The 50,438-nt window shown below is 61.0% G+C and carries 45 protein-coding genes and 1 pseudogene (1 of these 46 only partly in view); 22 read left to right on the forward strand and 24 right to left on the reverse strand.

Annotated features, from left to right (window positions below):
• The 3 genes from IGW03_RS18255 to IGW03_RS18265 form a co-directional block, all read left to right on the forward strand.
• On the forward strand, positions 1–281 hold the final stretch of the coding sequence (locus IGW03_RS18255) for a PHA/PHB synthase family protein (protein WP_228535743.1). 1,510 nt of this gene lie to the left of the window's left edge; 281 of the gene's 1,791 nt are visible here — the last part of the coding sequence; its start codon lies beyond the left edge, outside the window; it ends in the stop codon at positions 279–281.
• A 129-nt stretch (positions 282–410) separates the two neighbouring features.
• Positions 411–3,242 carry a cation-translocating P-type ATPase gene (locus tag IGW03_RS18260; RefSeq protein WP_323744993.1) on the forward strand — a complete coding sequence of 944 codons (2,832 nt, stop codon included), beginning with the start codon at positions 411–413 and terminating at the stop codon, positions 3,240–3,242.
• A 44-nt stretch (positions 3,243–3,286) separates the two neighbouring features.
• Positions 3,287–4,141 (forward strand): DUF6920 family protein, encoded by an 855-nt coding sequence (locus IGW03_RS18265; protein ID WP_194723994.1) that lies wholly within the window; start codon positions 3,287–3,289, stop codon positions 4,139–4,141.
• 45 nt (positions 4,142–4,186) lie between these two features.
• Here IGW03_RS18265 and IGW03_RS18270 read toward each other — a convergent pair whose 3' ends face one another.
• The 3 genes from IGW03_RS18270 to IGW03_RS18280 all read right to left on the reverse strand — a co-directional run bounded on the left by IGW03_RS18270 (position 4,187) and on the right by IGW03_RS18280 (position 5,819).
• A complete protein-coding gene (locus IGW03_RS18270; protein ID WP_194723995.1) occupies positions 4,187–5,041 on the reverse strand; it encodes a universal stress protein in 855 nt (284 codons plus the stop codon).
• A 122-nt stretch (positions 5,042–5,163) separates the two neighbouring features.
• A complete protein-coding gene (locus IGW03_RS18275; RefSeq protein ID WP_323744994.1) occupies positions 5,164–5,613 on the reverse strand; it encodes a pyridoxamine 5'-phosphate oxidase family protein in 450 nt (149 codons plus the stop codon).
• Between the two features lie 68 nt (positions 5,614–5,681).
• The gene (locus tag IGW03_RS18280) at positions 5,682–5,819 is read right to left on the reverse strand and encodes a hypothetical protein (RefSeq protein WP_194723996.1); all 138 of its coding nucleotides are present in this window, start codon (positions 5,817–5,819) and stop codon (positions 5,682–5,684) included.
• A gap of 104 nt (positions 5,820–5,923) precedes the next feature.
• Here IGW03_RS18280 and IGW03_RS18285 point away from each other — a divergent pair, with 104 nt between their 5' ends.
• The 5 genes from IGW03_RS18285 to IGW03_RS18305 all read left to right on the forward strand — a co-directional run bounded on the left by IGW03_RS18285 (position 5,924) and on the right by IGW03_RS18305 (position 11,789).
• Positions 5,924–6,769 carry a universal stress protein gene (locus IGW03_RS18285; protein ID WP_194723997.1) on the forward strand — a complete coding sequence of 282 codons (846 nt, stop codon included), beginning with the start codon at positions 5,924–5,926 and terminating at the stop codon, positions 6,767–6,769.
• A 72-nt stretch (positions 6,770–6,841) separates the two neighbouring features.
• On the forward strand, positions 6,842–9,523 hold the full coding sequence (locus IGW03_RS18290) for a bifunctional acetate--CoA ligase family protein/GNAT family N-acetyltransferase (RefSeq protein WP_194723998.1): 2,682 nt from the start codon (positions 6,842–6,844) through the stop codon (positions 9,521–9,523).
• 155 nt (positions 9,524–9,678) lie between these two features.
• A complete protein-coding gene (locus IGW03_RS18295; RefSeq protein WP_194723999.1) occupies positions 9,679–10,119 on the forward strand; it encodes a universal stress protein in 441 nt (146 codons plus the stop codon).
• A gap of 505 nt (positions 10,120–10,624) precedes the next feature.
• A complete protein-coding gene (locus IGW03_RS18300; RefSeq protein ID WP_194724000.1) occupies positions 10,625–11,020 on the forward strand; it encodes a bacteriohemerythrin in 396 nt (131 codons plus the stop codon).
• Entirely contained in the window at positions 10,983–11,789 is an 807-nt protein-coding gene (locus IGW03_RS18305) for a YitT family protein (RefSeq protein ID WP_228535745.1), read from the forward strand. The genes IGW03_RS18300 and IGW03_RS18305 overlap by 38 nt, the downstream gene beginning before the upstream one ends.
• A gap of 305 nt (positions 11,790–12,094) precedes the next feature.
• Here IGW03_RS18305 and IGW03_RS18310 read toward each other — a convergent pair whose 3' ends face one another.
• Entirely contained in the window at positions 12,095–14,740 is a 2,646-nt protein-coding gene (locus IGW03_RS18310) for a CHASE domain-containing protein (protein WP_194724001.1), read from the reverse strand.
• A gap of 366 nt (positions 14,741–15,106) precedes the next feature.
• Between IGW03_RS18310 and IGW03_RS18315 the strand changes: the two genes are divergently transcribed.
• Complete coding sequence (locus tag IGW03_RS18315; protein WP_323744995.1) at positions 15,107–15,682, forward strand: ferritin-like domain-containing protein; 576 nt, start codon at positions 15,107–15,109, stop codon at positions 15,680–15,682.
• 134 nt (positions 15,683–15,816) lie between these two features.
• On the opposite strand, the gene IGW03_RS18320 is transcribed toward IGW03_RS18315, so the two are convergent.
• Positions 15,817–16,308, reverse strand: a complete 492-nt coding sequence (locus IGW03_RS18320) for a 2'-5' RNA ligase family protein (RefSeq protein WP_323744996.1) — start codon at positions 16,306–16,308, stop codon at positions 15,817–15,819.
• 42 nt (positions 16,309–16,350) lie between these two features.
• Positions 16,351–18,675 carry a putative bifunctional diguanylate cyclase/phosphodiesterase gene (locus IGW03_RS18325; protein WP_194724002.1) on the reverse strand — a complete coding sequence of 775 codons (2,325 nt, stop codon included), beginning with the start codon at positions 18,673–18,675 and terminating at the stop codon, positions 16,351–16,353.
• A 559-nt stretch (positions 18,676–19,234) separates the two neighbouring features.
• Between IGW03_RS18325 and IGW03_RS18330 the strand changes: the two genes are divergently transcribed.
• The gene (locus IGW03_RS18330; RefSeq protein WP_194724003.1) at positions 19,235–19,624 is read left to right on the forward strand and encodes a response regulator; all 390 of its coding nucleotides are present in this window, start codon (positions 19,235–19,237) and stop codon (positions 19,622–19,624) included.
• Positions 19,625–19,829: 205 nt separating this feature from the next.
• Here IGW03_RS18330 and IGW03_RS18335 read toward each other — a convergent pair whose 3' ends face one another.
• Positions 19,830–20,819: an ABC transporter substrate-binding protein gene (locus IGW03_RS18335; RefSeq protein ID WP_194724042.1), complete on the reverse strand. Its 990-nt coding sequence runs from the start codon at positions 20,817–20,819 to the stop codon at positions 19,830–19,832.
• 417 nt (positions 20,820–21,236) lie between these two features.
• On the opposite strand from IGW03_RS18335, the gene IGW03_RS18340 reads away from it, so the two are divergent.
• On the forward strand, positions 21,237–21,872 hold the full coding sequence (locus IGW03_RS18340) for a flavin reductase family protein (RefSeq protein WP_194724004.1): 636 nt from the start codon (positions 21,237–21,239) through the stop codon (positions 21,870–21,872).
• A 67-nt stretch (positions 21,873–21,939) separates the two neighbouring features.
• Here the strand turns inward: IGW03_RS18340 and IGW03_RS18345 are convergent, their stop codons facing one another.
• Positions 21,940–22,110, reverse strand: coding sequence for a hypothetical protein (locus IGW03_RS18345; RefSeq protein ID WP_194724005.1), 171 nt, complete (start codon positions 22,108–22,110; stop codon positions 21,940–21,942).
• 70 nt (positions 22,111–22,180) lie between these two features.
• Positions 22,181–23,176 (reverse strand): Bug family tripartite tricarboxylate transporter substrate binding protein, encoded by a 996-nt coding sequence (locus IGW03_RS18350; protein ID WP_194724006.1) that lies wholly within the window; start codon positions 23,174–23,176, stop codon positions 22,181–22,183.
• Positions 23,177–23,828: 652 nt separating this feature from the next.
• On the opposite strand from IGW03_RS18350, the gene IGW03_RS18355 reads away from it, so the two are divergent.
• The 7 genes from IGW03_RS18355 to IGW03_RS18385 all read left to right on the forward strand — a co-directional run bounded on the left by IGW03_RS18355 (position 23,829) and on the right by IGW03_RS18385 (position 29,509).
• Entirely contained in the window at positions 23,829–26,300 is a 2,472-nt protein-coding gene (locus IGW03_RS18355; protein ID WP_194724007.1) for a sensor domain-containing protein, read from the forward strand.
• Between the two features lie 63 nt (positions 26,301–26,363).
• Positions 26,364–26,618 carry a helix-turn-helix domain-containing protein gene (locus tag IGW03_RS18360; RefSeq protein ID WP_194724008.1) on the forward strand — a complete coding sequence of 85 codons (255 nt, stop codon included), beginning with the start codon at positions 26,364–26,366 and terminating at the stop codon, positions 26,616–26,618.
• Between the two features lie 79 nt (positions 26,619–26,697).
• Complete coding sequence (locus IGW03_RS18365) at positions 26,698–27,150, forward strand: hypothetical protein (RefSeq protein ID WP_194724009.1); 453 nt, start codon at positions 26,698–26,700, stop codon at positions 27,148–27,150.
• A gap of 118 nt (positions 27,151–27,268) precedes the next feature.
• Entirely contained in the window at positions 27,269–27,988 is a 720-nt protein-coding gene (locus IGW03_RS18370; protein ID WP_228535747.1) for an RNA polymerase sigma factor, read from the forward strand.
• Positions 27,989–28,055: 67 nt separating this feature from the next.
• Positions 28,056–28,580 (forward strand): DUF4142 domain-containing protein, encoded by a 525-nt coding sequence (locus IGW03_RS18375; RefSeq protein ID WP_194724010.1) that lies wholly within the window; start codon positions 28,056–28,058, stop codon positions 28,578–28,580.
• 8 nt (positions 28,581–28,588) lie between these two features.
• Positions 28,589–28,969, forward strand: coding sequence for a cupredoxin domain-containing protein (locus IGW03_RS18380; RefSeq protein WP_194724011.1), 381 nt, complete (start codon positions 28,589–28,591; stop codon positions 28,967–28,969).
• 117 nt (positions 28,970–29,086) lie between these two features.
• Positions 29,087–29,509 (forward strand): VOC family protein, encoded by a 423-nt coding sequence (locus tag IGW03_RS18385; RefSeq protein ID WP_194724012.1) that lies wholly within the window; start codon positions 29,087–29,089, stop codon positions 29,507–29,509.
• Positions 29,510–29,545: 36 nt separating this feature from the next.
• On the opposite strand, the gene IGW03_RS18390 is transcribed toward IGW03_RS18385, so the two are convergent.
• Positions 29,546–30,598 carry an Ldh family oxidoreductase gene (locus IGW03_RS18390; RefSeq protein WP_194724013.1) on the reverse strand — a complete coding sequence of 351 codons (1,053 nt, stop codon included), beginning with the start codon at positions 30,596–30,598 and terminating at the stop codon, positions 29,546–29,548.
• Between the two features lie 380 nt (positions 30,599–30,978).
• On the opposite strand from IGW03_RS18390, the gene IGW03_RS38180 reads away from it, so the two are divergent.
• The gene (locus tag IGW03_RS38180; RefSeq protein WP_228535749.1) at positions 30,979–31,833 is read left to right on the forward strand and encodes a CAP domain-containing protein; all 855 of its coding nucleotides are present in this window, start codon (positions 30,979–30,981) and stop codon (positions 31,831–31,833) included.
• A gap of 65 nt (positions 31,834–31,898) precedes the next feature.
• Here IGW03_RS38180 and IGW03_RS18400 read toward each other — a convergent pair whose 3' ends face one another.
• From IGW03_RS18400 to senA, 4 genes are all read right to left on the reverse strand, one after another.
• Entirely contained in the window at positions 31,899–32,831 is a 933-nt protein-coding gene (locus IGW03_RS18400; RefSeq protein ID WP_194724014.1) for an SDR family NAD(P)-dependent oxidoreductase, read from the reverse strand.
• 162 nt (positions 32,832–32,993) lie between these two features.
• Positions 32,994–36,083 (reverse strand): bifunctional diguanylate cyclase/phosphodiesterase, encoded by a 3,090-nt coding sequence (locus IGW03_RS18405; RefSeq protein ID WP_194724015.1) that lies wholly within the window; start codon positions 36,081–36,083, stop codon positions 32,994–32,996.
• A 196-nt stretch (positions 36,084–36,279) separates the two neighbouring features.
• The gene (locus IGW03_RS18410; protein ID WP_194724016.1) at positions 36,280–36,663 is read right to left on the reverse strand and encodes a DUF2237 family protein; all 384 of its coding nucleotides are present in this window, start codon (positions 36,661–36,663) and stop codon (positions 36,280–36,282) included.
• 15 nt (positions 36,664–36,678) lie between these two features.
• The gene (gene senA, locus IGW03_RS18415; protein WP_194724017.1) at positions 36,679–37,890 is read right to left on the reverse strand and encodes a selenoneine synthase SenA; all 1,212 of its coding nucleotides are present in this window, start codon (positions 37,888–37,890) and stop codon (positions 36,679–36,681) included.
• 70 nt (positions 37,891–37,960) lie between these two features.
• Here senA and senB point away from each other — a divergent pair, with 70 nt between their 5' ends.
• Genes senB through IGW03_RS18430 form a run of 3 tightly spaced genes read left to right on the forward strand, consistent with a single transcriptional unit; the run spans position 37,961 to position 44,156 of the window.
• A complete protein-coding gene (senB, locus tag IGW03_RS18420; protein WP_228535753.1) occupies positions 37,961–38,944 on the forward strand; it encodes a selenoneine biosynthesis selenosugar synthase SenB in 984 nt (327 codons plus the stop codon).
• A 10-nt stretch (positions 38,945–38,954) separates the two neighbouring features.
• A complete protein-coding gene (locus IGW03_RS18425; protein ID WP_194724019.1) occupies positions 38,955–41,324 on the forward strand; it encodes a response regulator in 2,370 nt (789 codons plus the stop codon).
• Between the two features lie 57 nt (positions 41,325–41,381).
• On the forward strand, positions 41,382–44,156 hold the full coding sequence (locus IGW03_RS18430) for a bifunctional diguanylate cyclase/phosphodiesterase (protein WP_194724020.1): 2,775 nt from the start codon (positions 41,382–41,384) through the stop codon (positions 44,154–44,156).
• Positions 44,157–44,207: 51 nt separating this feature from the next.
• Here IGW03_RS18430 and IGW03_RS18435 read toward each other — a convergent pair whose 3' ends face one another.
• From IGW03_RS18435 to IGW03_RS39265, 10 genes and pseudogenes are all read right to left on the reverse strand, one after another.
• A complete protein-coding gene (locus tag IGW03_RS18435) occupies positions 44,208–45,164 on the reverse strand; it encodes a PA2778 family cysteine peptidase (RefSeq protein WP_194724021.1) in 957 nt (318 codons plus the stop codon).
• A complete protein-coding gene (locus tag IGW03_RS18440; protein ID WP_194724022.1) occupies positions 45,161–45,550 on the reverse strand; it encodes a PA2779 family protein in 390 nt (129 codons plus the stop codon). The genes IGW03_RS18435 and IGW03_RS18440 overlap by 4 nt, the downstream gene beginning before the upstream one ends.
• A gap of 662 nt (positions 45,551–46,212) precedes the next feature.
• Positions 46,213–46,974 carry an arsenical resistance protein ArsH gene (arsH, locus tag IGW03_RS18445; protein WP_194724023.1) on the reverse strand — a complete coding sequence of 254 codons (762 nt, stop codon included), beginning with the start codon at positions 46,972–46,974 and terminating at the stop codon, positions 46,213–46,215.
• On the reverse strand, positions 46,967–47,398 hold the full coding sequence (gene arsC / locus IGW03_RS18450; protein ID WP_194724024.1) for an arsenate reductase (glutaredoxin): 432 nt from the start codon (positions 47,396–47,398) through the stop codon (positions 46,967–46,969). Before arsC ends, arsH begins: the two co-directional genes overlap by 8 nt.
• A complete protein-coding gene (locus tag IGW03_RS18455; protein ID WP_194724025.1) occupies positions 47,352–48,068 on the reverse strand; it encodes an aquaporin in 717 nt (238 codons plus the stop codon). Before IGW03_RS18455 ends, arsC begins: the two co-directional genes overlap by 47 nt.
• Positions 48,065–48,565: an arsenate reductase ArsC gene (locus tag IGW03_RS18460; RefSeq protein ID WP_194724026.1), complete on the reverse strand. Its 501-nt coding sequence runs from the start codon at positions 48,563–48,565 to the stop codon at positions 48,065–48,067. The genes IGW03_RS18455 and IGW03_RS18460 overlap by 4 nt, the downstream gene beginning before the upstream one ends.
• Positions 48,566–48,573: 8 nt before the next feature.
• Positions 48,574–49,020 carry an arsenic resistance N-acetyltransferase ArsN2 gene (gene arsN2 / locus IGW03_RS18465; RefSeq protein WP_194724027.1) on the reverse strand — a complete coding sequence of 149 codons (447 nt, stop codon included), beginning with the start codon at positions 49,018–49,020 and terminating at the stop codon, positions 48,574–48,576.
• 3 nt (positions 49,021–49,023) lie between these two features.
• On the reverse strand, positions 49,024–49,545 hold the full coding sequence (locus IGW03_RS18470) for an ArsI/CadI family heavy metal resistance metalloenzyme (RefSeq protein WP_194724028.1): 522 nt from the start codon (positions 49,543–49,545) through the stop codon (positions 49,024–49,026).
• On the reverse strand, positions 49,542–49,880 hold the full coding sequence (locus tag IGW03_RS18475; protein WP_194724029.1) for an ArsR/SmtB family transcription factor: 339 nt from the start codon (positions 49,878–49,880) through the stop codon (positions 49,542–49,544). Before IGW03_RS18475 ends, IGW03_RS18470 begins: the two co-directional genes overlap by 4 nt.
• Before the next feature lie 416 nt (positions 49,881–50,296).
• Positions 50,297–50,438: pseudogene (locus tag IGW03_RS39265) on the reverse strand (IS701 family transposase); the annotation flags it as partial.

Raw genomic sequence — 50,438 nt, forward strand, 5'->3', positions numbered from 1 at the left:
CCGATACCGAGGTGACTTACTGCCTGACCAGCGGCGGACACAATGCCGGCGTGGTTTCGCCCCCGGGCCATCCCAATCGGCAATACCAGATATCCAGGCACATGCCCAACGATACCTACACCAACCCCGAGGATTGGCATCGCACGACTCCATCGCAGGAAGGTTCATGGTGGCCCGAGTGGGAAACCTGGCTATCCAGCCGGTCGCCGAACCGGCAAAAGCCGCCATCGATGCCGCCTGCCGCATGCGATGCGCCGGGCACTTATGTGTTCCAGCGATAAAAGGCCAGTAGCGTCCATCCATCTTACCGGTATCCTCCGGGACGATCTCCCACAGTCCTGCAGTTGGCCGTCCAGGCTGCCACACCACTCAAGGCATCACGGCTTAGACGAGATCAATCATGGAAGCACATGATGAAACAGTCCGCAAGCATTGACCAACCCTACGCGCTTGACATCAACAGAATCATTTCTGCTTTCGAGACAAATGTTCAAGCTGGCCTGTCTTCGGGGGAGGCGTCGCGGCGGCTGCGTGACGACGGGCCCAATGCACTGCGCGCTGCCCCGCGTCCGCCTGCGTGGCGGCAATTCCTGCTGCATTTTCAGGACCCGCTGGTCTACCTGCTCGTCACTGCCGCGGCCATTGGATTGGCTGCCTGGTTCATGGAAGGCCGCACCGGCATACCCGTTGATGCGATCGTCATTACAGCGATCATCATCCTCAATGCCATCCTGAGCTTCGTGCAGGAAGTGAAGGCAGAAAACGCTGTTGCCGCACTGACCAGCATGACGGCAGCCATGTCGTCGGTACTGCGGGATGGGCAACTCGTCTGCATACCAACGCACGATCTGGTCCGTGGCGACTTGCTCTCGTTGAGCGAGGGCGATATCGTCGGTGCCGATTCACGCCTAGTGCAGGCCTCGGCATTACGCGTACAGGAAGCGTCGCTGACCGGCGAGAGCGAAGCAGTGCTCAAGAATACGGCGGTGCTGCCTCCGCCGGTTGCGCTTGCCGACAGAGCCAACATGGCTTTCAAGGGCACAACCGTTGTTCAGGGCAATGGCCTGGCCATCGTGACCGCCACCGGGATGGCAACGGAGATCGGCACCATCGCGAGCATGCTCGACCGTACCGAGGAGTCGCAAACGCCACTGCAAAAGGAAATCGGCAAGGTGGGTAAAACGCTTGGTGTCGTCGTGACCCTTATTGCCGCGCTCGTCGTGGCGACAGTCCTGCTCATTACTCCAGTTAACGGCATCGCGGAAATCGTCGAGGTCCTCCTGCTTGGCGTCTCGCTTGCCGTGGCTGCAGTGCCGGAAGGACTGCCTGCGGTCCTCTCGATTGTGCTCGCCTTGGGCGTGCAGCGGATGGCACGGCAAAATGCGGTCGTCAAAAAGCTGTCTTCCGTGGAATCGCTAGGGTCGGCCACGGTAATCGCGTCCGACAAGACCGGTACGCTGACCCGGGCTGAAATGACGATCGAGCGCATCGTCACCGCTTCCGGAACGACCCATGTCAGCGGCATTGGATATGCGCCCGAAGGCGAAATCCTGTATCGGGGCGAACGGCTCCAGCCAGGAGCGCTGCTGTCCGAACATGTCACCGTGCTATGCGGCGGCAGCCTGGCCAGCAACGCCAGTCTGCGCAGAAGCGAAGCCGGTCAATGGGAAATCCAGGGCGACCCCACCGAGGCGGCATTCCTTGTCGCTGAGGAAAAGCTGGGTGCCGCGGCCGGACGCAAGCAGCGTTTCGAACGCATCGGTGAAATTCCATTCACCTCGGAACGCAAGCTGATGTCGACCGTACAGATCGATCACGGAGATAGTGAAAATATCTTCATCTTTACAAAGGGAGCGCCCGACGTACTGCTTCAGCGATGCAGCAGGATCAGAATCGGCTTCGACACCGTCCTGCTCGACGACGCCAGGCGCCAGCGCATCGTTGCCGATATCGACAGCCTTACCGATGCAGCCCTGCGTACCCTGGCCGTCGCCTACCGTACCCTGAAACAGGAGGAGGACCCGCATGCAAGTGACGGGTTGGAGCAGGATCTGATCTATGCAGGTACGGTCGGCATCATTGACCCTGCACGTAAAGAAGCCGCTCAGGCAATCCGCGAAGCGCGCCATGCCGGCATTCGAGTGTTGATGATCACTGGCGACCATCCGCGGACCGCAGCGCGCATCGCGGCAGACCTTGGCATTACCACTGCCCCTGCACAGGCATTGACCGGCTTGGATCTGGACAGGATGGACCGGGCTGCCTTTGCCCGTGCGGTCAGATCGACCTCCGTGTTCGCCCGGGTCGCGCCTGAGCATAAGCTGCGGATCGTCGATGCCCTGCAGGCTGACGGCAATGTCGTCGCAATGACCGGTGATGGTGTCAACGACGCACCCGCCTTGAAGTCGGCGGACATTGGCATTGCGATGGGTGTCACTGGTACGGAGGTGACCAAGCAAGCAGCCCGGATGATCCTTGCCGATGACAACTTCGCAACGATTGTTCGTGCGGTCCGCGAGGGACGGCATATCTTCGACAACATCGGGAAGTTCTTGCGTTACCTGCTGTCGTCCAACATTGGCGAGGTATTGACCATCTTCCTCGGCGTGATCCTGGCAGGCGTGCTCGGCTTGACCGATACCGCAGGAGGGCTCGTACTGCCGTTGCTGGCGACCCAGATTTTGTGGATCAATCTACTGACCGATTCAGGACCTGCCTTGGCAATGGGTATTGATCCGGAGACCGATGACGTCATGGCACGGCCGCCCCGCCGGCCGACCGACCGGATCATTGACGCGCGAATGTGGACAAGCGTCTTGCAGACCGGTATCGTGATGGCCATCATCACGCTGATGACCATCGACTTTTATTTGCCGGGCGGCTTGATAGAAGGCTCGCATGATCTGGACAATGCGCGCACCGCCGGCTTCACGGTGCTGGTACTTGCCCAGCTTTACAACTGCTTCAATGCCAGATCGGACATGACCAGCGCATTTCATCACTTGTTTGCCAACAAGTGGCTATGGGGCGCGATCGCCTTCTCCGTGTTGCTGCAGATTGCGGTCGTCCATCTCAGCGTGCTCAACACGGCATTCAATACCGCACCGCTTGGCCTGGACCAGTGGCTGTTCTGCGGTGCCGCTGCCAGTATGGTGTTATGGACCTCCGAACTACGCAAGCTGGTGCGACGCGCAAGAACATCTCGTCTGCTCGAGCCGGCGAAAGCGACATTAGCCCGATAGGCATCGCCGTCATATGTCTCATGCCCTCGTCTCCTGCCACCGCCATGAAACTTCGACTTTCGACAGCATCGCTTATCTTCGCCGGCATCGCGGTCGCCGCCGCCGGAATGGGAAAGATGAAATGGAGTGCCGAAACACGCGCGCTTCGTACCCGCCTGGATGCGGCACGGCGTCCTGTCAAGCCCGAGACGGTCGACTTCAATACACTCATGGCGCTGCCGTCGCCGGTACAACGATTCTTTCGAACGGTTCTCAAAGACCACCAACCGGTCTTGGCGGGTGTACGCGTCAAGCACCACGGCATGTTCAACATGAGCAAGTCCGGTGACAAATGGCATGCATTCACCTCGGATCAGATGGTGGTCACGCAGCGGCCCGGGTTCGATTGGGACGCACGCATTGGAATCCTGCCGGGCTTGAATGTGCATGTCCGTGACGCCTATGCGACTGGTGAAGGCATTCTTCACGCTGCACTGCTCGGCTTGTTCACCGTTGCGCACCTGCACGGCAGTCGCGATGTCGCAGAGGGCGAAATCATGCGCTTTCTCGCAGAAGCAGCCTGGTATCCGACTGCATTGCTGCCAAGCCAGGGGATACGCTGGGATGCCGTGGACGCAAGCTCGGCGAAAGCCACGCTAGAAGACGGCAATGTCAAGCAGACCCTTCTGTTCACCTTTACCGAGGCCGGACTGATTGATTCTGTACGGGCCGAAGCGCGCGGCCGTACTGTGGATGGGAGAGTTGTTCCAACCCCCTGGCAAGGCCGATTCTGGAACTATGCGCAACGCGCAGGCATGTCGATACCACTTGACGGCGAAGTGATGTGGATGCTGCCGGAGGGTCCCAAGCCTTACTGGCGTGGCCGCATTGCCGAGATTGCCTATGAATTTGTGCAGTAGACAGGCCTTGCAGGCGATTCCGCAAAGCCGGCGCCAGCTAGCTATTCAGTGAGCCATCAGCACTGGAATCGTCATCTGCTCAAGCACGGTACGTGTTACCCCGCCACGCAGCATTTCCTGGAAACGGGAATGGCCATAGCAGCCCATGACCAGCAAGTCACTGCGCACTGTATTGCAGCATGCAAGGAGCGTGCTGCCGAAGTCGCCGTGGCTGTCGTGCTCCTGTAGTACGTTCGCTGCAACGTCATGATGGGCGAGGTACCGAACGATATCTCCCCCTGCAGCATCAGCCGGACCCGCGTGCTTCATGCCATGGCGCAGGATCAATATGTCTACCTTGCCGACCCGTTCCAGAAGCGGCAGGGCATGATGCAGGACACGAGTCGCTTCCAGGCCGCCATCCCAGGCCAGCAACGGATTGGCGGCCAGCGCTTCGACTTTATAGCGATGGGGCAGCACCAGCACCGGCCGTCCGCTGGATACTGCGACATATTCCGGAAGATCGTCGGCCATGGGATTGGCCGGCTCATCAGGATCCAATTGGGTAAGGATAGTCAGGTCGCTGTAGCGGGCATGCAGACTCAGGCCATTAAGCTCTTCATCCGCTACCAGCCTGGACTCAAAATCATGTATCCCGGCAGCGCGCGCAGTTTCTTCGAAGCGGGCCAGTGCTGCCTCAGCCGACTTGTGCAGGCGGCCGATTTCTTGATGCAACGCTTCCGTGCCTTGCCCGCCCTGCTGCCGGACTCGCTCGGACAAACGCAGGTAGTGAGAGATTCCAGTGACCGCAACACCAGCTATATGGGTATTGATATTATCCCCGGCAAGGGCGGCGGCACGAACACGCTGTTCCATATGAGGGGAATGATCGGCATGGACAAGGATGGTCTTATAGGACATTGCACATTCCCTGGCGTACGGAAATCAATTCAAGATTAGTCACGACATCCGGTTCGATATCATCTCGATGTCACTGGACACATTTTTGAAGAGTCCCAGCAATGCATAAATACTGATGAACGTCAGACTTGCAGCAGCTCGGTATGGCCGAATCCCTTTCGATAGTCAAGTACCGACAAGAACTGCGGCCGTATCTTCAATAACAGCATATCGCTGGTCTGGTTCGACTTAGTCCATTCCAGCAGCTGCGGGAAGCGCTTGATCATGCAGTCGGCAGCATGCTGAAGCTCCTTTGCGTCGTTGAGGAATTCTGCCGTGCCGCTGATGGACAGCCCCTTGATCTCGTTCCAGTCCTTGTACGGTGCGTTGATCGTCAGCGATACCTTGTTATTGCGGCGCAGGTTGTCTGCCTTCTGGCTGTCCTTGCCGATACCGATGTAGATGTCCATGCCATCGTTCGCATAGCTGACCGTAGTCGCCTGCGGGTATCCATCCGGCCTTACGGTGGCAAGCGTCAGATCCTTGCCGTGATCGATGATGTCCATTATGAACTGCTCGATTGATTTGTCCACGTCAGCATCCTTCTGCGATGAATTTGGCGCCGATGTCTTCGCATTCGGCATCGGTTCTGTCAATGTCACTATGCTTGCCATGCCGTGGCTGCCACCTTGACCTGGATCAAAAAAGCCGGACTGCTGGAAGAAGCTTCCATTGCAGTTCCGGCGTTCAGGGTACTTTGATTTGCATCAATCAAATTTTCAACCCGCACTTCTACCATGGGTTCGCCTGTTCATCGACGCTGACCACCAGACCGCCAGACCGCCAACCGTACCGGACACGCGTTTGATTCCGGTTTCCTTACCACATCATGGGAGTTCCGATATGTCGTACCGTACGATAGCCGTTCACGTCAACGCATCCCGCCATACCAGGCAACGCGTTGTACTGGCAGCACGGATAGCTGCAGAAAACGATGCGCATCTCATCGGCGTGGCACCGACCGGCTTGCTGCCGGTGCTGTATTCAGGAGGCATGGTTCCCGGTGCGGCGCCGATGCTGGAAGCCTGCATGACATACATGCAGGAGCATGCCGAGAAAGCCCTGGCTGAATTCGAACAGATTGCCGAACGCGGTCATGTCCGGTCCTTCGAGAAACGGCTTATCGAGGATGAAGCCGGCGAAGCATTATCCTTGCAGGCACGCTATTGCGACCTCGTCATTGTCGGCCAGTCGGACCCTGCGGAAACGGTTGCCAGCGAACGTAGTGATGTTGCCGAGTACACCTTGCTCAACAGCGGGCGCCCGATACTCGTGGCGCCGTATGTCGATGACAATTCCCGTTTCGGGGAGCGAGCGGTCATTGCCTGGGACGGCAGTCTGGCCGCCGCGCGTGCGGTCAATGGCGCGCTCCCACTGCTGCGGGCGACGCGTCAGGTACAGGTCGTGATCTTCAATCCGGAGGTATCCCTGCGCGCGCACGGCGAGGAACCCGGAGCCGATATCGCCGCCTACCTCGTACGCCATGGAATCAACGTCGATGTTTCCAGGCAAAAGACCACGCCGGACATCGATGTGGCCAATGCGCTGCTGTCCCATGTGGCCGACTTCGGCGCCGGCTTGCTCGTCATGGGTGGCTATGGCCGCTCGCGCCTGAGTGAGATCCTGCTTGGCGGGACTACGCGCACGGTCCTGCAGTCGATGACGGTACCCGTGCTCATTTCGCATTGAGTCCGGTACTGATTGCACACGTCTGTGCTCAATCCCCACAGCCGGCAACGCTCCTTCCGATCCGAGGCGCACATGACGATTCGCAACCTGAATTACCTGTTTCATCCCAAGTCGCTCGCCATCATCGGTGCGTCCAACAAGGCTCGCAGCGTCGGGACCACCGTGCTGGAGAATGTCATCCATGCGGGATTCGAAGGGGAAATCTATCCTGTCAATCCCAAGTATGAAACGCTGTGCGGCCTCAAGGCCTACCCGGACATTGCTTCCCTGCCCGGCGCTCCCGACCTGGCCGTCATCTGTACGCCGCCTGCCAGCGTGCCGGAGCTGATCGGCCAACTCGGCGAACGCGGAACCCGAGCGGCCATTGTGCTCACAGCAGGATTGTCGGCCCACAGGGACTGGCGCGGCAGGACGATGAAGGAGCTGATGCTGGCCGCCGCAAAGCCATACCTGTTGCGTATCCTGGGGCCTAACTGTGTCGGCATGCTGGTGCCGGGCATCCGCCTCAATGCCAGCTTCGCTCATATCGATGCCTTGCCTGGCAAGATCGCGTTCGTCTCCCAATCCGGAGCCATGGTCACCGGCGTACTCGACTGGGCCAAGTCGCGCAACATCGGATTTTCGAAGTTCATTTCCCTTGGCGACAGCGCAGATGTCGATTTCGGCGACGTCCTCGACTATCTTGCGGGCGACCCCGATACGCAAGCCATCCTGCTGTACATAGAAGCGGTCAGCTCGGCACGCAAGTTCATGTCGGCGGCGCGTGCCGCTGCACGCAGCAAGCCGACACTGGTCATCAAGGCCGGCCGGGTCGCAGAAGGCGCAAAGGCGGCGACATCCCATACTGGTGCGTTGGCCGGCTCCGATGAGGTGTACGACGCGGCGATCCGGCGTGCGGGCATGCTGCGGGTGTATTCGACCGAAGAACTGTTCGATGCGGTCGAGACCCTTGCCCGCCTGCGTCCGCTGTGCGGAGAGCGCCTGGCAATTCTGACCAACGGCGGTGGTCCGGGTGTAATGGCGACCGATAGCCTTATCTCGTCCGGTGGCAAGCTCGCTCATCTTTCTCCTGCGACGTTGGAACGTCTTGACGCGGTATTGCCGGGCAACTGGTCCAAGGCCAATCCGATCGATATTGTGGGTGATGCGCCGCCTGAACGTTATGCGCAGGCCCTTAAAATCCTGTTGGACGACAAGGAAGTCGATGCAATACTTTTTATTCATGCCCCTACGGCGATCGTACCGAGCGCCGAGATAGCAACGACGCTGTCCTCGATCGTCAGGCAATCCCAGCGTAATGTATTGGCATGCTGGCTAGGTGGCGAGTCTGTAGCAGCGGCGCGGCGTACTTTCGCGGACGTGGGAGTGCCTACCTACGATACTCCGGAAAAAGCGGTCGGCGGCTTCATGCAGATGGTCCGCTACCGGAGGAACCAGCAACTGCTAATGGAAGTCCCGTCTGCCATATCGAACACGGACCTTGAAGACAAGAAAAGCGCGCGCGCCATCGTGGAACAAATCATTGCCGAGGGTCGCGAGCTGCTTTCGGAATGGGAAGCCAAACAGGTATTGGCGGCCTACGGCGTTCCGATCGTGGAAACCCGCACGGTCGCTGATGCGGCGGCTGCGGGCCGGGAAGCACAAGACATCGGCTTTCCCGTCGCCTTGAAAATCCTGTCGCCGGATATCACCCACAAGTCAGATGTAGGCGGTGTCGTGCTCGATCTGGAGAGCGCTGAAACGGTGACAGCGGCTGCCGAAAAAATGCATCGGCGGCTCTGTGAACTGTATCCGCATGCGCGGTTGGCAGGCTTCACGGTGCAGGCCATGGCAAGACGGCCGGAGGGACGTGAAGTCATTGTAGGCGTTGCAACGGACCCGGTGTTCGGACCTGTCATTCTTTTCGGGCAAGGCGGTATTGCGGTCGAAGTGACGGCAGACCGTGCAATTGCACTGCCTCCGCTTAACGGTGTGTTGGCCCGCGAACTGATCTCGCGTACCCGTATTGCACGACTACTTGGCGGCTACCGCAATCGTCGTCCGGCCGATATCGACGCAGTCAGCCGCACATTGGTGCAGGTATCCGACATGGTGATTGATCTGCCGGAACTGCAGGAGCTCGACATCAATCCGTTGTTCGCGGACGCCGATGGCGTGATTGCGCTGGATGCGCGCATCTCCGTGAAGCCGGTAAAAGGCAATGGATTGGAGCGACTGGCCATCCGTCCATATCCGGCAGAGCTGGAGGAATGGATACAGTGGCAAGGTACCGAGGTCTTGCTGCGTCCGATCCGGCCCGAGGACGGTGCCGCACATGTGGCTTTCTTCAATGCGCTGGATGCGGAAGACATCCGCTACCGCATGTTCATCCGCATGCGTGAGCTATCACCCTCACAGCTCGCACGGCTGACACAGATCGACTACGGCCGGGAAATGGCCTTCATCGCCACTCGCAAGCTCAACACTGGAGCATGGGAAACCCTCGGCGTTGCCCGCGTCGTTACGGATCCTGACAACGTTGAAGCAGAGTTTGCGGTGATTGTTCGATCCGATCTCAAAGGCCGGGGACTAGGTTACGCACTCATGACGAAATTAATCATGTATTGCACTGACCGGGGTACGCAGCGCATCGTCGGGGAGGCGCTCAGCTACAACCATGGGATCCTTGATCTGGCCACCAGCCTCGGATTTGAAATCTCACCCTCGAGCGAAGCGGGAACAATGTTGATGAAGCTTGAATTGAAGCCGAAATGACACCAGCCCACTCGGCCATGCCGGCCTGCGAACAATGCCGGTTGCATTGCGGACCGTGCCTTGTCAAACCGGAATGGATTCGAACGCTGGCATGGGTGTATCCGAACGCGGGAGATGCTGATTCCTTTATTTCACTAGCTCAGGAGAGACTTGTCATGTTCAAGAGCATACTCGTTCCAACCGATGGATCGCCGTTGGCGGAGAAGACCTTCGGATCTGCGATTGAGGCAGCCAAGACGAATAACGGAAAAATCGTAGCGATTTCGGTGGCGCATCCCTTTGTGTATCCGCGTCCGACCAAAGAATCCACAGTACCCGATTACAAGAAGGAATATGAGCACGATGCGCTGCGCCTTGCAAAACAACACGTCCAGCGTCTTGCCGGAGAGGCGCAGAAACAGGGTGTGCCATGTGAAACGACCACGCCATGTTCAGCGGATCCCAGCGGGGAGATCGTTGCAGCCGTGGAACGCTTCGGCTGCGATGTCATCTTCATTGCTTCGCACGGACGCAGGGGTATAAGCAAGCTCTTGCTAGGCAGCGAGACGCAGCGCGTACTGGCAGACTCCCCGGTCCCGGTGATGGTCTTCCGTTAAGCGGCTCTCACTATCGGCCCGCTCCCCATCATGGGTCGCCTCTGATGTCCGGGAAGCTGCATGCATGTTCAACACCATATGAGGCCGAGCTTCTGCCTTGAGGCAGTCAGGCGAAAAAGCGGAGCTAATTCTCATATTCGTTCGTTTCGAAAGCGGCAAGTTGCCCTGCCTCTCCGCTGATGATTTTGGTGGCCCAGGGACGGCATCTCATCAAACGCAGATGCGGCCTTGCCCCCTGCGTCCCAGACCGGCATTCGCATCCACCGGGTCTCACCTGCGGTCCGTAAACGCGGATGTCAGACGGCCGTCATTGGCAGTTGCAGGTCAGCTCCGAATAAATTGACTTGGATCAATCAAATTTCGGGGCACCACTTCTAACATCGCTTCCTGCCATTGAAAGGCATTGGAGCATTAGCCGTTCTCATGCAGGCCAATGCAGGCCTCCACTGCCATTAGACCCTTTGAGAAAGCATGTATGTGCGTCACTCCTGTTGCCGATCCATCCTTGGAACAACCCGCGCTGGGCATCGCCTTCATGGATGAATCCCACCGGGCACTTCACGGTAAGCTTGAGCGTCTTTCATCGGTTGCCGATGTCGAATTCGCCGCCGCGTTCGAGGCACTGCTCAAGGAAGTCCATGATCATTTCAAGGAAGAGGAGCAGGCGATGGAAGAAATTGCCTTTCGCGGAATCTCATGCCACCGCGACCAGCATGCCCAGGCGCTTAATGCGCTCCAGCATGCCTGTTTGCGTGCCAGGGAGGGCACAATAGCCGAAGGAAGGGAGATTGGCGGCCTGTTTTCGCAATGGCTCCATTTCCATATTGCGACAATGGACAGGATGCTTGCGTCGGTTTTGCAGCATGCTGAAGCATCGAAGGCGGACTGCGCCGTCGATTGAAACCGGCCACGAGAACCACGGAACGCTCCTTTACGCTATCGGCGTCCCATGCCGGAAGACAGATGGGTGGTTTGCAGTTTGGGAGTATTCGCACCTGCAGGACAGCGCAGACTTTTCCCGGGATACAGTAATGCCGCCTCTTCCGACAAAGCAGTTAAGTCAAGCCAGCACACATACGGCCATCGAAGACCTGCAGGCCATCTTTACCGGTACCTTGCTGGCTGCCATCGGCGTCTCTGTGCTGAGCAAGGCTGGCCTGGTAACGGGTGGCATTGTCGGCCTCTCACTTCTGGTTCACCAGCTGACCGGGGTCAGCTTCGGCTTGTTCTTTGCCGCCATCAACCTTCCCTTCTACATTCTCGCGGTAAGAAAAAAGGGATGGGGCTTCACCATCAAGACGCTCGGCTCCGTGCTCCTGCTGTCAGGTTTCTGCGAGGCCATTCCAATCTTGATGCACTTCCACAGCATCGATCCGGTTTTCGCCTCAATATCCGGCGGCTTGCTTGCCGGCGTCGGCTTGCTCATCCTGTTCCGCCACAATGCAAGTCTCGGCGGCTTCAACATTATTTGCCTGTATCTGCAGGAAGTATTCGGCCTGCGCGCAGGCTTTATGCAGTTGACGCTGGACTGCCTGGTGTTGTTGATGTGCGCGATGACGAACAGTATTCAAACAACCCTCATCTCTCTGATCGCAACAGTCATTCTAAATCTGACTCTCGCCAACAACCATCGCGCCGGCCGCTACATCGGCAAGAGCGCGGAACAGTAGTGACGGGACATGACCAGTTCCCGAAGCCAACCGCACCGGCAAGCCATGGGAATCGGCCATGCGCTTTGCGCAGTCGGCTGCGCCGTGCCACGATTGCCTCACAAAGGCCCAATACCAATCCCAAGGCATAACATTCCATGAGATCGCGTCTTTAGCAGATGAGTTCAGTAGGCAGAAATCGTTCGCCACATGCTTGATCTCGGCAGCCTGCATAAAGGCCTGGATCGAGAGATGAAAATCCCTTACGGCGAAACGGTATTGGAGAACAGGTCAAAGCCGGATCCTATCCGCACACAGGGAATGTTTCACGTCATATTGCCTTGAACAGGCTGGTTCCGCCTCCCAAGAACGCTGCGGATCTTGCGCGCCAGCTGCTCGCGCCGGTAGGGTTTCGAAAGCAGTTCGACGCCGGCATCGAGGCGTCCGCCGTGAACGATTGCGTTCTGGGCATAGCCGGAGGTATAGAGAATGGCAACATCCGGCATCCGTTGCTGCACGAGTTTTGCCAGCTCGACGCTGCGAAGCGGCCCTGGCATGACCACGTCGGTGAACAGCATGTCGATCGTGGCGCCCTCTTCGATCAAGGACAAAGCCTCTGCGGCCTGCGCAGCCTGAAGGACATGGTAGCCAAGGTCTTCCAGCAAGGCGACGACCGTCACTCTGACCACAGGGTCGTCTTCCACCACCAGAATGGTCTCGTCGCCGCCCAGAACCGACAGGTCGGTCTGCGCCGGCAGCACCTGCTCGTCGTCCAGATGCCGGGGAAGGTAGATCCTGACGCTTGTACCCTGGCCCACCTCGCTGTAGATGCGGATATGGCCGCCGCTTTGCTTCACAAACCCGTATGCCATTGCCAGCCCCAGTCCCGTACCTTCGCCCTCCGGCTTGGTGGTGAAGAAGGGTTCGAACGCCTGTTCAAGCACGTCCGGCGTCATGCCGCATCCGGTGTCGGTGATGGCAAGCATCACATATTGGCCGGCACGCAGGTCCGGCTCCGAAGCCACGTAGTCCTCATCGAGGAAGGCATTGCCGAGCTCGATGGTCAACCGGCCGCCGCCGGGCATCGCATCCCGGGCATTGATGGCCAGGTTCAGGATCACGTTCTCGAGCTGGTTCGGGTCGACAAAGGCATTCCACAAGCCGCCGGCCGAGCTGGTTTCCACATCGATTTCCTCGCCCAGGGACCTTCGCAGCAGACTTCCCAGGTTCTCCAGCAGACGGCGCAAGTTGACCGTGACGGGCGCAAGCGGCTGCCGCCGGGCAAAGGCCAGCAGCTGGCTCGACAGATTGGCGCCGCGCTCGACCGCATGGAGCGTGTTCTGCAGCCGTTCACGACGCTCCGCTTCCGTCCCCGGCCGGATGAGCATGATCTGGATGTTGCCTGAAATAATCTGGAGGACGTTGTTGAAATCATGCGCGACACCGCCGGTGAGCTTGCCTACCGCCTCCAGTTTCTGCGTACGGTGAAGCGCCAGGCGCGCCGCTTCCAGGTCTTTTCGCTGCTGCTGTTCACGTGCGTGAGCCTGCTGCTGCAACCTCAGATCCCGCACGAAAGCATGTACCTGGATGTCGTGGCCATCCGTCACCGTCGACAGGGACACTTCCACCGGTATCGAATGGCCATCCCGGTGAAGCCATTCCGACTCGAACCGGACGTGGTGCATATGGCTTGCCGACGTCGCCTCGGTCATCCTGCTGAATTCCTCTCTGCGATCAGCCGGAACGATGCGTTCAAGCAGTGTCCGGCCGCGTATTTCCTCCGCCTTCCAGCCAAAGATTTCCATGGCGCGCCGATTCCACTCCACGACCGCCCCCGTGCCGTCCGTGGCAATAAACGCGTCATGCGCCTGGTCGAGGATCAGGCGCACCTTCCGCCGGTCTTGTTCAATCCGGCGATGCGAAGTTCTCAGTTCATCCGTCATCTGCTCGGCCAGGCCTCTGGCCCGCTTGCCGACGCTTGCCAGCGACCATACGAGCATTGCCAGCAAGAGCGCCGTGATGCTCCCTCCCCACAGGATCAGGCGCGGCGAACCGTCGCTTGTACGCGCAAGAAAACCGGGGGAGGGCGTGGTTTTGACAGTCCATCGGTGACCTGCGATTTCTAGTTCCTCCACGCGAAGAGGCCAGGCGGCCGGATGTGCGTTCGCAGCACATCCGTATAGGCAAGCCTGGGCCGATGGCACTCCGTCGTAGATGGACACGGCCAATTCGACCGCCTGGCTGTTTTGCAGGCCTTCCATGAAGTCATTGATGCGAAACGGTGCGTAGACCCAGCCGCGCAGGTCCGCATGCCGGTCCGGGGCAGCTGCGGCTTGCTGATCCTTGTACTCCTTGTACAAGGGGAGATAAAGCAGAAAGCCGGGCTGCCCTTCACTGCTGCCTTCCTGAACCAGAGTCACCTTGCCCGACATCGCTGCCCTGCCGCTGTTCCAGGCGCGTTCCATTGCCCGCCGGCGTATCGGCTCGCTGTACATGTCATACCCGAAGGCGCGGCGGTTCATCACGTCGAAGGGTTCGATCATGGTGATCGAGCTATAGATTTCCCGCTCACCTTCCGGCCGGATCGCATATTCCGGGAATCCGGATTGGCGCATCGCATCGATGTGAGCCGCCAGTTCATCGGGCCGGACGACCACGGCGTAGCCGATTCCCTGGATACCGGGGAAATATTCGGACAGATTCAGGGATGACACATAGGTTCGGAAGCGGTCCGCCGGCACCGAGGGCGTCGATAAAAACAGCGATCGGGTGCCGCGCAGCACCTGCTCGTACGTTGCCATGCGCCGCACAATACGGGACTTCAGTTCGTCCACGCGGAAGTCGAATTCTGCAAGCTGCTTTCGCATGACTGCCTGCGTCGCACTCTGCCAGGCAAGGGCTGTCAGGGCAAGGCATGTCAACAACACCAGGCTGGCCAGCAGCAACGGCGAAGCGAGTCTCGATGCGGACATGCGGAATCGCCCCAACAGCTTGGAGAAGAAGGACGGCATCCGTGAATTTTCGAGACGCATCTTATTGAGACAATGAAAAGCGCAACAGTTTAGTGCAAGCTCCAGGCAAGGCAGGCTGCCCTGGTCATCACTTGCTTGAATGCATGAAATGGCATGGCTGGATGCCCAGTACCTCTGGCGGTCCCCATTTCATTAATCCAGTCGTGCAGCACACGCCCCATACTGCTGGCGAGGACTGACGGCAAGCCGTCAAGGCAAGTGTGCAGGAACTGCGGCTGGCTCAGGAGAACACATGCATGGAACGGCGATGCCTTGCAAGACCATCGAAGCAAGGCAGCCTCTTTCAGAGTTGAGGAACATGCTTCGATGCTCAAGTTTCCTGACCAGTTCACTCTTCCAAAAAGAACTTGCCAGAGTTTCCGCCGTCATTCCATGAGCATGCATTTCCATCGCATGTCCAATCGTTACTCAAACGCAAGAGGTGGATTTATGGAAAAGAATGACGTTGTCTCAACCCTGAACGACTTGATCCAGACCTGCAAGGACGGGGTGGAAGGATTTCGCACCTGCGCCGAAGACATCGGCAACCCGGAATTGAAGGCTTACTTCAATGATCGGGCCGAGCGTTGTACCCGCGCTGCCGAAGAGTTGCAGGACCTGGTCATCGACTACGGCGGCGATCCTGCGACCTCCTCGCATGTAAGCGGCACATTGCATCGCCGCTGGGTGGATGTGCGCTCTGCGATCACGGGGAAAAGCGAACAGGACGTGCTGGAGGAATGCGAACGGGGCGAAGACGTCGCCAAGCACTACTATGAAGCGGCGCTGCAGAAGGATCTGCCTGAAGATGTCCGCTTGATCGTGGAAGACCAATACCGCGGCGTTCAGCTGAACCACGATCAGGTGAAGGGAATGCGCAATCAGGCACGCCCATCCCATTGACCTGAGTGTTCGAGGGAGGCGCCAGCCGCCTCCTTTTCAACCCTGGGCCGCGCTTACCCTCTACAGGCACATGGGGGAAAGTTTCTGCTGACGGCGTCATGCCGAAGAAGCTACGCGAATAATGATCGGGGGCGCTATACGCCGGCAAATGAAAACTCTTCGATGCCGAGCCAGGGGCCGCCCTTGTATTCCCACAGCAGCAAGCCTGCAGCCTGGCCCGGCGGCATCTTCCACTCCGGCGCGAGCGCATCATGAAGTTCGCGGGCTTCCTGCACCGACACCTTGTTCTGGATGGTGACATGCGGCCGAACGCCTTGACGGTCCTGAGGCGTCAGCCAGGCATTGAAGCATGCCGCAAGCCGGTCATGCAGCGCCTGCAGCCCGGGACTCACGACTTCGATGGCGACTCCGCGTCCCAGCATTCGTACGCGAGGAAATGCAAGGTTCAGGATCGGGGTTGATGCGGATATCTGTTCCAGATGTGAACGAATCTTCGCCAATTCGCTGCCGGGAAGCGCATGAAACAGGGTGACGTGGGCGGACAGGAAGTTGCGCTCCGGCGGAAAATGCATCCGGCGCAACCCGTCGAGCCGTTCAAAGGAAACGGCATCAAGTTTCAGCGTCACGATAAGCGGAGAGTCCTGGTCCAAGATGATCGTACTGGCAGTTCATGCAGGGAGTTGCCAGCCAGTGTACTCCACGACGAACTCTTCAAACGCCTGTTTTTGCAGGGGACGGCTCAGCACGTAACCCTGTATCTCGTTGCATCCCATCTGCTCAAGGCGGCGACGCTGCTTCTCCGTCTCGACACCCTCGGCCGTCACTTTCATCCCCAGGGCTTGCCCGAGGTCAATCACGGTCGTGACGATTTTTTCCGCTGTCTCGTCCACTTCCATGTCGACGACAAACGATCGATCGATCTTCAGTTCGGTAATCGGAAAGCGCCTTAGATAGCTCAGCGACGAGTAGCCCGTACCAAAGTCGTCGAGCGAGACGTGTACGCCGATTTCCTTCAATTGCAGCATGATGGCTTCGCTGCGTTCTGCATTGTCCATCAGCAGGCTTTCGGTGATTTCGATGCGCAGCAGGGATGGAGGCAGATCGATCGCCTCGAGCAGCCCGCGGATTTTTTCTACCAAGCCGTTCTGCCTGAACTGCCGCATGGACACGTTGACCGATACGGCAATCGGGCGTCCTGCGTCGAGCCATTGCCTTGCCTGCCGCATGGCAGTCTCCAGCACCCAGGCGCCGACCGCGACAATGGCGCCCGACTCTTCCAGCCTTGGAATGAATTCGGAAGGCATCACCCGCCCGAAGTCGGGGCTTTGCCAGCGCAGCAAGGCTTCACAGCCGACGATGGCCTGGCTCGACAGATCGAGCTTGGGCTGATACTCCAGGAAATATTCGTTATTTTCCAATGCCACATGCAGGGCATTTTCCATCCGCAGTTCGCTTACCGCCTTTTCTCCCATCGAGGGATCGTAGTACTGATAATTGTTTCTCCCCTGCGATTTTGCGTGGTACATCGCCGTGTCGGCATGCTTGAGCAAGGTATCGAGGTCGTCGCTGTCCTGCGGATAGATGGTGATGCCGATGCTGGTCGAGATATGAAGCGTGCGGCCTTGCACGTCGAAGGGTTTGCCGATCGACTCGATCATCTTGCCCGCTACCATGGCGGCATTGTCGGCCGCGCTGATGTTGGTCAGAAGCGCCGTGAATTCATCGCCGCCGAGCCTGCAGATGACGTCAGTATCGCGTGCGCATTGCTCCAGCCGCTTGGCGACCAGAATCAGCAGTTCGTCGCCGATGTCATGGCCAAGGCTGTCGTTGATCGCCTTGAACCGGTCCAGGTCAAGGAACAGGACTGCGACGTGTTTCTTGAGAAAGCGAGCGCCGTGCATCGCTTCGGATAGCTTCTTCCTGAACAGCGCCCTGTTCGGCAGGCCGGTGAGCGTGTCGTGAAAGGCAATGTGCTGCAAGCGTGTCTCTGCCGCCTTCCGGTCTGTCACCTCATGAAAAACCATGACGGCGCCCAGAATGCTGCCATCGGCGCGCCGGATGGGGGCGGCCGAGTCTTCGATATGGAATTCCTCATTGTCGGTGCGGCGCACGAGTATGGTGTGGTTCTCCATTTCGACGATGCCGTTCTTGTCGAGACACTCCTTGATCGGGTTGACCGACGGCAGCCGCGACTTTTCATTGAAGATATTGAATACCTCATCCATGTGCCGTCCTTTTGCTTCTGCCGTCGTCCAGCCGGTGAGCGTTTCCGCAATCGGGTTGAGATACTCCACCACCATGTGGGCATCGGTCGTGATCACGGCGTCTCCGATGGACTGCAACGTCACCTGCGCCTTTTCCTTCTCCTCGCGGATGCGTTCCAAGGCGTCTTCAAGCTGTATGACGCCGCGCCGGTAGGCATGATCAAAGATGAACAGGGCAATGGCGATGGTGGCCAAGAAGGAGACGGTCGAAATGACGCCGAGCAGACGCATGTCCGCCACGACAACCGGCGGAAATTTGCCGACAAGCTCGGCCGCATAAAGCGCGGCAATCGTCAGGAGCCCGATTGCCGACCATATCAGGCCCGGTATGCGTCCCCCGGTCGCTATCGCGGCAATGGGGCATACGCCCAGCCAGAGGACCGTGGGGGCATTGACCCCGCCGAGCTGGTAGGTCAGGCCAAGAAGCAGGCAGAAAACGGTGGCGATCAGGCTGTTGCTTGCAAGAGCGACATTCTCGGCAACGCGCAGCAAGACAAAGCTGACAATCAAGCCGCCGGTCGCGAGCCAGCAAAAACGTGCAGCGGTATCATCCCCGAGTGACTGGTAGAGAAAGCCATAGGCAGGCATGACGATCAGCGCAATCAGCGACGACGTAATGAGGTTTTCGGTTTGCCAGAGGACAGCAGGCGAATTGCGCAATCCGGGAGGAGTCAGCGAGTGTATGACGGGTAATAGTCGCTGGTATGCCAGCAAGGGATGCAATGCCATACTCACGTCTCCATCGTCCCGCATGAGTGCGGTCACTATTATTGGTTTGCTTGCCGGCGCTGTGACGGTGCTGCGATTCCGAACAGTAGCGGGAACACAGCGCCGGGTACTGCTATGTATGCTTTAATACAGTTTGTTGCCTTGTATCAATACCAGTGTAACTGAGGATCGCATGTTCGTGGCATCCGGGATGCGATGTTGCGTAAGCGATGAACAGGGCTTCATGGGCACGTACGTCGAAGGGATCCATTAACGCCCGGACAATTCGAGCAATTTTCCATCGGTACAAATTTGTGCAGATGGAGGCAACCAGATATTGCCCGAGCCTGAGCGCATCTGAAGAAACAATCCGCAGCTTTTCTCATTTGCTTGAGGAAGACACCGGAGAACCGTACAAGAATGCACCCTGCGGGACGGCATGATCATCAAGGTCAATGTGACCTTCCTCGAATGGTCGGGATATGCACACGAGGCGCTCGTCGGGTAACGACGATTCCAGGCACTGCTGCCAGTTGCCGGCAAGCTGTTCCATGAGACGCATGTCGGCCCGATTCCGCTCATGCAGGACTACGTAAAGGAACTTGCCTTCGAGGTGGCAAGCGGGACCGGGGAGCGCCTGCCGGTTCTCCTGAATTTCATACTGAAGCGAGATACCACGGGCAATCTACCGGTTCCCGATTTGCTGCGGGCAGCATCAACGGCCGAGGAGGCGCTCGGCATGCTGCGCAGCGAGGTCTTCGATGTTCTCCTCACCGATGTCGGACTACCGGAAAAATCCGACATTGAACTGGCAATGGAGGCGGTCGATGTCAACCCCGCACTGCGCATCATCTTTTCCTCGGGCCATGGCGCGGCCAATGATGACAAGCTGAAGGTGCTTTCGCTTCTCAATCCCTGCAATGTGGAGCAGATCATGGATGTGTCAGCGAAGCTGACGAATCGACGGTAGGATGTATCCTCGTTTCTACAGCTTGCCCGCACCTGCTTTTTTTGCCGCCATGCGCCACCATGAACTTCCAGGGCCGACGGCATGCCAGCGCCAAATTCCGGGCTACGGTATCTCGGCAAGGAAGGGCGCGACGCGCTTCAAGCGGTCATTGGCTTCAAGCCCCATGAACGTCAATGCACCCGATATCCCTTACCTGCCTTTGCAGTCAGCTTCCCGGCAGCGCGTGAGCCTCTTCAAAGAAATACTCCTTCCATGATGCCGCCTTGTTCTTGAGCACGCCCAGCTTGTGCAGTTCTTCCGCATAGACATGGGTGCGATGCGGCGATACGGTGAAATCGTTCTCCGGATCTTCGATGATCTTGCGGACCAGTTCGAGAGGCAGCTTCGAGTTCTGCACCCGGATGAAGATATCGGCGGCAGCGGCCTTGTCAGCCTTGATCAGCTGCGCCGCCTCGACCAGTGCGTTGTAGAAGGCCTTGTAGGTCTTCGGATTTTCGTCATGGAATTTCTGCGTGCTGTACAGCACGTTGAAGGTCGCCGGCCCGCCGAGAATGTCATAGGAGCTCAAGACCTTGTGCACGTTCTTGTTGGCCGCGAGTGCCTGGTAATAGAAAGGCGCGCTGGAGAAATGCGTGTTGATTTCGGAGCCTCCGGCAATCAGCGCGGCGGTCGCGTCCGGATGCGGCAGGCTGACGGAAATGTTGTCGAGGCGCTTGAACTCGTCCTTGCCGAACACGCGGGCGGCCTCGATCTGCAGCGTGCGCGACTGGAAGCCGACGCCGGCGGCAGGCACCGCGATCCGGTCCTTGCTGCCCAGGTCCTTGATCGTCTTCACCGCCGGGTTGTTCGACAGCAGATAGTTCGGCAGGGATCCGAGGGCGGCAACCGCCTTGACGTTCTGCTTGCCGCGGGTGCGGTCCCACATGGTCAGCATCGGCGGCACGCCGGCCGAGACGACATCGATGGAACCGGCGATGAGTGCCTCATTCATGCCGGTGGCGCCCGACAGGCTGGACCAGTCGACATCGATCTCGATCCCCGCCTGCCTGCCGTGCTTCTGAATGAGCTGGCGGTCCCGCACCACATCCAGGATCAGGTATCCGATGCCGAACTGCTGCGCGATCCGGATCTTTCCTTCCGCATGCGCGGACAGGGACGGCAGCAGAAGCGACGCTGACAGGAGCGCGCAGGCCATGCGCAAGTTGCGGCGGCTGCCATCCGGTGCCGATGGCAACGTAACGTGCAGCGACCGGACACGTAAGATCTGCTTCAATGCCGCAATACCAGTGAACATAAACACTCCATTGTTTTTGAAAGACCTGCTCCGAGCAGTCTTGTTCTTGTTTTTAAATGCCAGAAATGGCCGGTCGCATAAGGTAAGGCGATGCCTTCGATAAGGCAACGAACCGATCTCACCGTCGATATGCGGAAAACAACTATAGAGTCGGAAAGGTGAGCGGGTGCACTGCCCGCTTTCGGAAGCTGCAGCGATCAGCGAAGGCCCTTTCCTGCGTGTGCTGAAAAAAAGCAATACCATTCCCGTTCGGGTGCGCAATGCCGTATGCCGCTTTTTCGCCAGCCTTACCACTAGTTACCTTGGGAAACTCTTAACGTGAATGACGATATCCACTTCTATGAGCCGAAAACCGGGCATGGCCTGCCGCATGATCCCTTCAACGCAATTGTGGGGCCGCGCCCCATAGGCTGGATTTCATCACGCAATGCGGCCGGTGAACTCAACCTGGCGCCGTACAGCTTCTTCAACGGCTTCAACTATGTGCCGCCCATCATCGGTTTCTCCAGCATCGGACGCAAGGACAGCCTGCGCAACGTCGAGCAGACGGGAGAGTTTGCGTGGAACCTGGCGACGCGGCCGCTGGCGGAGGCGATGAACATCAGCTGCACGGCGGTCGGACCGGAAGTGGACGAGTTCGTCCTGGCCGGTCTCACGCCGGCACCCTCGCGCATCATCTCGGTACCGCGCGTCGCGGAAAGTCCGGTGTCCTTCGAATGCAGGCTGACGCAGATCATCCAGCTGCGGGATGCGCAGGGAGGCGAGATTGATTCCTACCTGGCGCTCGGAGAAGTCGTCGGCGTGCATATCGCTCGCCACCTGCTCGTGGAAGGCATCTATGACACCGCCTCGGCACAGCCGATCCTGCGCGGAGGAGGACCTGCCGATTATTTCACGATCGAGCCCGAGTCCAGATTCAAGATGTACCGGCCCAAGGCACCGCAGCCGAATTGACGCTTGCGCGATCCCGTTCAGGCAGTGTGAATATTGCAGGTATGACGCTGCGGGATATGACTCCTGCTTAAGCGGGATCCGGCGAGATCTGGTTCTTGGCCAAGCTGATTGCCCCGTACCGAAGGCAGTACCGGCAGGCAAAGCCCGACATTGACCTGTCATTCTTCACCGCGAACCCGTTTGGGCCATGCCCTTCGTCGACCAGGCGATCGAGTTCGAAGTCGATGAACGCCATCATCCTTCCCATGTCCACTGAGAACATGGGCTGCGCATTGCATCCATGGCAGACCGCGATCCGCCCGGTGTCGTCAGCTGCCTTCGGGCTTGATCTGCGCGCGGGCGATGACGGGCTTCCAGCGCGCCTGTTCCTGGCTGATGAAGCTGGCGAACTCGGCCGAAGTGCTGCCCACCGCCAGCGCGGTTTCCTGCGCCAGCCGTTCCTGCACCGAGGCGGTCTTCACGGCCTTGATGGCTTCGGCCTCCAGCCGGGCGACATTTGGCTTGGGCCACTTTGCCGGAGCAAGGAGGCCATACCATTGCGTCATCTCGAATCCCGGAAACCCCTGCTCGGCCACGGTAGGCACGTCGGGCAGCTGCGGCAGGCGCTGTGCAGTGCCGGTAGCGATGCAGCGCAGCTTGCCGTTCTTGATGAATTGCAGGATCGCCGGCGCGCCGACCGCGGCCGCTTCCAGGCGGCCCGCCATCAGGTCGGTGAGCATCGGGCCGGTGCCGCGATAAGGCACATGCACCATGAACGTGCCGGATACCATCTTCAGGTATTCGAATGCGAGATGGCCGGCGCTGCCGTTGCCCGCCGAACCATAGTTGTAGCTGCCCGGCTTGGCCTTCAGGAAGGCGACGAATTCCTTCATGTTCTTCGCCGGGACATCCGGATGCACGACGTACAGGCTGGGCACCTTGGACAGCAGGCTCACCGGCGCGAAATCCCTGACCGGATCGTAAGGCAGTTTCTGAAAGATGAACGGGTTGACCGCAAGCGTGCCGATGTGGCCGAGGATGAAGCTGTGGTCGTCCGTACTGCCGGCCACTTCCTGCATCGCGATGTTGCCGGCCCCGCCCGGTTTGTTCTCGACATAGACATTGGCGCCGATGGACTTGGCCATCTCTGCGGCAGCGGCCCGAGCGACGATTTCGGAACTGCCGCCCGGCGCGAACGGCACCACCAGCCTCAACGGCCGCCGCGGCCAGGCGGCTTGGGCGAGGCCGGCGAGCGGATGGCTCGCCACCGCGGCAGCACCGGCGGACAGAAGAAAGCGACGACGGGAAAATGCATTGATGTTCATGACCGTTCCTTGAAATGGATGAAGCGCCGAAATGACGATAAGGCGGTTACGCGATGCAGCGGCCGCTTGGGTCGGCTGTTTCCAGCCAGGCGGGCGTCTCCTCGTGCGTCGCTGCGCGGCCGGGCAAGCCTAGAGGATCACTTGCCCAGCGCCGCATATCCGCATTCTTGTATATGCCGATAGCGTATGCCGGCATCCTTTCAATCTGCTTTCAGAGCTGCGCCGGGACGGCATTCGGCTGGGCCTGACAAGGGTATACGCTGGTCATGTGCGGTACGAACCGTCGAGCGAGGTTTGCCACGGCGGCACATCGCTCGAGCTCACGATCAAGAAATAGGGTCTCTGCAACCATTGCTGCCGGCCGTTCCTGCGTCTCCGGATCGGGGAATACCCGTGGCCTGAACCGGCAGCATTGCGCCTATGGCTCAGGCGCAAGCGTTTTCGCTTGGGCAAAAGCCCCACCTGGCCACATGGTCCTGCGGCCGTATTCCTGCTGCATTGGCACGACAAAAGTTCTCACTTTGTTTTTACATTGCGTGCAATACCATAATGCTGTTGCCATACATCAACTTTTTATGGTTACATAGGGACGAGACACGCATGACAGCATGGCGGCGGGATGTTCTCGGCCGCCAGGCAGTTAAGACCTACTATGACAAAGCGTATGAAGCCCGACATGGATATGCGGGACGGCACCCGCCGGCTTGCGGACGAAGCGCCCGCCGTCGTCTGGGAAATGGACATGAACCGGCGCTGCATCTATCTCGATCCGCGATCGGCGCAGGTGGTATCACCGGAAGCATTCAGCTTCGACGACTGGATCAGCTACGTCCATCCCGAAGACGTGCCCTTGTTTGCCGTGGGCGCGGAGCGCGCCCGCAACGGCGATCACCACACCATGGAATACCGCATCGTGCGCAGCGACGGCAGCGTGCGCTGGCTGCTCAGCAACGCCGCGCCCCGCCATGATGCCGACGGCAACGTGATCGGCCTGCTCGGCAGCCTGGCCGACGTCACAAGCCATTACGAAAGCAAGGAACGCCTGCTGCGCAGCGAGGCCGAACACCGGCTGCTCACGGAGAGCGCAGGCGACATGATCGCGCATCTCAATTCCGAAGGGCGCTATGTGTATGTGTCGCCGTCGCACCGGGATTTCTTCGGTTACGAGCCGGAAGAGATGGTGGGCAGGCGGGCCATCGAATTTCTGGTGGCCGAAGATGTGGAACATGCGGCCTCCACGCGGGGCATGCGGCCCCGAGGGCTGGCGACGATGCGCGGCAGGCGGCGCGACGGCACGACCTTCTGGATGAGCATCAACCTGCGCGCCGTGCGCGACCCCAAGACCGGCGAGCGCATGGGGCTGGTTGCAGTGAGCCGGGACATCACGCCGCAGGTCGAGGCCGAACGCGAGCTGGCATTGCGCGAGGAGCGCTTCCGCAGCCTGACCAAGCTGTCGTCGGACTGGTACTGGGAAGTCGATACCGAAGCCGTGTTCACTTTCATCTCCGAGGGCATCGAGCAGCGGCTGGCGCTGCGGCCGGATGCTATCATCGGACAGCACATGGCCTACACCGCGCGCGACATGTCCGAGGAAGGCGTCAGGGAATTCCTCCGCTGCTTCGCCGCGCGCGAACCGTTCCGCGACCTGGTGTTTTCCGTCGGCCTGCCGGAATATCCTGGCGTGGTGAGACACATCCGCATGTCGGGCGAACCCTTCTACGTCGACGGCACCTATGCCGGCTATCGCGGCGCCACCACCGATGTCACCCGCGAGATCCGCACCGCGCAGCAGATGCAGAAGCTGGCGACGCTGGACGCCCTCACCGACCTGCCCAACCGCAGCGTGCTCGATGCCACGCTTTCCGCCCGCCTGAACGACCGCCGCGCCGCGTCGCCGCTGGGCGTCCTGTTTCTCGATCTGGACAGGTTCAAGGAAGTCAACGATTCCCTCGGTCACCGCTTCGGCGACGAGCTGCTGCGGGAAGTGGCGCGCCGCCTGCGCGCCTGCACCCGCCCCGACGACCTGGTCGCGCGCCTCGGCGGAGACGAGTTCGTCGTACTCGCGGAGTGCCGCCGGGGCGAGGCGTCGGCGGCGCGCCTTGCGCAGAAGCTCCTCGAAGCGCTGTCGGCTCCGATCGTGGTGGAATCGCAGGAGATCAAGGTGGGCGGCTCGGTCGGCATCAGCCTGTATCCGCGCGACGCCGCTGCCAGCGAAACGCTGCTGTCGGCGGCCGACACCGCGCTCTACCGCGCCAAGGAACAGGGCGGCGGCGTGTACTGCTTTTTCACCTCGGAAATGCGCGAGAAGACGCTGATGCGCCATACCCTGCAGCAGGACATGCGCGGCGCGGCGGCGCGGGGCGAATTCGCATTGCATTACCAGCCCCGCGTGAGCGTGCACAGCCTGAAAGTGGTGTCCGCCGAAGCGCTGATCCGCTGGCAGCATCCCCGGCTCGGCAATGTCCCGCCGGGATGCTTCATCCCGCTGGCCGAGGAGAACGGCTGCATTGCCGAAATCGGCGCCTGGGTGCTGGCCGAAGCCGTCAGGCAGGCCGCAGCCTGGAGAAAGAGCGGACACATGCTGAAGATTTCGGTCAACCTGTCTCCGCGCCAGCTGCACGACCGCTCCATCGTCGACACGGTGCGCAACGTGCTCGCCCGCGAAGGACTGCCTGCGGAAGCGCTGGAGCTGGAAATCACGGAATCGGCGCTGATGCAAGACCAGTGCCTCGCCATCTCCGTGATGCGGGAATTGAAGCTGCTCGGCGTGCGTCTTTCCATCGACGACTTCGGCACCGGCTATTCCTCGCTGTCCCATCTGCGCAAGTTCCCGCTGGACTGCCTGAAACTCGACAGGAGCTTTCTCGACGAGGAACAGGCGTCCGACGTCAATCCGCTGATCCTTGCCGAATCCATCATCGACCTCGCCCACGCGCTCAAGCTGACCGTGGTCGCCGAAGGCGTGGAAAATGCGGAACATCTGGACTTCCTGCGCAGCACCTCCTGCGACGAAATCCAGGGCTATGTCATCAGCCGCCCCCTGCCGGCACCCGAGTTCGAGGCGAAATACGTCGCAGGTCGGCATCGCGCCCAGGCCGAAGCGGACGGCATGAAGGCCGGATGATCCCGCCGCCCGAGCCTCATTCCAGATTCCGCTAAGATGGCGGTTTTTGCGAATGAGGTAGCGATGAAACGCGATCAAATGCTGATGGAGGCCATTCTCGGCCAGCTGCTGCAGTCTCCCGACCCGCTGGTCGGCACCAGCCACATTGCGCAGCGGCTGAATGTGGAACTGCCGGTGGTGCGGCACCATCTCAACCTGCTGCAGGACAAGGATCTGGTGCACGAAGCCGAGAGCGGCGTCTGGCGCCTGACCAACCACGGGCATGATTACGTGGAAGGTTCGCCCGACCAGAGCATGGCATTGAAGCTGCCGTCGTAAGCCGCGCCCGCCAAACCCTTCCTACCCTCTTGCAGGAGTCAGCCAAATCTTTCGCTCACTGTTACAAGGCGCGATGCGCATGCCCAAGCTGGCCATCGCCGCGGTGCTGCTGGCCCTGGTTGCACTGGCCAGCGCAACCACCTATGCCGGTTTTCTTCTGGTCAGTACCGTTGCGCTCTATCTGAACGTCAGTCGTTTCGTCGCCGGCCTCCTTCTCGGCATCCTGTTCGCCAGGCTGCCTTGGGTGCGGGATGGAAAGTTGCGGGCTGTAGGCCTGCTGCCGGGAAAGGCACGCCTGCCGGTGATGGCGTCATTGCTGACATTCTGCCTGCTGCATTTTCTTTACCGGGGAGACATGGTGCCGGTGCTGTTTCTCGGCTTTGCCGTCAGCTTTCTTCTCGGCTACCGGCGGCTGAGGCAGTTGCTGCTGGCGCGCGCGGTGTCGTCCTTCTTCCAGCCGGCTCCCGGTCCTGCCAGACCGCAGGATGACAAATCCGTCATCGATGTCGAATTTCGGGAAAAGAAGGACTAGGTCAAACCGGACCGACATGTCCGGCAAGAAAGCCACGCAAGACATCATCTCCGAGATTCCCGGAACGTGGCGCTCCGCGGTTTCATCTAATGTCATGAAAACCGGATAAGGGGAAGAGATGATGACAACCGCAGCGGCAAAGGAAGCGCGGCAAGGCGCTTCCGATCTCGACGTGATACAGCGCGTGCTCGGCGGCGAAAAGAATGCCTTCGAGCTGCTGATGCGGCGTTATAACAGGCCGCTGTACCGCACCGCGCGCAGCATCCTCAAGGATGACGCGGATGCCGAGGATGCCCTCCAGGAATCGTACCTCCTGGCTTACCGGAATCTCCATCTCTTCCGCGGCGACTCGAGCCTGGCGACCTGGCTGACGCGCATCGTCGTGAACGAATCGGTGGCAAGGCTGCGCAAGACCGCGCGGCGCGCGCAAATCATCGAGCTGGGTGCGAATAAAGTCTCGGACGAGCACCGATATGAGGATGCAATGCCTTCGATGAGCCCAATGACCGCGGAACCACCGGAGCACTCGACGGCGCGCGCCGAAATGCGGGGCATGATCGAAAGGAAAATCGATGCCCTTCCGGAAAGCTTCCGGGTTGTGTTCATGCTGCGGGCCATCGAGGAAATGACGGTCGAGGAAACGGCCGCCTGCCTCGGCATTCCCGAGGCGACCGTGCGCACCCGCTACTTCCGTGCAAAGAGCCTCCTGCGCGAATCGCTGTCGCGGGAAATCGATTTCGCGCTTGAAGAGGCATTTGCATTCGACGGCGCGCGATGCGACCGGATCGTCGAAGGCGTCATGCAGACGTTGAGCGATCCGTCTTCCGACCGGACATAAGTACGCCCTCGGAGATATGCCGGGGATGCATTCGCAGCAGAACCTTTGAAAACAAGGAGATCTCACCATGAACCGCATCATGCACTGTGCCGTTTCCGGGTTGTTCGCCGCATTTGCCGTCACCTCGTTCGCCCAGTCCGACGCGCCCAATGACGCCCAGATCGCCGGGATCGTCGTCGCGGCGAATACCGTGGATATCAATGCCGGAAACCTGGCCGAGAAAGTGTCCAAGAATAACGAGATCAAGAAATTCGCGAAGCAGATGGTGACCGACCATACCGGCGTGAACAAGCAGGCCACCGCCCTCGTCAAGAAGCTGAAGGTGACGCCGGAAGAAAGCGACATCAGCAAGAGCCTCAAGAGCGATGGGGAAGCCACGATCGGCAAGCTGAAGACGCTCAAGGGCAAGGAGTTCGACAAGGCTTACATCGACAACGAAGTGAGCTATCACCAGAGCGTCATCGATGCCCTCGACAAGACGCTGATCCCGAACGCGAAGAACGCCGAACTCAAGGACACCCTGGTCAAGGTCAGGCCCGCGTTCGTTGCGCACCTCGATCATGCGAAGCAGATCCAGGCATCCATGAAATAGGATCGGCCATGAACGGGCTTGTTCTTGCTTGCCGGTACGGATGGCCGCTGCATGGTCGGGCATTGGCAGCGGTCGCTGCATCGGCCGCTGCGTTGGCCGCTTTCCTCTGCCCGATGGCAAGCCATGCGCAGCCCCCCGCTGCCGTGCATACGGTAAGGATCGAAGCGATGCAGTTCTCTCCTGCGTCGCTCGAGGTCCGGGCCGGGGATCGCATCGTATGGAAAAATGCCGATCCCTTTCCGCATACCGCCACGTCCGTTGATCGGAAGTTCGACTCCGGAAACATGACAGCGGAAAAGACCTGGACCTGGACGGCAAAGCAAAAAGGCGTCTATCCCTATATCTGTACCCTGCACCCCGGAATGAAGGGCGTCGTCACGGTGAAATAGCCTGGCGGTACCAGCCGCTGCGATATTATGTGTGTCAGGATATCCAGCGAAACGCTGGATATCCTGAACCGCAAGTTTTTTCGCTCGGCCTGTGTTTGCCTCAAGGAGAACTGCCGCATGAAGCCCCGCATTACCGTGCTGACGCTCGGCGTTGATGACCTTGAACGCGCCGTTGCATTCTATGGCGATGGCCTCGGCTTTCCGACGCAAGGCATCATCGGCAAGGAATTCGAACATGGCGCCGTGGCCTTTTTCGATTTGCAGGCTGGCCTGAAGCTCGCCCTATGGCCGCGCAAGAGCATCGCGCACGATTCCGGCCTGCCTGATGTGCAGAGGGCTTCGACGGAATTCACCCTTGGACATAACGTTTCGTCGAAGGACGAAGTCGACACCGTGATGCAGAAGGCGGAGAAGGCCGGCGGGCGCCTGGTAAAGCCCGCCCAGGATACGTTCTGGGGCGGGTATGCCGGCTACTTCCAGGACCCGGACGGACACTTGTGGGAAGTCGTATGGAATCCGCAGATACTGCCGCAGGATTAACGCTGTGTCCTTTGCATCAGCACCGATTGAACTTCCTTACCAGCGGAAACTGACACCCAGCTTTTCCCCCGCCTGCCGCAGTTCTTCGCGCAGGGCTGCCGGCACCGGGATGCCTTCGCGCCGGCGCTCGGCTTCGGAAGCGGCCTGCCGCTGTCCAGGATAGCGGCCCGACGTTCCGGAAGCCTGCAGGTAATGCTGCAGCCATGCGCCCGAGTAGGCATCGAATGCTGTGCGGCCGAACATCAGTTCCGGGTTGATCACCAGCAGGAAGGCGCTCGCGTCCGACGCCGAACCCGCCGTGCCCGTGTTGCGGTTCTGTTCGGGTTCCGCGCCGCTGAAGCTGCCTGCGAGGCATTCGACCATCATGGCCAGGCCGATACCCTTGTAGCCCGCCATCGGCAGCATGGCGCCGGCCAGCGCCTTCGCAGGATCTGTGGTCGGTTCCCCATCCGGGCTGATGGCCCAGCCCTCCGGTATCGAAGGCAGCTTGTCGCGCACCGCCTGCAGGACATTGCCCCTCGCCACGATGCTGGCAGCCATATCGAACACGAGCGGCGGCCCGTCCGCCACCGGCATGGAAAACGCGATCGGGTTGTTGCCGATGGCCCGCGCGGTGGCACCCGGCAAGGCCATCAGCGGCGGCGTTCTCTGGCACAGCATTGCGAACATGCCCTGTTCGCTGGCCTGCAGCACGAACATGCCGAGCGCGGCGAGATGTCCGCTGTTGCGGATGGTGCATCCGGCCATGGCCGTCGTGCGCGCCGCGGCAATCGCCGCCTCCATGGCGCGGCTTGCCACCACCTGCCCCAGGCCTTTCCTGCCGTCGCAATGCAGCGTGCCGTGGCGGCTTTCGAGCAGCGGCTGCGCAAGCGGATCGACTTCGCCGCCGCGCAGCTTGTCGAGATAGGCCGGAATGCGTGCGATGCCGTGGGTGTCGATGCCGCGCAGGCTGGTGCGCAGCAAAACCTGCGCGCCGAGTTCGGCGTCTTCCCTGTTCATGCCGGAAGCGGTGAAGGCAGCAGCGCTCCATTGCATCAGCTCGTCGGCGGAAATGCGCTGTTGCTGAAGGTCTTTTTCTTGTTCGATCATTCCATGTCCTTGGGTTCGCATCGGCAAGGCAGCCCGTGGCCAGCTTGGCAATGATAGCGTTTCTGCGAACCTGCTTTGGTCAAGCAGGCCTTTGCCGATACGTCAAGCATTGTTTCCATTCGTCAATTAACAAAATGAACCATTTCCCTGAAACACTCATCGAAGCCTAGAGCGGTTTCGTCTAGACCGGCTTAGTCGAGGCCGAGGCGGATTGGCTCTGGGACAGGGCGTGGCGACGCGACATGGCGGTGTCATGGCAAGGAGCCGCAACGCGGTACCAGAGCTAATCGGTCCGGGATCGACAAGCCGGTCAAAACGAAACCGCTCTAGCTGCATGCAGCAAGTTTTTTCGAGTACCCAGGGAGACGAATTTGTTCACGTTGTCACGATCACATAGTGCAGTAAAACCTTTTTTTGGCCCAATCATTTCCTGCAGCGCTGCAGCCCTTGCCCTTCTGCTTGCAGGCTGCGGAGGCGGCGATGGCGGTACGGATGCCGGCACGTCCGCGCAGTCCGGCACAGCCTCGCCCGCGCTACAAGCATCGCAGGCTCCGCAGGCCGCGCCAGCCAGCCAAACCAGCTCGGTTGCGGAAAGCACCGACGGTGCACAGCAGGCGGAAGCGCCCGCGACTTCAAGCGCGCCTGCAGACGAGACGGCAACCACGACCGATACCGCGCAGGCCCGCCGCCCAGCGTCGACAACAACAGCAACAACGACGCCAACCGCATCCACCACGACAGCCGCAGGCACGTCCACTTCCACGACTTCAACCACCGCAACCGCCGCCCTGCCCGCGTCGCTCACCTGCGGCCTGAACAACTTCCAGGCGGAGATCATGCGCCTCGTGAACGAAGCGCGCGCATCGAGCCGCTACTGCGGCTCCACGCTGTATCCCGCGGCATCGCCGCTGAAATGGAATGCCCAGCTGTTCAATGCCGCCGCCGGGCATTCGAGCGACATGGCGAGCAAGAACTACTTCTCGCATACCGGTCTCGACGGCAGCACGTTCAGCCAGCGGATCACCGCCGCGGGCTATGCATGGAAAACGGCGGGCGAGAACATTGCGGCCGGACAGAGCAGCATCCAGTCGGCGATGAACGGCTGGCTGCAAAGCCCCGGGCATTGCGCCAACATCATGAAGGCGAGCTATGTCGATGTCGGCGTGTCCTGCGCGCAGAACAGTGCCTCGACCTACAAGCTGTACTGGACGATGGAGCTGGCGGCGCCGAGATAAAAGTCCTGCAGAAACAGAAGGGCAGCCGTTGAACACGGGCTGCCCTTTTTTCAGTATGACGCCGATCAGGAACGCGCTGCGCGCGCCTTGGTCACTTCCATCTGCCCCTGCTGGAAGCCGGATGCGGGCACGATCTCGCCGCTGCGTTCCGCAAGACGGCCGGCGTTCGCAGCCAGCTGTTCGGCGGCATCCGCAGCCATGCCGATATGCAGGCCGTCGGTGAGCGTGATGTTGGAACGCGAGAACGTGCCGGCGCCGGCGCACAGCACGGTCTTGGTCGGCGCATCGCGCGACACCAGGTAGAGCATGCCGGGCGTGACGCTTTCCGGCGTCAGCAGTGCGAGGTCGTCGGCCTGCATCAGCTCTTCCGTCATGCGCGTGGCGGCGGTGGGCGCGAGGCAGTTGACCCGCACATTGTATTTCTCGCCTTCGATGGCCAGGGTCTGCATCAGGCCCACCAATGCCATCTTGGCCGCACCGTAGTTGGCCTGGCCGAAATTGCCGAACAGTCCCGATGACGATGTCGTCATCACGATGCGGCCGTACTGCTGCTGCTTCATGATGTCCCACACCGCCTTGGTGCAGTAGACCGCGCCCATCAGATGCACGTCGACGATGGCACGGAAATCATCGAGGCTCATCTTCGAGAAGCTCTTGTCGCGCAGGAAGCCGGCATTGTTGACGAGGATGTCGATGCGCCCCCACTGCTGCATGGCCGCCTCCACCATCTGCGCCACGCTTGCCGGATCGGTCACCGATGCCGGGCTGGCAATCGCTTCGCCGCCGGCCGCGCGGATCTCGTCGACCACGCGCTGCGCCGCCGATACTTCGGAACCCGCGCCGTCGCGCGATACGCCGAGATCATTGACGACGACCCTGGCGCCGCGCGCGGCAAGCTGCAGCGCATGCGAGCGGCCGAGGCCGCCGCCGGCGCCGGTCACGATGGCGACCTGATCGTCGAAGCGAATGGAGGTGGAAGTTGTCTCTGATGTTGTCATGTTTATAGGCCTGGGCGGCAGAATGGAACATGCGTTCGATTATATAGATCGGCTTGAAAACATGTTGGGCGGAGTTCCCTCACCCCGGCCCTCTCCCAGAGGTAGAGGGTGAGATCAGCGACCCGAAAAATGAATCATTTTTCGAGCCGAATCAATAAGGTGCTACAGGATCTGCTGCATGCACCACTCAGCGAACTGTTCCGCCGGCAAAGGACGGCTGAACCAGTATCCCTGCGCATGGTTGCAGCCGTGCGCCTTCAGGTAGAGGAAGGCGTCTTCGGACTCGATGCCCTCGCCGATGATTTCCAGCTTCAGGCTGTGCCCCAGGGCGATGATGGCTTCCGTGACCAGCTGGCTCGAGTGATCGCAGCCGATGCGCCGCACGAAGGACTGGTCCACCTTGAGCTTGTCCAGCGGCAGGCTGCTCAGGTGGCTGAGGCTGGAGTAGCCGGTGCCGAAATCGTCGAGCGCCACTTTCACGCCGAGCGACTTGATCCGGTTCAGGATGGCCACCGCTTCGTCGATGTTTTCCATGACGGCGCTTTCGGTGACCTCGAGCTGCAGGAAGGAAGGGTCGATCCGGGCATCGAGGATGATGCGCCGCATTTTTTCGGCAAAGCCCTTTTCCCGGAACTGCAAGGGCGAAACGTTGATCGCAATCGAAACCTTCAGTCCTTTTGCCAGCCATGCTTCGTGCTGGCGGCAGGCTTCCTTCACGACCCATTCGCCGAGCTCGCCGATCAGGCCGGCGGATTCGGCGACAGGTATGAAGGCTTGCGGGCCGACGGCCTGTCCGTCGTCGGCAAGGCGGACCAGTGCCTCCGCGCCGGTCAGCATGCCGCTGTCCATGTCGACCACCGGCTGGTAGTGAAGGCTCAGGCGGCCGTGCTTGAGGGCTTGCTTCAACCGTGCTTCCAGCGAATAGGCTTCATCGGCGCGCTGGTTGAGTTCGTCGCGGTAGACCTGGAAGCTGGCGCGGCCCGACTGCTTGGCCTGGTACATGGCAAGATCGGCCGCATGAATCAGTTCGCTCATGGTCGTCGCATGCGCCGGGTAGTAGCTGATGCCGATCGATGCGGAGAGCGACAGTTCCAGCGAATCGATCAGGATGCGCTTGTCGACACTGTCGATCACGTGCTCCGCCACGACTGCCGCCCGGCGCAAGTCCGGCGCGAGGTGGGGCAGGACGATGACGAACTCGTCGCCGCCCAGCCGCCCGACCAGGTCTTCGGCACGCGTGCAGGAGTGCAGGCGGCGGCTGACTTCCTGCAGCACCCGGTCGCCGACATCATGGCCGTATAGGTCGTTGACGGGCTTGAAGCGGTCGAGGTCGATGAACAGCAGCGCTCCTTGTCCGTGCTTGCGCTGGGCCGCGGCGAGCAGGCGGTTGCCGTATTCAAAGACGAGGGCGCGGTTCGGCAGGCCGGTCAGCGGATCGTGCAGCGCCGCCTCTCGCGCCTGCCGCTCGGCCAGCTTTCTCGCATTGATGTCGGTATGCGTTCCCACCAGCCTGGTGGCGCGCCCGTCTTCCGAACGCTCGCCGGCCATGCCCTGGCACAGAATCCAGCGCCAGCTTCCGTCCGACGAGCGATAACGCGCTTCGATCGAAAAACTGTCGCGCCGCCTTTCGATGACGTCATTGATCAGCTCGCGCGCGCTGCCGCGCTCCTCCTCATGCATGCATGAAAGCCACTTGCCGACGTTTTCCATTTCGAACGCCGTGTAACCGAGCATGGAAAACAGCCGGTCGTCGGCAGGCAGCAGGCGCTCGCTGGCCACATCGATTTCCCATACCGCCGTATTTCCGGCCTTCAGTGCCAGCGCCAGCCGCGATTCGCTGTCGCGCAGCTGACGTTCCGCCTGGATGCGCTCGGTGATGTCCTCAGCCGACAGGATGATGCCCCCGACTTCGCCGGTGTCGTCGGTCCATGGCCAGATCTCCCAGCGATACCACTGCTCCGTCCCATCGGCACGTATGAAGCGATCGGCCTCCGCGCCCAGCGTTTCGCCGGCGAGGCCGCGCCGATGGGCGTCGCGCCATTTCTCCGGGATGCCGGGAACGAGGTCGTAGTGACATGCGCCGATGACGTTCCTGCCGTCGAGCAGCAGATTCTTCAGCCAGAGGCGGCTTGCCGCGAGATAGCGCATGTGCTTGTCGAACACGGCAATCGCCACCGGCGCATGCTCGGTCAAGGTCTTCAGGCGCTTCTCGCTGCGCCGGAGTGCCCTGCTGTGTTCGGCCAGGTCGCTTTCTTTAGCCCTAAGCGCGCTCGAACGCGACTTGAGCAGGCCGGCGGCTTCTTTCAGCGCCGCCGCGACCTGGGCGGCTTCCTTGACTTCCACCACGGGCAGAACGATCTCTTCGCCCATGCCCAGCGCTGCCGCCGGCTTCACGAGGGATTGAAAGGAACGCACTATCCTTTGGCTCAGCACATGGGCGAGCGCAAGCGTAAGTATGAAGAGGCACAGCAGCGCCAGCGCCAGGATGCCCAGCTGACGCGACAATTCGCCCGCCAGCAGTTCCCGGGGAATATTCACCGCGACCCGCCATCCGGTCAGCGGGGAACGCGCATAGGTGACCAGGACGGGGGCGCCGTCGCCGTTCATGCCGTCGAAATGCCCTTCGTCGCCCTGCGTCAGGTCCTTGACGTAGCCGTCGCCGGCTTTCTGCCCGGTGAACCGGTCTGCCTCCTCGCTGCGCGCAACGATGACGCCGCTGCCGTCGAACACCGTGGCGATCCATCCCGACGGCAGGCGCTGGGCAAGCAGGATATCGTTGAAGCCTGCGGGTTCGATGGTGATCGTCAATGCATAGATGACCCGGTCGCGGCGCATGACGGGCACGCCGACCGCCATCAGCGGCTGGCCTGTGATGGCGCTTGCGAAGAGGGGAGAAATGACCGGGCCGCGGTCGGCGAATACCTGATGCACGAGTTCGGTATTGCCGTTCATCGGCAGGTCGGTGCCGTACTCGGCCGCGGTATTGACCACAAGCTGCCCGGTGCTGTCGGACAGGCTGATCGTCGATCCGAGCCCTGTTTCTGCGAGGGTGCGCCGTGCCTGGGCATGAAAGCGCTGAAGATTGTCCGGATCGATGGCATCCGTGGTGGCCAGGCCCTGTCCGAGCCGCTGGACGCCGAGAATCCGCGTATCAATGGCCTGGACCAGTGCTCTCGCGGTCTGCAAGGTATCGAGATCCAGCTGCGCCCGGCTCAGCCGGTATTCATGGATCAGCAGGAATGCAACGCCCACGGTTCCCGGCAGCAGACATCCAAGTACAAGCCATAGCAGCAATGTACGAACGGACCGCTGGGGCGGGCCCTCATTTGCTAACGGAATGTGATTTGGCGTCGGCACATGCGAGGAAGGTATAAAGGTCCGGTCTGCAAAACCGCTTGGAGTCCCCCGCATCAAAAAGATTCGTCACCGGCCGTCCGGGCCGGCAAGCTCAGCGCAGCCGGTGGTCGTATTGCTTCAGCACATCTTCATCGATCAGCTCCAGCGCCACCAGGTTGGTGCTTTCGAGCACGATGGGCGGCGCCCTGCCGGCTTCCAGCGCTTCCATCCAGCGCAGCGCGCAAAGGCACCACTGGTCGCCGCTCTTGAGTCCGGGAAAGCCCCATTCCGGCACCGGGGTCGACAGGTCGTTGCCGCGGCTGGCGCTGAAGGAAAGGAATTCGTCGGTCATGATCGCGCAGACCACATGCGTGCCGGTGTCCTCGGCATTGGTCTTGCAGCAGCCGTCGCGGAAAAATCCGGTCAGGGGATCGAAGGAACAGGGCACCAGGGGTTCCCCGAAGATATTGCGCGCCGGTGGCGTGGTGACGGGCATGGCGGTCTCTTATGGTCAGGATGCGATTGCACAGGTGCGGAAGCCGACGAAGATGTCGTCGCGGTGCGGCCGGTAGAAATTGCGGAATTGCGGTTCGCGCAGGCCATCGAAGGTGGCGAACGATGCGCCGCGTACCGCTTGGTGGCTGCCGAAGAACGGCGCCGAATATTCGCGGTAAGGGCCGGCCTCGAAGCCGGGATAGGGTTCGAAGGCCGACGCCGTCCATTCCCATACCTGGCCCCAGCCGAAGCGGGACGGCTGCATGCGCGCCGCATATTCCCATTCGGCTTCCATTGGCAGGCGCCGCCCGGCCCAGGCGCAATAGGCTTGCGCTTCGAACAGGCTGACGTGGCGCACCGGCTCGTCGAGCGGCAAGGAGATGTCGCTGCCGAAACGGCGGCAGCGCCACTCGCTGGCATGGCCTTGCCGGAAATGCCAGTAGCCAGGCGCACTCCGTTCGGTCTGCGCCAGCCACTCGCGGCCGGCCTCGCTCCAGAATCGCGGCTGCCGGTAGCCTCCGTCTTCGATGAAGGAGAGATATTGCCGATGGGTCACAGGCTGCGCATCGATGACGAAAGACGCCACTTCCCGGGTGTGCGCATGCAGTTCATTATCGAAGGCGAAGCCCTGGCCGGGCGGCGTACCCATGCGCAATGCGCCGCCGTCGAACGCAAGCTGCTCCCCGGACTGCACGGGCGATGCCAGCGGCAGCAGCTGTGCCGGCGGCCGCACGCCCAGGGTTTGCAGCGTGTAGAAGAAGGCTTCGCCATGCATGGCTTCATGCGCCAGTGCGAGGCGGAACGGGTACAGCGCCGCATCGCCGCCCTCGGTGCCCCTGATGTTTGCAAGCCGTTCGAGCAGGCGTTCATGCACTTCGCGGCAATAGGCCAGGATGTCGCCGGTGGACGGCAGCGGCAGTGTCCATCGCGCATCATGCGCCACCGTATTAGAATCGAACCAGTCGTCGGCACGGTCCAGCAGCGAGGGATGCCGGGCCGACAACGGCGCGCTGCTGGCCGCGCCGCGCAAGCCGTACCATTCCGCGAACCAGGCCGCATGGCCGATTTCCCAAAGCGGCGGGTTGACGACAGGCAGGCGGGGCACGCGGACGGCGGCATCGAAACCGGCATCGGCCAGGGAGCGAAACAGCAGCATGGTGCGCGCATGCGCTTGCCTCAAGGTGCCGGCCAGCTGCTGCGGATTCGCATGTCGGAAGGAAACGGTCATCGCGCGGTCGGCACAGTCAATTCAGTTGTCGAAATCATCAGAGCAATCCAACCCTGTCGGGAAAGCAGCATTGAACAAAGCGTACGTCAGCATTATCAGTCCGGCAACGGCAAAAGCCAACAACGGCAACTGGCAGACCGCAAGCCGCTGGGCGGAGTTTCTTGCCGCCGATTGCCGGGTCGACATCCGGCAGCATTGGAGCAGCGAAGTCGACGGTCCCTGCGATGCCATGATCGCCCTTCACGCGCGCCGCTCGGCGGCTTCGCTGGCCAACTTTCATGCGTGCTTTCCGGAACGTCCTTCCATCCTGGTGCTGACCGGCACCGATCTCTACCGCGATATCCATCACGATGAGGACGCCAGGCGTTCGCTGAAGCTGGCCACCCGCCTGGTGCTGCTGCAGGAGGCGGGCCTGCGGGAACTCGATGCGCCGCTGCGCGGCAAGGCCTGCGTCATTTACCAATCCGCTCCGGCGCTGCCTGCCGGCGATGCAAGGGCGGACGACGGCATGCTGCGCGTCATCATGATCGGGCACCTGCGCGAAGAGAAGGATCCGGCAACCTATCTGCGCGCGGCCGCGCTGGTCGATCCGGCGCAGGTGCGCCTGCTGCAGGTCGGCGGCGCCCTTGATGCCGCCCTCGGGGAACAGGCGCAGGCGGCGCAGCGCAGCATGGCCCACTACCGCTGGCTGGGCGCGCTGCCGCACGAGGCCGCGCGGCGCGAACTGGCGCAAAGCGATGTGCTGGTGCTGACCTCGCGCATGGAAGGCGGCGCGAATGTCATCATCGAAGCGGTCACCAGCGGCGTGCCGGTATTGGTCACCGACATTTCCGGCAACCGCGGCATGCTGGGAGCCGATTATGCGGGCTATTTCCCGCCTGGAGATCATGAAGCGCTGGCCGCCCTGATCGCCAGGACTGCGGCCGACCCGGCTTATCTCGCGCTGCTCAAGCGCCAGTGCGCAGGGCGCGCGCCGCTGTTTTCTCCGCAGCGAGAGCAAGCCGCCGTGCGGCAGCTCGTGCGCACCCTGCTCGTCCCCAACCAACCTTCATGACAGATCCGACATGGCAGCCAACCTGACTTCCGCCCAGCTCAACGGCATCCTCAGCATTGCCGACGATGCCATCATCTGCGTCGACCGGGATCACCGCATCATCCTGTTCAACCAGGGCGCCGAGCGGGTGTTCGGCTGGACCGCCGAGGAAGCCCGGGGCCAGGACCTGAACCTGCTCCTGCCGATGCGCCATCACGGCACGCATCGCACGCATATCGAAAACTTCGACCGCTCCGGCGAAAGCGCGCGCAAGATGGGCGAGCGCCGCGCCATCTTCGCACGCCGCAAGGACGGCACGGAGTTTCCCGCCGAGGCATCGATCTCGCGCCTGGAAAGCCAGGGCGAGCTCGTCTACACAGTAATCCTGCGCGACATTTCCACGCGCAAGGCCTACGAGATGGAATTGCAGGCCGCCAAGGAAAAAGCCGAAGCCGCCACCCAGGCCAAGAGCATGTTCCTCGCCAACATGAGCCACGAGATCCGCACGCCGCTCAATGCCGTCATCGGCATGACCAGCCTGCTGCTCAATACCCGCATCGACGACGAGCAGCGCGACTATGCGCAGACGATACGTTCGAGCAGCGAAGTGCTGCTTACCCTGATCAACGACATCCTCGACTATTCGAAGATCGAGATCGGCAAGCTCGACATCGAATTGCATCCCTTCGACCTGCGCCGCTGCATCGAGGAGTCGCTGGATCTGCTGGCCTCGGCTGCTGCCGAGAAGAAGCTCAATCTGGCCTACTTCATCGACGACGGCGTGCCTGCGGCGGTGATCGGCGACGTCACGCGCCTGCGCCAGGTGCTGGTGAACCTGCTGTCGAACTCGATCAAGTTCACGCCGCACGGCGAGGTCGTGGTGGCGGTCTCCGCCACGCTGCAGGAGAGCGGCGAGCATGAACTGCGCTTTTCCGTCAGGGATACCGGCATCGGCATTCCCGCGGATCGCCTCGGCGAACTGTTCCAGGCCTTCACCCAGGTGGACACGTCCACCACCCGCAAGTACGGCGGCACCGGCCTCGGCCTGGCGATCAGCAAGCGGCTCACCGAAATCATGGGCGGGCGCATGTGGGTGGAAAGCACCGTGGGTGCAGGCTCCGTCTTCCACTTCAGCATCATCGCCAGGGCCTCGGGTGCGAAGCTGGCACACAGCGTGCTGCAGGAACAGTCTTCGGCCCTGGCCGGGCGCCATGTGCTGATCGTCGACGACAACAGCACCAACCGCCGCATCCTGGTGAAGCAGGCGCTGCTGTGGGGCATGATTCCGTCGGCGGCTGCCTCGGCCGCCGAGGCGCTGGACCTGGTGCGGCACGGCCATGCGTTCGATGTCGGCATCCTCGACATGAGCATGCCGGAAATGGACGGCCTCGGCCTGGCAACGGAAATCCGCAAGTTCCGCGACGCGCTGGCACTGCCGCTGATCATGCTGACCTCGGTGGCCTACCGCCCGCAGGACACACGCATCGCCGACATCGATTTTGCCGCCTACCTGAACAAGCCGATCAAGCCGACCGCCTTGTTCGAGGTCTTGCTGCGCGCGATGCGGCTCGATGCGGGCGAAGCGTATCCGGAACAGCATCCGGCCGCATCCGGCAAGCTGGCCGACACGCTGCCGCTCAGCATCCTGGTGGCCGAAGACAACACCATCAACCAGAAGGTCGTGCGGCAGCTGCTGGTGCATCTCGGCTACCGGGCCGATGTGGTGGCCAACGGCGCGGAAGCGCTGGAAGCGCTGGACAGGCAGGCCTATGACGTGGTGCTGATGGATGTGCAGATGCCGGAGATGGACGGCCTGGAAGCCACCCGGCGGCTGCGCGCGCGCTTCAACGGCGGCGGGCCGCGGGTCATTGCCATGACGGCCAATGCGATGCCGGGCGACCGCGAAAAATGCCTGGCCGCAGGCATGGACGACTATGTGTCCAAGCCGGTCGAACTCGATGACGTGCGCGCCGCGCTGATGGCGACGGTGCCGCAGGCGCAGGCCGATGCCGCCCCGGACACCGTCATCGACCAGCAGCGCATCGACCAGCTGCTGGAGCTGCAGGACGAGGACAACCCCACCATCGCGGCCGACATCATCCGGCTCTTCATCAACGATTCGCCGGGGCATCTCGAAGCGATCGGCAATGCACTGGCCGAGAGCGATGCGAAGATGGTGCAGGCGACCTGCCACCGTTTTCTGTCAAGCATCGAGAACCTTGGCGCAATCCGCATGCGCACGCCCTGCATGGAACTGGAAAGAATGGGCAAGGAAGGCGTCCTGAACGGCGGCGGGACCTTGCTTGCCGAACTGGAAAAAGAGTTCGGCACGGCGCGCCGGCAATTGGAGGAAATGCTGAGTCTCCGCAAATTGAGCGACTACAAAGGCGCTCAGAATTAATTTCAATATTTGCAATCCAAAGGGCAATGAAACGTGGGCGTACCTGCACCCACGCGGATGTCATTGCAGAAAGCCGTACCTGAATGCAGCGAGATCACGCTTTTGGACCCAGACCAGCGTTCCTATCCAACTTCTCCGCTTGGCCAGCCCGCGTTGCGGACATGGCGTAACAGGCTTGATTTCCTGCTGGCTAATTACCGTCTCGCACTCTGGTGGGCGCTCGGCACCGCCGTCCTGCTGATAGCAGGCTGGCAACTCATGTTTTACCGGCTGGACAAGGAAAGAGCGCTGATGGAGGAAACCGCGCTGGCCGACGCCGGCATTCTTGCACGCGGCTATGCCCAGCATCTGCAGCGCACCATTAATACCATTGACCAGCTGCTCATGGTCATCAAGGTGGAATGGGAAACCTCGGGCGGCGGCGTGCGTCTCGAAGAATTCAAGCAGCGCGGCGTGTTTCCCGAATCCGCGCCGTTCAACGCCAGCATCGTCGACCGCAACGGTCTCTCGCTTACCAGCACTTTCGGCCTGGGAGTGCTGCGCACCAGTCCCGATGTCAGCGACCGTCCCTATTACCTTGCCCACAAGACCGCAGGCAGCGATTTCCTGTTCATGAGCCTGCCGACCTGGGGACGCGCGACGGGGAATCCCATCATCCAGTTTTCCCGGCGGCTGTCGGATGCCGAGGGCAATTTCGACGGCGTGGTGCTGATGACCGTGGAGCTAGGCTTCTTCACCGCAAACTACGATGAAGTCACGCTCGGGCCGTTCGGCTTTCTCGGCGTCATCGGCACCGACGGGCTGGTGCGCGTCACGCGCACCGGCGGCGTCGTGCACGATCCCGCTTCCAATCCCATCCCCACCGCGCCCAGCCTGCCGGCTCCCGGAGGCAGCCGCTTCTTCGAAGGCACATCGCTGTTCCGCGACGGCCGCAGCCGCTTCGTCGGCTGGCAGAGGGTGGACGGCTACGACATCAACGCCCTGACCGGGCTGGACCACGATACCGTGATGGCACCCTACTCGCGCCGGCGCGCCGCGCTCATCCATACCGCCATCGCCCTGTCGCTCGGCGTGCTGGTGTTCGCTGCAGTGGCGGCCGCGCTGTCCCTGCGGCTGGCATGGCGCAAGCGCCAGCTGGAACTGGCGCAGGCCACCTACCGCATCGCCACCGAAGGCGGCAGCGAAGGTTTCTACATCGCCAGGCCGGTGCGGGACGAAGGCGGAAGCATCGTCGATTTCGAAGCGGTCGACTGCAACCAGCGCGGCGCGGCCTTCTATGGCTACCGGCCGGAAGAATTCATCGGCATCCGCCTGTCGGTGCTGTATGCAGAAGCCGATGTCGGCATCGTCATCGGCGCGCTGAGGACGGCGGCGGATGATGGCATGTTCGAAGGCGAGCTGTGCCTGGCCGGCGACAAGGATCCCCACAAGCGCTACATGCACCTGAAGGCGGTGCGCTCCGACAACGACCTGGCGATCACCCTGCGCGACATCACGCGCGAGAAGGAGCATGTGCTGGAGCTCGAGCGCATCGGCAACGAAGACGTGCTGACCGGCCTGCCCAATCGTCTCTGGGTCCAGTCCTTCCTGCCGGAAGCCATCGGCAAGGCGGCCAGGGGCGGCAAGAAACTGGCGATCCTCTTCATCGACCTGGACGGCTTCAAGGGCGTCAACGACACGCTGGGACATGCCGCCGGCGACGAGGTGCTGCGCAATGCGGCGCTGCGCCTGCGCGATGCGGTGCGTCCGCACGACAAGGTGATCCGGCTGGGCGGCGATGAGTTCGTCGTCGTCATCGAGAACGTGATGCAGGAGTCGGACGCCGCGCATGTGGCCGAACGCATCCTGCATGCCTTCCGGGAAAAGTTCAGGCTCACGGCGGGCATCGCCGCGGTGGGCACCTCGATCGGCATCAGCGTGTTTCCGGATGATGCGGAGGATGCCGGAACGCTGCTGCAGAATGCCGATGTGGCGATGTACCTGGCCAAGACCAGCGGCAAGCATACCTACCGCTTCTTCGACCCGAAATTCTACGATGCGCTGCGCAACCGGCTGCGGCGCGAAGCCGACCTGCGGCATGCGATCGAGCACGACCAGTTCGTCATCCACTACCAGCCGCGCATCGATGTCAGGACCGGCCGCACCTCCAGCATGGAGGCGCTGGTGCGCTGGGCGCATCCGATCGAGGGCATGCTGCAGCCGGGCAGTTTCATCGACCTGGCGGAGGAAACCGGCCTGGTGGTGCAGCTGGGCGAACTGGTGCTCAACAAGGTGTGCGCGCAGATTGCCTACTGGACGCGCAGCGGCGAGGTCATGGTGCCGGTATCGGTCAATGTGTCGTCGCGCCAGTTCAACGAAGCCGACATCTCGCGCATCTTCCGCGAGGCGCTGGCGCGCCACGGCGTCGATGCGCGGCTGGTGGAGGTGGAACTGACCGAAGCGACGATGATGAGCGGCGACCAGGAAATCAACAGCGCGCTGCACGACATGCACAACCAGGGACTGACACTGCTGGTGGACGATTTCGGCACCGGCTATTCCTCGCTGGCCAAGCTGCAGCAGCTCGACTTCGACGTGCTCAAGGTCGACCGCGCGTTCACCCGCGAGCTGGGCAGGAGCGACCAGGGCAACGTGTTTTTCCAGGCCATCATCACGATGGCCCATGCGCTGGGTATGCGGGTCGTGGCCGAAGGCGTGGAAGAGGAGCGCCAGCTCGACATCCTGCGGGCGCTGGGCTGCGACGAAGTGCAGGGCTACCTGCTCTCGCAGCCGCTTGCGCCGACCAGGACGCAGACAGGGTTGTTCAGGGAGCTGCACAAGATCCCGACGTGAGTCGGCATGCGGTGCGGCGCCTCCGCCTTCCTCGCAACAGGCTGTCTCGGCCTACTGCCTTGCCTGGATCTCCTGCTGCAGCTGGCGGTAACTGCTCAAGCGCGGACCGCCCAGCGCCACCGCATTGCCGATCGCGGCCATGGCCTCGCGCCGCCGCCCCTGATCGAGCAGCGCCTGCGCCAGGTTGTTCCATCCATCGGCAATGCCGGGATGAGTCGTGACCAATGTCCTGTATGCGCGGACTGCGGCCTCGTAGTCGCGCTGCGCATAGGCGGTGTTTCCCGCGCCCAGCTGCAGAACGGGATCGTCGGGCCATCGGCGCAGCGCCGCGGCATAAGCCTTGCGCGCTGCTTCAGGCGAGCTGCGTTCCAGCGCCGCGATCGATACCGCATAGCCGGAACCATCGGCACCGGCCGGCAGGCGGTCGGGCGGCATGGCGAGCATGGCCCAGCGGCCCGATCTTTCCCAGGTACGCTCGAATACGTGAAGCGACATTTCCATGTTTTCCGTGCGGCCGGAATGCAGAACAATAGTGTTGCTGGCGCGATCGAAGCCGATCGCCACCGCGTAATGCCATACCGGCGCGAACTGGAATGACAGGTTCTGCAGCACGATGACCGGATTGCCTGCGGCTACCTCCTGCAGCAGGGCTTCCAGGTCCGGCCTGATCCGGTGCGTCACCAGGCCGAGGCGCCGTCCCGCGGCCAGCATCTCCAGCTGCAGCGAGCCCTGCCTGGCGGGCAGGTAGACCTGGCTGGCGAGCTGTTCGGGCGTGGCCCTGGCGCCAGCGGCGGCTGCGGCCATCGCCAGCGCGGCGGGTCCGCACTGGTAATCGTCCTGCGGGAAAAAGGGAACGCCTCCCATTTTTGCCGTCTGCGGCAGCGCCGGCGGCCAGTGCTGCTGCAGCGAAGTCACCCCCGGCGCGGCGCATCCAGCCAGCGTCAGCGCGAGCGCCGCGCAGACGGCGAGGCGCAGGCAAAGCGGCAAAGCAATTGCCGCAGCGTTCATCGAACCGAGCGGGTGAACGGGAACACCTTGGTCAGGCCGAGAATGTCGGTCACCAGCAGCACGATGAATACGGTAAAGAGCACGCCGATGATGTCGCCGCCGGCGGGCAGCTGGTCGATGCGCCCGGCGAGCTGCTGCACTTCCTCGTCCGACATCGCCTGCACGCGCTTGATCGCATCCTGCGGATCGACGCCCTGTGCTTCGATCGACTTGCGCACCTCGTCGCGCGACAGGAAGCCGATCACCCGTTCCCTCTCCTCCGTCGCAGCAGATGCAGCGGCCGCATCCTGGGTGGACACGATGGCCGCGCCGGCCTGCAGAGGCAGGCTCAATCCCGTGACGCATACGACAAGCAGCGACGCGGTGAGACGTTTGAATGCATTCATGCTGTTCTCCTCTTGATTGCAGTATTGGCCCGCGGTCGTTGCTGCTCCGGTATGTACGTGAGCCGAGCTGTCCCGCTGTACAGGACTGAAGCGGTCGGCACGAAGCTTCGAGTGGGATGAGATTGTTCCGGCCGTGCCGGCAGACTGGAAGAATCAAGTCGAGCACAAGGTGTGCCGGCAGCATGCGCGGCGAGCGCCTGCCATGGACATGGTCCTGCTGTCATCACTTCTACCGTATTTCTCCTGCCTGAATTTGACAGTAGTCAATGGCCGGCTCGCAGCGGCGATTTCCGTATCTAACCCGCCACGATGGAAGTGGAGGAAGCAGCACGGACACGACATGGCGATGGGCGTTAATAAGCATGTGGCTCATCCCCCAGCTATGGCGGCATTTCCAGGCAGCAAACGGGAAGCCGTGCAAAAGGCACACGCTCCCGATTGCTGGAGCGATTGAAACGAGAAGCGGCTGGATCGGTAGTTGAAAGGGCTTTCCTTGACAAGCCGCTACCATGTCCGGCAAGCAGTTGGATTTGAAGAAGTTTATGAAGCTGGCTGTGATGCTTTGCGGCAAACAAGCGGGCTTTTCGCCGAGCTAAACAAGCTGTTTTTTACGTGGACTTTAAAACGCAAGAGTACCTCTGGCACCCGGTATCAAACCTTTGCTACTCCAACTCATCCTTCGTTTCGTCTTGGCCGGCTTCGTGGCTCATGGCGGCAGCGGCCAATGCGGCAGCCATCTCCGGAAACGCTTCTTTGCGTTCGCTGTACCGGCTGGTCAGGTAGTCCGAGCGGTCCCGCACAAGCAGGGTGAACTTGACTAGTTCTTCCATCACGTCGACCAAACGCTCGTAGTATGACGACGGCTTCATGCGCCCGTTGTCGTCGAACTCCTGGTATGCCTTGGCCACCGAAGACTGATTCGGTATTGTCACCATGCGCATCCACCGGCCAAGAACGCGGAGCTGGTTCACGGCGTTGAACGACTGCGAGCCCCCCGACACCTGCATAACGGCCAGAGTGCGGCCTTGGGTCGGTCGAATGCTTCCGACTTCCAGCGGCAACCAGTCGATTTGCGACTTGAACACGCCAGTCATGGCGCCATGGCGCTCAGGGCTACACCAAACCTGCCCTTCAGACCACTCCGACAGCTTGCGGAGCTCCTGAACCTTGGGGTGGTCCGCAGGGCAGCTGTCGACCATCGGAAGCCCATGGGGATCAAAAACCCTGGTTTCAGCGCCAAAATGCTGCAGGATCCGCTCCGCTTCCAAGGTAAGAAGGCGACTGTAAGACTTCTCACGCAGCGAGCCGTACAGCAGCAGGATGCGCGGCGGATGCGTTGATACTTGTGCTGCGTCGAGCTTCTGGTTGGTCGGAACGTCGAGATGTGGGGCGCTGACGTTCGGGAGGTTCGACAGGTCAGCCATTTCCTTTGACCCTCCTGCCATCGGCATCGATGACCACTTCTCCGTCCTCCTTGCTGAAAGGGCCTTTCTGCGGCAACGGGAGGATGTCGAGCACTGCTTCGGACGGACGGCATAGACGCATGCCGACCGGGGTAATGACGAAAGGCCGATTGATGAGAATCGGGTTCGCCAGCATCGCGTCGAGCAGATCATCGTCTGTCAAATTCGGGTTGTCCAGGCCAAGTTCGGCATAGGGCGTGCCCTTTTCCCGGATGGCTTCGCGCACCGTCAGGCCGGCTTCGGTAATCATGTCCTTCAACTCTTCCCGGCTTGGTGGAGTCTTCAGGTACTCGACGACCTGTGGTTCGATGCCGGCATTGCGGATGAGCGCGAGGGTGTTACGGGACGTCCCGCAGCCGGGGTTGTGGTAAATCTTGATTTCCATAAGGAGACACCTCTTTGCTTGTTGCGAATAGCCATTTGAATACGACAACAGCTGCTGCAGCACCTGATAGCTGAGCAACGATGAAGCCTGATACATCCTGTGGCCGGATACCGGCGAATGTGTCCGACGCAGCGCGAGCCAGTGTGACGGCCAGATTCGCAAAGGACGTTGAGGAAGTGAACCAGTAGGCCGCCGTAATATAGGCGGCGACTGCAAATGGCGTACTGGTCGGCCGAGTTCTGGAACAGCTGATGATGACAGCCAGCAGCCCAAACGTCGCCACGAATTCGCTCCACCACTGCGAGGGCCCGGTACGGGCATGTTGTGAAGCGAAGAAGACAGCCTCTTGAAACATCCCATGGGCCGCGGCGGCGCCTGCAAATGCACCCGCAATCTGCGCCGCGAAATACATCGTGGCATGCCGCCAATGAATGTGGCCGAACAAGGCATCGCTCAGAGTGACAGCCGGATTGAAATGCGCACCTGAGATGGGGCCGAAAGTCAGGATTAATGCGACAAGGCCGGCACCGGTTGCCAGCGTGTTGCCAAGCAGCGCAATCGCGACATTACCTCCGGCCAGCCGCTCGCCCATAATGCCGGACCCTATAACGACAGCAAGCAGAAATGCGGTGCCAAGAAATTCCCCGGCCAACTTGCGAGGCATGTTCATACTGGTGTCTCGCCGATTTTTTTGATTTCGTGCTGGATAGCATGCTGTTCAAGCATATGCAATGGAAGGCTGACAAATGCATTCGTGCGGGCCATGATCTGCTTGAAAATTTTTTCAAAGGCATCCCGTTTCTCTTCATCCGAACCTTCGACGGCCGCTGGATCTTCAAAGCCCCAGTGGGCAGTTGCGGGATGGCCCGGCCAGATAGGGCACACTTCTCCTGCAGCGTTGTCGCAAACAGTGATGATGAAGTCCATGTGCGGAGCGCCGGGAGCTGCAAATTCATCCCAGCTCTTGCTGCGAAGGTTGTCCGCCGGGTAGCCGGTCTTCTTTACCTGCTCGACGGCGAAAGGGTTGACCTTGCCACCCGGTTTGCTGCCTGCACTGAAGCCTTGAAAGCGCCCATGGCCCATGGTCGTTACCAATGCTTCAGCCATGATGGAGCGTGCGGAATTGCCCGTGCAGAGAAACAGCACGTTGAAAGTCTTGCCTGTCATGATTTCCCCTAAGGTTCTTGGATGAGGCGCCGTCGCATGCAGGTAGCTTGCGAGGGACATAGGCTTGAAAACTCGGTTGTTTTCTGAAGCAAGGAAGGCGCCGTGCCGCGCTCAATGACTTCATAGCCGCGGCGAGCGAAGAAATCGGCGGCGGTTGTCGTGAGCAGGTAGAGGGTGCCCAAGCCAGTTCGCCGGGCATGCTCTTCTAGGGCGTCGGCCAATTGCTTGCCGAGCCCGGTAGAACGGTTCTCCGGCCGTACGGCGAGGGAGCGCAAGAGCGCATCTTCGCCGTATCGCTCCAACCCGACTATCCCAAGGACAGACCGCCCGCCTTCCGCAACCAGGAAATCAGCGAGGTGCGAAGCAGTGAGGTCTTGGTACGGGAGGCCGGCGTCCTCGAGCAGAGCGAGGACTGCCGGCAGGTCTTCGGACGTAGCTGGCCGAAGCGGAGTCATGGCTTAGCAGCAGGTGCCGGTGTTACTCTTCTGCGTAGTTGGCACGCAGCATGGACCGTCCGCGGAGAGCTTGATGCGCGGCTTGGCGAGCGGTACGCAGCATGCCTGGCTGCCCGCAGCGGTTTCCCCCGGTGCTGCGGTCTTGGTGGGCTCGCCGAAAACCGGGATGGTGTCGAGAGTATGGAAGGTCTCCCACGCGATTCCGGAGGGGTCGTTGACCCAGTACTTGTCGGACGTTGCGTAGCAGCAGGCCACACCTTCCTCCTTCTCCAAGTCCGGCTGTAAAGCGCCGAGGCGGCACTGCATTTCGCTCAGTTCGGCGGCCGACTCGACTTGGATGCCGAGATGGTTCAGGCCGGTCTGCGCGCCGCGCTGAGAGATGGCAAAGTTCACCCGAGGGTCGTCGAGCATCCACTTGGCATAGTCGGTCTTTACGACGGTCGGTTCGGTCGCGAACATGCCCGAGTAGAACTTGATGCTGTCGGCGAGATTGTCGACGGAGACGTGTACGTGCAAGCGTTTCATGAGCAAGCTCCTTCTTTGGAACAGTTGGAAACGCGGACAGGAGAACAGACGTTCCCGCCGCAGCAGTTTTCGGTCAGGAATCCGAGCACACCGTTCATGGCTTCGAAGTTGGCCGCGTAGATAAGCGAGCGTCCTTCCCGAGTCTGCGTTACCAAGTCGGCATGCAGCAGCTCCTTCAAGTGGAAAGACAGCAAGGACGGGGCGATGCCGACACCCTCAGCGATTTGCGCGGCGGCGAGGCCGCTCGGCCCTGCTTGGACGAGCAGCCGAAACACCGCGAGCCGTGTTTCCTGCGCAAGGGCGGCAAGGGCCGCAATGACGTTTCTGGCTTCCATTTCAATATTCCTTGAAATATTTAATTCAATGCTAGTTGAAGTATTTGAGAAAATCAAGGACGGTAAGAGGGTTGGCTCTGATTCGTTATCAGGCTGTATCAGGGCGAAGCGTGTTCGAAGAATTGTCGTTCGAACGGCAATTGTCGTGATTACGACAACGAATGACAATGAGTGCTCCAAGACTGGTCTGGACTACTAGAGCGCTTTCGGTTTGACTTGCCTGGCGATCCCGGCCGCTTTGCCCGCAGCAATGCGTTGTGTGGGGACGCCGAGTCCTGCTTGCCATGGCTTGGGGGCGCCGAGCCCGCCACGTCGTGTTGCTATGCCTTGTTCTGCAGGCAAATCACCTCGGCCTCGCCTAGTCCAGTCAAGCCGAAAGCGCTCTAACGGTAGTTTGTTAAATCCGGAGATAGAGGTTAATGCCGCAGCCCGACGTGAGGAAGGCTAACAGCGCGGCGAGCTCTGGCGGTGGGGGCATGTCCGAACAGGCCTGCCAGCAGGACATGAGCCAACGTGCCGGGGTCATCCAAGCCCGAATGGATCGCAGCAATCGAGGCC

This window comes from Noviherbaspirillum malthae (assembly GCF_015352985.1).
GTDB classification, from domain to species: Bacteria; Pseudomonadota; Gammaproteobacteria; order Burkholderiales; family Burkholderiaceae_D; genus Noviherbaspirillum; species Noviherbaspirillum malthae.

Bases quoted from the DNA above. Each gene is read 5' to 3' on its own strand.
- IGW03_RS18345 (WP_194724005.1), bottom strand. From the start codon at position 22,110: ATGATGGCGTTCATCGACTTCGAACTCGATCGCCTGGTCGACGAAGGG.
- IGW03_RS18380 (WP_194724011.1), top strand. From the start codon at position 28,589: ATGAACGGGCTTGTTCTTGCTTGCCGGTACGGATGGCCGCTGCATGGT.
- IGW03_RS18400 (WP_194724014.1), bottom strand. From the start codon at position 32,831: ATGACAACATCAGAGACAACTTCCACCTCCATTCGCTTCGACGATCAG.
- IGW03_RS18385 (WP_194724012.1), top strand. From the start codon at position 29,087: ATGAAGCCCCGCATTACCGTGCTGACGCTCGGCGTTGATGACCTTGAA.
- senA (WP_194724017.1), bottom strand. From the start codon at position 37,890: ATGACCGTTTCCTTCCGACATGCGAATCCGCAGCAGCTGGCCGGCACC.
- IGW03_RS18265 (WP_194723994.1), top strand. From the start codon at position 3,287: ATGAAACTTCGACTTTCGACAGCATCGCTTATCTTCGCCGGCATCGCG.
- IGW03_RS18295 (WP_194723999.1), top strand. From the start codon at position 9,679: ATGTTCAAGAGCATACTCGTTCCAACCGATGGATCGCCGTTGGCGGAG.
- IGW03_RS18435 (WP_194724021.1), bottom strand. From the start codon at position 45,164: ATGAACGCTGCGGCAATTGCTTTGCCGCTTTGCCTGCGCCTCGCCGTC.
- IGW03_RS18280 (WP_194723996.1), bottom strand. From the start codon at position 5,819: ATGGTAGAAGTGCGGGTTGAAAATTTGATTGATGCAAATCAAAGTACC.
- IGW03_RS18310 (WP_194724001.1), bottom strand. From the start codon at position 14,740: ATGTCCGCATCGAGACTCGCTTCGCCGTTGCTGCTGGCCAGCCTGGTG.
- IGW03_RS18390 (WP_194724013.1), bottom strand. From the start codon at position 30,598: ATGATCGAACAAGAAAAAGACCTTCAGCAACAGCGCATTTCCGCCGAC.
- IGW03_RS18460 (WP_194724026.1), bottom strand. From the start codon at position 48,565: ATGACAGGCAAGACTTTCAACGTGCTGTTTCTCTGCACGGGCAATTCC.
- arsN2 (WP_194724027.1), bottom strand. From the start codon at position 49,020: ATGACTCCGCTTCGGCCAGCTACGTCCGAAGACCTGCCGGCAGTCCTC.
- IGW03_RS18330 (WP_194724003.1), top strand. From the start codon at position 19,235: ATGCAGGACTACGTAAAGGAACTTGCCTTCGAGGTGGCAAGCGGGACC.
- IGW03_RS18360 (WP_194724008.1), top strand. From the start codon at position 26,364: ATGAAACGCGATCAAATGCTGATGGAGGCCATTCTCGGCCAGCTGCTG.
- IGW03_RS18260 (WP_323744993.1), top strand. From the start codon at position 411: ATGATGAAACAGTCCGCAAGCATTGACCAACCCTACGCGCTTGACATC.
- IGW03_RS18455 (WP_194724025.1), bottom strand. From the start codon at position 48,068: ATGAACATGCCTCGCAAGTTGGCCGGGGAATTTCTTGGCACCGCATTT.
- IGW03_RS18440 (WP_194724022.1), bottom strand. From the start codon at position 45,550: ATGAATGCATTCAAACGTCTCACCGCGTCGCTGCTTGTCGTATGCGTC.
- IGW03_RS18425 (WP_194724019.1), top strand. From the start codon at position 38,955: ATGGCAGCCAACCTGACTTCCGCCCAGCTCAACGGCATCCTCAGCATT.
- IGW03_RS18365 (WP_194724009.1), top strand. From the start codon at position 26,698: ATGCCCAAGCTGGCCATCGCCGCGGTGCTGCTGGCCCTGGTTGCACTG.
- IGW03_RS18475 (WP_194724029.1), bottom strand. From the start codon at position 49,880: ATGGAAGCCAGAAACGTCATTGCGGCCCTTGCCGCCCTTGCGCAGGAA.
- IGW03_RS18470 (WP_194724028.1), bottom strand. From the start codon at position 49,545: ATGAAACGCTTGCACGTACACGTCTCCGTCGACAATCTCGCCGACAGC.
- IGW03_RS18315 (WP_323744995.1), top strand. From the start codon at position 15,107: ATGCTCAAGTTTCCTGACCAGTTCACTCTTCCAAAAAGAACTTGCCAG.
- IGW03_RS18335 (WP_194724042.1), bottom strand. From the start codon at position 20,819: ATGGCCTGCGCGCTCCTGTCAGCGTCGCTTCTGCTGCCGTCCCTGTCC.
- IGW03_RS18410 (WP_194724016.1), bottom strand. From the start codon at position 36,663: ATGCCCGTCACCACGCCACCGGCGCGCAATATCTTCGGGGAACCCCTG.
- IGW03_RS18430 (WP_194724020.1), top strand. From the start codon at position 41,382: ATGTCATTGCAGAAAGCCGTACCTGAATGCAGCGAGATCACGCTTTTG.
- IGW03_RS18370 (WP_228535747.1), top strand. From the start codon at position 27,269: ATGATGACAACCGCAGCGGCAAAGGAAGCGCGGCAAGGCGCTTCCGAT.
- IGW03_RS18325 (WP_194724002.1), bottom strand. From the start codon at position 18,675: ATGGCATTGCATCCCTTGCTGGCATACCAGCGACTATTACCCGTCATA.
- IGW03_RS18375 (WP_194724010.1), top strand. From the start codon at position 28,056: ATGAACCGCATCATGCACTGTGCCGTTTCCGGGTTGTTCGCCGCATTT.
- arsH (WP_194724023.1), bottom strand. From the start codon at position 46,974: ATGGCTGACCTGTCGAACCTCCCGAACGTCAGCGCCCCACATCTCGAC.
- IGW03_RS18350 (WP_194724006.1), bottom strand. From the start codon at position 23,176: ATGAACATCAATGCATTTTCCCGTCGTCGCTTTCTTCTGTCCGCCGGT.
- IGW03_RS18270 (WP_194723995.1), bottom strand. From the start codon at position 5,041: ATGTCCTATAAGACCATCCTTGTCCATGCCGATCATTCCCCTCATATG.
- IGW03_RS18290 (WP_194723998.1), top strand. From the start codon at position 6,842: ATGACGATTCGCAACCTGAATTACCTGTTTCATCCCAAGTCGCTCGCC.
- IGW03_RS18305 (WP_228535745.1), top strand. From the start codon at position 10,983: ATGCTGAAGCATCGAAGGCGGACTGCGCCGTCGATTGAAACCGGCCAC.
- arsC (WP_194724024.1), bottom strand. From the start codon at position 47,398: ATGGAAATCAAGATTTACCACAACCCCGGCTGCGGGACGTCCCGTAAC.
- IGW03_RS18355 (WP_194724007.1), top strand. From the start codon at position 23,829: ATGACAAAGCGTATGAAGCCCGACATGGATATGCGGGACGGCACCCGC.
- IGW03_RS18285 (WP_194723997.1), top strand. From the start codon at position 5,924: ATGTCGTACCGTACGATAGCCGTTCACGTCAACGCATCCCGCCATACC.